Here is a 55863-nt window from a genome sequence, read left to right on the forward strand (position 1 = left end):
GGGATGGGCCGCTGGTCGGACTACGGCGCGCTGATGGTCACCGACGCGGCACTGCGCGTCGTCGTCGCGGCGGCCGGGTTCGCGGCCGGCTGGGGTCTGGGCGGGTACCTGTGGGCGACGGTCGCGGGCGCCTTCAGCTGGCTGCTGATGCTGCTGGTCTCCCCCGCGACGCGGGCTGCCGCGCGGGTGCAGACCACCGGCGGCACAGCCACGTTCCTGCGCGGCGCCGGGCACTCCATGGCCGCGGCGGGGGCGAGCGCGGTGCTCGTGATGGGTTTTCCGGTGCTGCTCGCCGCCACCTCCGGTGACCTCGGCGCCACCGGCGGGGTGGTGATCCTCGCGGTCACGCTCACCCGGGCGCCGCTGCTGGTGCCGTTGACCGCGATGCAGGGAAATCTGATCGCGTACTTCATCGACCAGCGCGCGCATCGGCTCAAGGCCCTGCTGGCACCGTCGGCCCTGGTCGCAGCGCTGGGGGCAGGCGGTGTCGTCCTCGCCGCGGTCTTCGGCCCCTGGCTGCTGCGCGAAGCCTTCGGCGCCCAGTACCGCGCCGACGGCGCGCTCCTGGCCTGGCTGACCGTCGCCGCCGTCGCGATCGCGCTGTTGACGCTCACCGGCGCCGCGACCGTCGCCGCCGCGCTGCACCGCGCGTACGCGGCGGGGTGGGTCATCGCCACCGCCGCCGCGGCCCTGCTGCTGATGCTGCCGCTGGACCTGGAGATCCGCGCGGTGGTGGCGCTGCTGTGCGGGCCTCTGCTCGGGATCGCGGTGCACCTGAGTGCCCTTGCCCGGGACCGCGACGGCGTCGCGCCCACCTATGCTGCGATCGACGACTGAGGAGGCAACATGAGCTGGCTGATCACCGGTGGGGCCGGATACATCGGTTCGCACGTGGCCCGCGCGATGCTGGAGGCCGGCCGCGACGTCGTCGTCATCGACGATCTGTCCAGCGGCTTCGAGAGCTTCGTCCCCGACGGCGCCGCCTTCGTCAAGGGCACACTGCTCGACGCGGCGCTCGTCGACGACACCCTGACGCGTTTCGACGTCGACGGGGTGATCCATATCGCGGGCTACAAGTACGCGGGCGAGTCGGTCAAGAGACCGCTGCACACCTACGAGCAGAACGTGTCGACCACGGTGATCCTGCTGCAGGCGATGGAGACCCGCGGCGTCGGTCAGATCGTGTTCTCCTCCAGCGCGGCGACATTCGGCACCCCCGACGTGGACATCGTCGACGAGTCGACCCCGACGACACCGGAATCGCCGTACGGCGAGACGAAGCTGATCGGCGAGTGGCTGCTCCGCGATGCCGGGCGCGCCTCGGGCCTGCGGCACACCAGCCTGCGGTACTTCAACGTCGTCGGGTCCGGGGCGGTGGAACTGTTCGACGCCAGCCCGCACAACCTGTTCCCCCTCGTGTTCGACATGCTGTTCCGCGGTGAGACGCCCCGCATCAACGGCGACGACTACCCGACCCCGGACGGCACCTGCGTGCGTGACTACATCCACGTCAGCGATCTGGCGCTCGCGCACGTCGCCGCGGCGCAACGGCTCGCCGCCGGGGAGCCCGTCGAACCCGTGTACAACCTCGGCAGCGGGGCGGGCACGTCGGTGCGCGAGATCATGACCGCGATGAGGACGGTGACCGGTGTCGACTTCGAACCCGTCGTCATGCCACGCCGGCCCGGAGACCCCGCCCGCATCGTCGCGGCCGGTGACCTTGCGGCCCGCGACCTGGGCTGGAGCAACCGTCATTCCCTGGAGGAGATGGTCGCCTCGGCGTGGCGGGCCCGCCAACACGCCGGAGACGCGTATCCGCGCTAGCTCTGTGAGATTCACCGTCGTCCGCGCCGCCGGGGCGCTGATCGCGCTGCACCTGGTGGTCCGCGCGGTGTTGGCGTTCGGTGGCTACTTCTACTGGGACGACCTGATTCTCGTCGGACGCGCCGGGACGCAGGGGCTGCTGTCACCGGGATACCTGTTCGACGACCACGACGGGCACGTCATGCCGGGTGCGTTCCTGGTCGCCGGCGCGATCACCCGGATGGCGCCGCTGGACTGGGCCGGTCCGGCGGTCAGCCTCGTCGTTCTCGCGGTGGTGGCGTCGCTGGCGCTGCTGCGTGCACTGTATGTGATCCTCGGCTGGCGTCCGGTGTTGTTGGTGCCGTTGACATTCGCGTTGTTCACCCCGCTGGCCCTGCCGAGTTTCGCGTGGTGGGCGGCGGGCCTGAACGCACTGCCGATGCTGGCGGCGATGGCGTGGGTGTGCGCGGACGCGATCCTGTTGCTCCGCACCGGCAATCAGCGTTACGCGCTGTCGGGGGCACTGGTGTTCCTGGGCGGGCTGCTGTTCTTCGAGAAGGCCGCGATCATCCCGTTCGTCGCGTTCACCGTCACGGCGCTCTACGGCCACGTGACGGCGACGGCGGGGGTTTCGCAGGTGTGGCGCCGCGGAGCGCGGTTGTGGACGGCCACCCTGGCGCTGACCGCCGGGTGGGTCGGCGTCTACCTGCTCGTCGTCGATCAGCAGCGCTGGAGTTTCGATCTGTCGATGACGTGGGATCTGTTGCGGCGCTCGTTCACCCACGGCATCGTCCCGGGTCTGGCCGGCGGTCCGTGGGACTGGCAGCGATGGGCGCCGGCGTCACCGTGGGCGACGCCGCCGGTGATCGTGATGGTCGTCGGCTGGGTGGCGCTGGCCGCGGTCGTGGTCGTCACGCTGCTGCGCAAACGCCGCCTCGGACCGGTGTGGCTGGCCGCGCTGGGATACGCCGTGGCCTGCCAGGTGCCGATCTACCTGATGCGGTCCTCACGGTTCACCGCGCTGGAGTTGGCGCAGACGCTGCGCTACCTGCCCGATCTGGTGCTGGTGCTCGCGCTGCTCGCCGCCGTCGGCCTGTGCGCTCCGAACCGTGAGCGCTCCCGGTGGCTGGACCGCTCACCGTGGCGGACCCTGGCGATCGCGTGCTGCACCGCGCTTTTCGTGATGAGCAGCCTGTACTCGACGGCGACGTTCCTGACGAGTTGGCGCGACAACCCCGCCCAGCCGTATCTGCAGAACGCACGCAGCGGCCTCGCGCAGGCCCATGCCGGCTCGGATGCCCCGATGCTCGACCAGGAGGTCGACCCGTTGGTGCTGCAGCGCGTCGCCTGGCCGGAGAACCTGGCGTCGCACATGTTCGCGCTGCTCCCCGAACGTCCCGAGTTCGCCTCCACCACAACGGATCTGCGCACCCTGGATTCGACCGGGAGGTTGACCGACGCGCAGGTCACGTGGGTACGCAGCATCCGGCCGGGCCCCGAGCAGGGCTGCGGATACCTCGTGCAGCCCGATCAGCCCGTGCGGATGCCGTTGGACGGTCCGCTGCTGCCCGCGGACTGGACCGTCGAGATCAACTATCTGGGCAACAGCGACGGCTCGATGACACTGTCCCTGTCCGAGGGTGAGGAGGTCAGAGTGCCCGTCGAGCCGGGCCTGAACCGGGTGTTCGTCCGACTGCCGGGGGCCGGTGATGCGATCACCGCCAGCGCGAACACCGCCGCGCTGTCGGTCTGTATCGCCGCGGGTCCGGTCGGCTTCGTCGCCCCCGCGCCGTGATGCACACCATCTCGGTTTGGTAACGAAACGCGCCGACAGGGCGACGTACCGAAGATGAAGCTGAAGATCGCCGGTGTCTTCGCGCTCAGCACGGTCGTCGTCGCGGCCGTCGGCACGAGCGCAGACTTCACGGCGGAGGCCGACGTGGCCGCCGGGTTGCACGCCGGCGTCAACCAGCTTCGTCAATCATGCGGGGCGATCCGCCAGGATGCGCGTCTCACCGCGGCGGCGCAGCGCCACGCCGACGACATGCTCAGGAACACAAACCACAGTCACGTGGGTTCGGACGGCTCATCACCGCATGCACGCATGACGGACGCCGGTTACCGCGGGGACGCCTCCACCGGTGAGATCGTCTTCTGGGCCACAGGCTCCGCCGCGACGGCGGACGCAGCGCTGGCTTTCTGGATGGGCAGTCCCGGACACCGGGCGATCATCTTGAACTGCGCATTCGCCGCAGCCGGTTTCGCGACCGCGTCGGACGGCAACAGGATGACCGCGGTCGGGGACTTCGCGGGCCCGTAGCAGCGCCGCACACCGTCGACCCTCGAACGTCTCGAAATCATCTCGTTCGCCGTTGATTTCGACACAGATCGGTATCAACCCGCACCGGAAGTCACTGTTCGGAAACGGCATATTCCCTCATCACCGGACGAGTCGATAAATTGACGCTTCGCTCCGAGGAAGACCTCGTGCGGGCGTTGTCGATGAAGGAGTTGGTGGGTGATGGCGGTCTTTGATCGGCTGAGCATCAGAGTGGCTGCCGTCGGGGCCGGGCTCTGCGGTATCGCGTTGGCGGTGAGCCCCGGTGTGGCGCACGCCGGCGGAGCCGAATGCCTCCAGACCTCTGCCGGTCAGGATCCGGCAGCAGCTGCGCCCTGCGCGCCGGTCGCGGAAATGTCCGGCGTTCCGATGGCTCTTCCCGGGCCGGTGCCCCCGCCCATGGCGCCGCCGCCGGTTGTCCCCCCGGTCGTCCCGCCGCTGGCACCGCCACCTGTTGTCCCGCCGGTCGTTCCACCGCTGGCACCGCCACCGGTCGTCCCGCCGATCCCTGCGGCGGGCGCCGCGGGCGGTCTTCCGGTGGCCAGCATGGGCGGTCTGGCCGGCAAGGGCGACCTGACGGGCCCCGCACCGAGTGGAGCACCCGTCCCCGGTCAGCCGATCCCGCCCGGACCCACGGGCGGCAACTGAGGATCGCCGACGGCCCGCTCCGATAGGGGGCGGGCCGGTTCGGTTCGATCGACCCGGCCGGCCACGGCAGCGCCGGACTCCTACCGTGGCACTGCTTGCGACACCTCAACGCCGTTCTCTCGCACCACGATCGGGTCACCCACGTTGACGGTGTTGAAGTACCACTCGGCGTCTTCGGTGCTGAGTCCGATACAACCGTGGCTGCCGTTCTCATTGCCCATCTGGTTCACAGCCCACGGCGCCGAGTGCACGAAAAGGCCTCGATGCGTGAAACGGACGGCGTAGTCCACATCGAGCAGGTAGCCGTCTGGAGCATCGGTGGGGATGCCCACACTGCTCGAATCCATTGTCACGTCACGTTCTTTGGCGAGCACCGAATAGACGCCGACGGGGGTCGGGTATTCCGGTCGCCCCATGGATGCCGGGAAGACGCCGTGCAATCCCCAGTAGGGCCGGTGGTGTGGGGCCGGCAGCTCAGAAGGTGGCACGCCGTCGATCGTCACGGTGAAGGTGTGGTCGGAGAGGTTGGCAATGCCGACGACGGCCCGGCCGATCTCGAATGTCCTGGTGGGCAGGTCGCCCAGCGTCAGTTTGACGGTGCTGTGCGCCGGCCAGAATTCGTTCGGCACCCAGTGCGCCACGTTGTCGGCGACCCACTCGAAGGTGCCGGTCATGGGCGGGTCCGAGGCGATGCGCATGACCTGCTCGGTGGCGAGCCGGTTCACCACGGCGTTGTCGAAGGTGATCACCACAGGATGGGCCACGCCCACGGTGGCGCCTTCTGCGGGAAGCAGCGATCCGATCCTGAGTTGCGGTGTCCAGCTGGCCAATTCGCGGACTTCCCAGGGCGGGACAACCATATTCGCAGCCAATATGCCCACGACAAGGGCACTCCGCACAGCCACGCGCATGGCACTCCGTATCCGTCGAACTCGCACGAATTTGGCGCATCAACACCGAATCTGACAATCGAAGTCTCACGATAATGTGCGAAAGTTACTCGTGCGCCTTCGATTCGGTCAATTGTTCATCACGCTTGGGCAACGCGCGCCGCGTCCTGTCGACGTGAATCCGAAAGCGGGAGCGGGATATTCGGCGTGGCGCCGACCCATGCCGGAACCACCTCCCCGGGCGCCGAGCGTGCGGAGAGCGACGCGGGCGGGCCTCGCGATCACCTCGCGAGCAGACGCATACTCGCACGACACGCCGCAGGGACACGCGAGTATGTGTCTGCTCGCGGGAGAAGGGTGGAGCCGCCCAGGGGAATCGAACCCCTGACCTTCTCATTACGAGTGAGATGCTCTACCGACTGAGCTAGGGCGGCGTGCTGACCAGCAGCGGCCTGAGTCTACGGCAGGAGTCGCCGTCAGCCCAAGTTGAACCCCGGGTCAGCTGCGCAGCGCCTGTCCGACCGTGCCGACCATCGCGTCGACGGCGAACTTCGGCTTGACGTTCACCGCCAGCGCCTCCCGGCATTCCAGCACGGCCTCGATGCAGCGCAGCAGCTTGTCCGGCGGTGCGTGCGCGGCCAGCGCCGCGACCTTGTCGGCCATGTCGGGATGGTTGGCGACCACATCGGTGGCGCCCGCGGACACCAGCAGCGCGTCCCGGAAATACGTCGCCAGGTCGATCAACGCACGGTCCAGCGCGTCGCGCGACGCCCGCGTCTGCCGGGACTTCTGCCGTTTCTCCAGCTCTTTGAGCGCTCCCGCCGCGCCCCGCATGGTGCCCGCGGTGCCCTTACCCGTGCCTCCGGCGCCCAGCGCGGTCCGCAGTTCCTCGGACTCGGCCTCGTTGCGGTCCCCGGTGAGGGCTTTCGCCTCGGCTTCGGCAGTGGCCACCAGTTCCTCGGCGGCGGCGTAGGCCCGCGACGGCGTCGCCGCGTCGCGGGCGAGGCCCAGCGCGCGTTTCCTGCGCTCGCGGGCCTCGTCGTCGGTGGCCAGCCGGCGCGCACGTCCGACGTGGCCACCGCTGACCGACGCCGCCCACCGGGCCTCGTCCGGAGACAGTCCGTCGGCGATCAGCACCTGGGCGATCGCATCGGCCGGCGGCGTCACCAGCGCCACATGACGGCACCGCGAGCGCAACGTGATCGCGATGTCCTCGGGATCGACCGACGGCGCGCACAGCAGGAACACCGTCGACGGCGGCGGCTCCTCGACGACCTTCAGCAGCGCGTTCGCCGCCCCCTCGGTCAATCGATCGGCGTCCTCGACCACCACGATCTGCCAGCGGCCCGTCCCGGGACGTCGCGACGCGATCTGCACGATCGCGCGCATCGCGTCGACGCCGATGGACAGCCCCTCCGGGATGATCCGCCGTACGTCGGCGTGGGTGCCGGCCATCGTCGTCGTGCACGCGCGGCACTCACCGCACCCCGGCCTGCCCTCGGAGGTGCACTGCAGCGCCGCCGCGAAGCACAGCGCCGCGATCGACCGGCCAGATCCGGGCGGACCGGTGATCAGCCAGGCATGCGTCATGGTGCCCGTCTCAGCGGGGTCGTCATCGTGAACGGAATCACCGCGAGCTGCTCTAGCTGCGGCGATCAGCTCCGCCTCGACTGTGTCCTGGCCCACCAGGCGTGAGAAAACTCCGGCCATCGCCGATAACAGTAGTGCTGCGAACCGACACGTCCGTCCCAGAGGCCACTACTGCGTCAGCGGAGCCCGATACGGTAAGCGAATGGCCGCCGACCCGACCGAGACGGGACGAATCAGTGCATTCGTCCGCTGGGTCGCGCGCACCCCGTGGCCGGTGTTCACGCTCGGCATGCTGCAGGCCGACATCATCGGCGCGCTGCTGGTCCTCGGCTTCCTGCGTTTCGGGCTGCCGCCCGAGGACCGCATCCAGCTTCAGGACCTTCCCGCCTACAACCTGGCCATCTTCCTGGGCTACCTGTTCGTGTCGTTCACCGTCGCGTCCTATCTGACGCTGCGCATGCTCATCCCGGTGATGCGCTGGCAGCGGCGCGACATGCTGCTGGGCGACCGCGACCCCTCCGACACCGAGGTCGCCCGCATGCGGGCCCTGAAGATGCCGTTCTACCGGTCGCTGATCAGCGCGACGAACTGGCTGCTGGGCTCGGTGGTCTTCATCGTCGCGAGCTGGCCGGTGGCCAGCAAGTCCGCACCGGTGGTGGCCGTCGCGACCGGGCTGGGGGCCACCGCGACGGCGATCATCGGCTATCTGCAGTCCGAGCGGGTGCTGCGACCGGTGGCGGTGGCGGCTCTGCGGGGCGGTGTGCCGGAGAATTTCCGGGCCCCCGGCGTGATCCTGCGCCAGGTGCTGACCTGGGTGCTCTCGACCGGCGTGCCGGTGCTCGCGATCGTGCTCGCGCTGGTGGCGAGCAAGTTCGAGGTGCTGACCGCGCCCGCCGACCGGTTGATCACGACGATCCTGCTGCTGGCGATCGTGGCGTTGATCATCGGGTTGTCCAGCACCGTGCTGGTGGCGATGTCGATCGCCGACCCGTTGCGGCAGCTCCGCTGGGCGCTGGGCGAGGTGCAACGCGGCAACTACAACGCCCACATGCAGATCTACGACGCCAGCGAGCTGGGCCTGCTGCAGGCCGGGTTCAACGACATGGTGCGCGATCTTGCCGAACGACAACGCCTGCGCGACCTGTTCGGCCGCTACGTCGGCGAGGACGTCGCACGTCGCGCCCTTGAGCGGGGCACCGAGCTCGGCGGCCAGGAACGCGACGTCGCCGTGCTGTTCGTCGACCTCGTCGGCTCGACACACCTGGCGGCGACCATTCCGGCCTCCGAGGTCGTCAGCCTGCTCAACGAGTTCTTCCGCGTCGTCGTCGACACCGTCAACCGGCACGGAGGCTTCGTCAACAAGTTCCAAGGCGACGCGGCGCTGGCCATCTTCGGCGCGCCGATCGAGCACCCCGACGCGTCGGGCGCCGCGCTGGCCGCATCACGCGAGCTGCACGACGAGCTGATCAATGTGCTCGGTGAGACGGAGTTCGGCATCGGGGTGTCCGCCGGGCGCGCCATCGCCGGCCACATCGGCGCACAGGCCCGTTTCGAGTACACGGTGATCGGCGACCCGGTCAACGAAGCCGCCCGCCTGACCGAGCTCGCCAAACTCGAACCCGGGCACGTGCTGGCGTCCTCGCTCGCGGTCGCCGACGCGCTGGACGCCGAGGCGCTGTGCTGGAACGTCGGCGAGGTCGTCGAGTTGCGCGGACGCACCGCGCCGACGCAGCTGGCCCGCCCGGTGAACCTCATCCGCCCCCCGCGGGTCGAGGAGAAGGTCGCCGACGACGTGCCGAGCACCACCCGCTAGGGCGGTCAGGCCTTCTTGGCCGCTTTCTTCGCCGGCGCCTTCTTGGCGGCCTTCTTCGCTGCGGTCTTCTTCACTGCGGCCTTCTTCGCGGCCTTCTTCTTCACCGGACCGCGCGCACGGCGGTCGGCGAGCAGTTCGGATGCGCGCGCATCGGTGATCGACATGACGTCGTCGCCCTTGCGCAGACTCGCGTTGGTCTCGCCGTCGGTGACGTACGGGCCGAAGCGGCCGTCCTTGATCACCATCGGCTTCTCCGAGACCGGGTCCACGCCGAGTTCACGCAGCGGCGGGGTCGCCGCACCCTGGCGGCCCCGGCGCTTGGGCTCGGCGTAGATCTTGAGGGCCTCCTCGAGCGTGATGTCGAACATCTGCTCTTCGGTCGCCAACGACCGGGAATCGGTGCCGCGCTTCAGATATGGGCCGTAGCGGCCGTTCTGCGCGGTGATCTCCTCACCGTTGGCGGGGTCGACACCGACCACGCGGGGCAGCGAGAGCAGCCGCAGCGCGTCGTCGAGGGTGACGGTCTCCAGGTCCATCGACCGCAGCAGCGAACCGGTACGCGGCTTGGGGCCGGTCGGCTTCTTGCCCTTCTTGGCCGTCGCCCCGGCCTCACCGTCATCGGGCGGCTCGGGCAGGACCTCGGTGACGTACGGCCCGTAACGCCCGTCCTTGGCGACGATCTCGTGTCCCGTCGCCGGGTCGATCCCCAGCGAACGCCCCTCTTGCGGTGTGGCGAACAGCTTCTCTGCCAGCTCCAGGGTCAGCTCGTCGGGCGTCAGCTCGTCCTTGAGGTTGGCGCGCTGCGGCTTCAGCTCACCCGGATTATCAGGGTCCGCAACCATCCGCTCCAGATACGCGCCGTTGCGGCCGACCCGGACGTTGACCGCGCGACCTTCCGAATCGTCGAACAGCTTGATGGAGTTGACTTCTCGGGCGTCGATCTCTTCGAGGTTGCCGCCGACCAGTTTCTTGAGCCCGCCCTCCCGGGCGATCGAGCCCTCGACTCCGTGCTCGCCGCCGAAGTAGAAGTTGTTGAGCCAGTTGGTCCGTCGCTCGTTGCCGGCGGCGATCTCGTCGAGCTCGTCTTCCATCGCGGCGGTGAAGTCGTAATCGACCAACCGGCTGAAATGCTGCTCCAGCAGGCCGATCACGGCGAACGCCACCCACGACGGGACCAGCGCGCTGCCCTTCTTGTGGACATAGCCGCGGTCCTGGATGGTCTTGATGATCGAGCTGTACGTCGACGGCCGGCCGATTCCGAGATCTTCGAGAGCCTTGATCAACGACGCCTCGGTGTAGCGCGCGGGCGGTGAAGTGGTGTGGCCGTCGGCGGTCAGGTCCTTGGCGTCGACACGCTGACCCTGGGTCAGGTTCGGCAGCCGGCTCTCGGCGTCGTCGGCCTCGCCGCCGGCCTGCTCGTCGAGGCTCTCGACGTACGCCTTCAGGAAGCCCGCGAAGGTGATCGTGCGACCGCTGGCGTTGAAGACGACCTGCTCACCGCTGGTGGCAGCTCCGGCGATCCGCAGGCTCAGCGTCGTACCCCGGGCGTCGGCCATCTGGGAGGCGACGGTGCGCTGCCAGATCAGCTCGTAGAGACGGAACTCGTCGGTGTCGAGCTGGCTGTGCAGCTGGCCGGGGGTCTGGAACACGTCACCGGCGGGGCGGATGGCCTCGTGGGCCTCCTGCGCGTTCTTGACCTTGCGGGTGTACTGGCGCGGCGTCGGGTGGACGTACTCCTCGCCGTAGAGCTGGCGGGCCTGGTTGCGTGCGGCGTCGATGGCCGACTGCGACAGCGTCGTCGAGTCGGTACGCATATAGGTGATGTAGCCGTTCTCGTACAGACGCTGCGCGATGCTCATCGTGCGCTCCGAGGACATCCGCAGCTTGCGGCCGGCTTCCTGCTGCAGCGTCGAGGTCATGAACGGCGCGTACGGGCGGCGGGTGTAGGGCTTCTGCTCGACCGAGGAGACCGACAGCTGGGCGCCGCGCAGACCACCGGCCAGCGCGTTCGCGGCGGCTTCGTCGAGGACGAGCACCTCACCGGGCTTCTTGACCGCGCCGAGGGAGTCGAAATCGCGGCCTGCGGCCACGCGGCGGCCGTCGACGGTGTTGAGCTTCGCGACGAACGTGGGCGGTGTGGCCTGCGCGTCGGACACGCTGGCGTCGAGTTCGGCGGTGACGTCCCAGTAGCCGGCGCTGCGGAATGCCATCCGCTCGCGTTCGCGCTGGACGATGATGCGCGTCGCCACCGACTGCACGCGGCCGGCCGACAGCTTCGGCGCGACCTTCTTCCACAACACGGGGCTGACCTCGTAGCCGTAGAGACGGTCCAGGATGCGACGGGTCTCCTGGGCGTCGACCAGGTCGTTGTCGAGGTCGCGGGGGTCCTCGGCGGCCGCACGGATCGCGGGCTCGGTGATCTCGTGGAACACCATCCGCTTGACCGGGATGCGCGGTTTCAGCGTCTCCAGCAGATGCCAGGCGATCGCCTCGCCCTCGCGGTCACCGTCGGTGGCCAGATAGAGCTCGTCGACGTTCTTGAGCTTGTCCTTCAGATCGGCGACGGTGGCCTTTTTATCTGGGCTGATGATGTAGAGCGGCTCGAAGTCGGCGTCGACGTTGACGCCGAGGCGCGCCCACGGTTCCGACTTGTACTTGGCCGGGACGTCGGCGGCCGCGCGCGGCAGGTCGCGGATGTGCCCGCGGGAGGACTCGACGACGTAGTTCGACCCCAGATAACCTGCGATTTTGCGCGCTTTGGTCGGCGACTCGACTATGACGAGTCGCCGCACGGACCCGTTCTTGCCGCTGCCGCGGTCCCCGTCAGCCACGTGACCTGTTCACTGATCCAGCTCCACCATTCTCCCGGCTGCCTGCGGTGTGCATTTACCCACACGACCCGCCGGGCAACTCACAATTTCGCACCCCGGGCTTGCCGACGCAAACCGTCCCCCTCGTCGCAGATCGTCTCAAACCGGCTCGATCCGCGGCCACTGAGCCAACGCCTCGACCGCCGCCGGGGGTTCCCCCACGTTCTCTACCAGGCGCGACAGGCGTCGACGGCCGCTGATCCGCAACGCCGGCCGGGACCCGCGGGTGCCGATCAGAGTCGGCGCGATCCCGACCCGCATCATCGCCGAAGCAAGCGCCGGATGCGTGTCGGGGGCATGCGGATCGAGTCCCAGCAGATACCGGTCGGCCTCGGGCGTACCCGCCGCGAGCGTCCAGGCGCGCAACTCGCGCGGACCGGGCAGCCACTGCGGCGGGACGGTCTTGACGGCCCCGCGGGTCCAGTCCACGGCGATGGCGACCAGCCGGACGTCCGCGGCGGTGCGCACCAGCGGGTGGCCCTCGTCGGTGCGGGTGATCTCGGGCTCCAGCCCGACGTCGGCGATCATCTCGGCCAGCGCGTCGGCGCGCCACCGCGCCTCGACCACCACCGACAGCCGTGCGGCCTGTCCCTCGGCGCCGCCCCGGAGCACCACCTGCCCGGGCCCGGCCAGAATGCCCGTCAGATCGGCGATCGCCGGGGGCACCGACTCCGCAGAAAAGAAGGACAACTGGCTCACACCGTCGACATTAAGCCAGCCCGCTCCGTTCGTGGACGCACGAAACAGAACACCCCCGCGTGTCCGGGTGGACGGCGCGGGGGTGTCGTAGAGGTCTTGGGTGTCGTGCTCAGACGGCGCGGACGCCGGTGGCCTGCGGGCCCTTGGGGCTCTGGCCGACCTCGAACTCGACCTTCTGGTTCTCTTCCAGGGTGCGGAAGCCGGAACCCTGGATCTCCGTGTAGTGGACGAATACGTCAGCGGAGCCGTCCTCGGGGGCGATGAAGCCGAAGCCCTTCTCCGCGTTGAACCACTTCACAGTTCCCTGTGGCATCTTTCGTACTTTCCTTCTCTTGGATTCACCGGGTGCGGTTCACCGTCTTTTCGGCAGACCGGGCCCGTTCCGACCGCCATACCTTCGTGGAGTGCTCGGAACTCGACCCGACCTACAACCCTCGCAGGAACCGCGATCGCAACGTCGTTCCTGCGGGTGCGAATACACGAACACAGAAGCTGCGACCGCGATCAGTCAACCACGTTCATGGCTGCCGCGACAGTCTCGCGGGGTTCCCGTAGTGAACAATTCACATAGACAAGGTCCGGGGCCGCACTACCGACGGCCCTCGACCGGGAGGGTCCGACGTGACAGAACCGGTGCCGGAGTTCGGCCGCGAGCTGCTCGCCTGCGCGGTCGAGGGCACCGCCGCCGACGAGCACCCCCTGCGCCACGTCGCAGATCTCCCGCCGCGACGCGCCACCTCGCACCCCTGGCCACCGTGGGCGGACCCAGATGTGGTGCAGGCGTTCCATGATCAGGGAATCCGGTCGCTGTGGTCCCACCAGCTGGCCGCGGCCGATCTCGCGCACGACGGTCGCCATGTGGTGTTGAGCACCGGCACCGCGTCGGGCAAGTCGCTGGCCTACCAACTGCCCATAGCGACGGAGCTGAAGCGCAATCCGCGCTCGCGGGTCCTCTACCTGTCACCGACGAAAGCACTGGGACACGACCAATTGCGTGCCGCCGCAGCGCTCACCGCGTCGGTACCCGGTCTCGACGATGTCGCGCCGACGCCGTACGACGGCGACAGCCCTTCCGAAGTACGCCGGTTCGCGCGCGAGCGATCCCGGTGGATCTTCTCCAACCCCGACATGATCCACCTGTCGCTGCTGCGCAACCATGCCCGCTGGGCGGTCTTCCTGCGCAACCTCCGGTATGTCGTGGTCGACGAATGTCATTACTACCGAGGTATTTTCGGGTCCAATGTGGCGATGGTCCTGCGGCGTCTGCTGCGCCTGTGCGCCCGCTACGCCCCGGCCGGCGACGTGTCCGGACCGACCGTCGTCTTCGCCAGCGCCACCACCGCACAACCCGCGGTCACCGCGTCGGAGCTCATCGGCCAGACCGTGGCCGAGGTGACCGAGGACGGCTCCCCGCAGGGCGCCCGCACGATCGCGCTGTGGGAGCCGGCGCTGATCCCGGATCTCCTCGGCGAGAACGGGGCTCCGGTGCGGCGATCGGCGGGCGCCGAGGCCGCCAGGGTGATGGCCGACCTGATCGCCGAGGGCGCGCGCACGCTGACGTTCGTGCGGTCCCGCCGTGGAGCGGAGCTGGCCGCGTTGGGCGCCAGAACCCGATTGGCCGACACCGCACCCGATCTGGCCGATCAGGTGGCGTCCTACCGGGCGGGCTACCTGGCCGAGGACCGGCGCCGGCTCGAGCGCGCACTCGCCGACGGCGAACTGCGCGGGATGGCCACCACCAACGCGCTCGAGCTCGGCGTGGACATCGCCGGTCTGGATGCCGTTGTGCTCGCCGGGTTTCCGGGCACCGTCGCCTCGTTCTGGCAGCAGGCCGGACGAGCCGGCCGCCGCGGTCAGGGCGCCCTCGTCGTCCTGATCGCCCGCGACGACCCGCTCGACACCTACCTGGTGCACCACCCCGCCGCGCTGCTCGACAAGCCGATCGAGCGCGTCGTGATCGACCCGGCCAACCCCTACGTGCTGGGCCCGCAACTACTCTGCGCGGCAACGGAATTGCCGTTGACCGAAGCCGAGGTCCGGATGTGGGACGCCGAATCGGTGGCCGCCGGACTCGTCGACGACGGTCTGCTGCGACGCCGCCCCAGCGGATTCTTCCCCGCGCCCGGCCTCGATCCACACCCCGCCGTCGACATCCGGGGATCGACCGGCGGTCAGATCGCGATCCTCGAGGACGGCACCGGCAGGATGCTCGGCAGCACGGGCGCCGGTCAGGCACCGGCGTCGGTGCACCCCGGCGCCGTCTATCTGCATCAGGGTGAGAGTTATGTCGTCGACTCACTCGATTGCGAGGACGGCATCGCGTTCGTGCACGCCGAGGATCCGGGTTATACAACGTTCGCTCGCGAGGTCACCGACATCAGCGTCACCGGGGCCGGAGAACGTTCCGGGCACGGCCCCGTCACCGTCGGGTTGGTCCCGGTGTCGGTCACCAACACCGTCACCGGATACCTGCGCCGCCGCCTCGACGGAGAGGTCATCGACTTCGTCGAACTCGACATGCCGACCCGCACCCTGAACACGATGGCAGCGATGTGCACGATCACCCCGGAAGCCCTGCAGGACGTCGGTATCGATCCCCTGCGGATACCGGGGGCGCTGCACGCGGCCGAGCACGCCGCAATCGGGTTGCTGCCGCTGATGGCCAGTTGCGATCGCGGAGACATCGGTGGCGTGTCCACGGCGGTCGGCCCGGTCGACGGACTGCCCACGATCTTCGTCTACGACGGCTATCCCGGCGGCGCCGGGTTCGCCGCCCGCGGATTCCGCACCCTGGCCCGGTGGTGGGAAGCCACGGCGTCGGCGATCGAGGCGTGCGAATGCCCGTCCGGATGCCCGTCGTGTGTGCAGTCGCCCAAGTGCGGCAACGGCAACGATCCACTCGACAAGGACGGGGCGATACGGGTGTTGCGTCTGGTCATCGGCGCACTCGAACACCGGCATCGCTGACCGGCCGCCGGCGAGGATCGACCCCTCAACGACCGTCACCGGCGCGCCGGAACCGCTGGATCGCCACGTGACGACGACTTCCGAAGGACTCCGAAAGCAGCTGGTTCCGGTCAAAAAGTACCCACTGAGCGCGTCGTATGCAATGGTTCGCACATTTTCCCCGACGCCGTTGCGCCGCCGCGGTGCGAGGATCGTCACTGATTTCGTACCTCGCTTCTCACCCGTGGGCCCGCGCACCCCTCGGTAGGATCGCTCCATGACCCACGACTGGATGCTCGTGGAAACGCTCGGCACCGAGCCCGTCGTCGTCGCACACGGCGACCACACCAAAGATCTGATCCCCATCGGCACGTTCCTGCGGCGCAACCCGCATCTGATGGCCATCCAGACCGCAATCGCCGAAACCGTGCGCGCCGCGACCGGACTGACCAGCATCACCCCGAAGAACGACCGGGTCATCCGCACCGAGGTCGTCCAGATGTCCGACGGCCGGATCCACGGGGTCCAGCTGTGGCTCGGTGCGCCCGACGAGACGGCGCCCGAGCGGCCGTTGGTGGGACCGCTGCTGTGGGACCTGGAGGCGGGCACCGCGACCGACACCACCGAATCGCTGCAGGTGGGCGGCTGGGATCCGGCCAGACAGGCCAGGCGGGGACGCGCGTTCGCCGACGACCTGCCGCGGCGCGACCTCAACCCGAACGAAACCGAGGTGATCAGCATGGTGATCCGCCCCGAACCGGGCACCACCATCTGCAACACCTGGGACGTCACCGATTACCGCGGCGAGGCGATCACCGTCGGGTTCGTGGCGCGGTCACTGCCCGAGGTCGGAGACGACGGTCGGGAACGGCTGATCTGCCGGGCCATGAACTGGCGCAGCGTCCGCGAGGGCGCCGGCATCCAGCACGACGTGCTCGCGCAGCGGATCCTCGACGGGCTGGCGGTGCCAGGTGTGCACCGGGCACTCGTGGACCCGAAGCACTGGACCCTGCTGAAGTGGCTGGACGACCCGGTGCCGTTCTTCAATTGGCGCGCAGGCGGGTTGCGCTCGGATGTGGTGCATCCGCAGGACATGCCCGAACTGGACGCGATGGCGACCGAGTTCGCCGACGGAGCGACCGCGCGGGTGCTGCGCCTGGCCGGCAACCAGGGCGGTTGGGTGCCGGTGCACGTCACCATCAATCGGGTGCCGCTGGGCAAGGGCATCGACGCGGGACTGGCGACGCTGCGCCTGCCCACCCCGGCCGAGCTTGCCGACGCGCGTCTCGACGAGCCCGCGCCCGCTGTTCGCAACTCCCGGAAACTGTTCTCCCACAAGGGGACCGAAACCCGGGCCTGACCGGATTCTCAGTCGGGCTTGTTCCCGTTGCCCCGGCCGTTGTTGCCCTTCTCGCCCTTCTTGTCGGGACCCTTCTTCGACCCGTTGTCCGGCGGCGGCGCCTGAGTCACGGGCACGATCGGCGGCGGGAGTGGCGCCGCGCTGGTCGGCGGCGGGACGCTCGTGGGCGGTGGTGGTGCGGTCGTGCTCGTGCCGACGGTCTGCATCGGCGGCGGTGAGGAGAACGGATCGAGCGCCAACGCCAGCGCTGCGACGGTGAAGGCGAGGACCGCGGCGACGGCCATCAGATACATGCGGGCACGGGTGGGCGGCGGCGGGACTGCGGTCGGGTAGCCGACCGCAGCCGAGGTGAAGCCGGCCGACGGTGGCAGAGGCTGGGCCAGCACCCGGGTCCCCGCCCGCGGGGGTGGGGCGGGAGGCGGGGCGCTGTTCAGCGCGAGGGGATCGCCGGCCAGTGCGGCACGCATCTGCGGGGCACTGCCGAAGCGCAGCCTCGGGTCCCGGCTCATCGCGCGGTCGATGACGGCGACCAGCGCGGGATCGGCGGTGACGCTCAGCGCGCGCAGCGGCGGCGGGGGCACGTCGATGATGGCCCGGGCCAGAGCCGCCGGGTTGTCCTGCGGAAAGGCGCGGCGTCCCAGCAACGCCTCGTAACCCATGACCCCGACGGCGTAGAGATCGTCGGCGACCGAGGCGGGCGCACCCATCACCCGCTCGGGGCTCAGGTAGCAGAGGGTGCCGACGATCTGGCCGGTCGCGGTGTGGGCGGCGCCGGCGCTCTTCGCGATGCCGAAGTCCGCGACCTTCACCGAATCGCCGGCAGTGGTGAGCAGGATGTTGGCGGGCTTGATATCGCGGTGCAGAACCCCCGCCGCATGCGCGACGGACAGGGCCGCCAACACCTCGTCGAGCACGCGCCGGACCTGCGGGGCCGGCATCGGCCCCTGCTCGATGACGTCGGCGAGAGTGCGGCCCGGCAGTCGCTCCATGACGATGAACGGCGCGCTGTCGTGCTCGCCGAAGTCGTGGATCGCGACGATGTTCGGATGGGACAGTCGCGCGGCCGATCGGGCCTCGTCCTCGAAGCGCCGCCGGACGCTGTCATCGCTGCTCTGTGAGGGATACAGCAGTTTGACCGCGACGCTGCGGTCCAGACGCGTGTCCCAGCCGTCGCGGACCTCGGCCATTCCGCCACGACCGAGAAGACCTCTCAGTTGGTAGCGGCCGGCGAGCATCTCGGCGGTCATGGCGCTTGCGTATCCCTCCTTGCGCGGGCGTAAACCCGTGGAGCCGGGTCGCTCCGCCCCACGACGCTAGCCGCTTCGGTCGGCAGGGCCGGCACGGGCCGACGCGCTCGCCGATCCGACCAGCGGGCCGCCCAGCGACACACCGGCGTCGGCACGGACCACGACGTCGAGTCCGTCAACGGCGCATTCGCCGAGTGTCGAGCGCATCGCCCGCACGATCTGGTCGGCGATCCGGCACGCGGCGTCGTGTCCGTCGGCCAACCGTCCGGCGGCGCCCAGCGCGGCGAGGTCGGCGGCCGCCTGCGCGCGGTGACGGGCGGCCACCGCCGAGCCGAGGACCGCCCCGCCGCAGGTGACCGCGAGCAGGGCCACGCACATCACCGCGGCGAGCACGGTCGCCGAGCCGCGGTCGTCAGCCGCCCGGTTCCAGCGCCGAGACACCTTCGGCACTGATCGAGACGGCGGGCAGCAGCGCCGACCTGGCCGTGACCCGCGCGATCGCGAACGCCCCGTCGCGTCGTATCTCGACCGCCGCACCCGACGGGGCGATCTGCTGGGCCACCCGTGCCGCGGCCGCGCTGTCCCCGCGCGCCGCCAACCGCGCCGCCTCCCGCGCGGCGTCGATGCAGCGGACCTGCATCGACACCGCGGTGAGCCCCGCCAGGCAGACAGCAAGAACGGCCACGAGTGCCACCGTTGCGAAAGCCGCTTCCGCGGTGGCGATTCCGGATTCCTCACTCAGACGTTGGTGCTCAGTGCCCGGTTGATGATGTTGGTCAGTGCGCTGACGATCGAATCGCCGGTGACGACCGTGTAGAGGATCGCACCGAACGCCGCGGCCGCAATCGTCCCGATGGCGTATTCCACCGTGGACATGCCGTCGTCGGCGACCGCCAGCAGAACCAGCCTGACCCGTAGCTCCTGTAACCGTTGTCTGATCATCCATTTCTCCTTTGCATTCCGTCACAGCACTCCCGACTGCAGGACGTCTCCGGCCAGCCCGGCGACGACGGGAACGATCCCCAGGCACAGAAACGCCGGGAGGTAACACAATCCGAGTGGCCCGGCCATCAACACCGCCGCACGCTCCGCCCGGGCGCCCGCCGCGTCGACGGCGTCAGCGCGCAGCTGCACCGCGAGTTCCTCGACTCCGTGGGCGAGGGCGCTGCCCGAGCTTGCGGATCGTCGCGCCATCCGCAGGAAGCTCTCCAGGTGGCCGCCGATCGGATTCTGGGCCGAGTTGCGCTCCCCCGCATCGGGATTCGCCCATGCGCGGGCAGGGTCCGCCCCGAGTGCCAGCAGGTCGGCGGCCCGGCTCAGCAGCGCCGCCATCGCCGGCGGCGCGGACGCCGCGACCGCTCCGGCCGCGGTCGAGACCGCCATCCCCGAGGTCAGGCAGGCGGCGAGGAGGTCGAGACTGGCCGCCACCGTCAGTGCGTCGCCGTCGACCGGCCGAGCGACGGCATCACCCACCGGCACCAGACCACGGCGCACCCGTGCCGCCGAGGTCGCCGGCAGCGCGACCAACGCCGAGGCGAGAAACACTGCAGCCCAGGTCATGTCAACACCTGCGCGGTGATCCGGTCCGACCACAGGAGGCCGGCGCAGACGAAGACGGTGCCCACGAGCAACAACCACCCGCCCGCTCCGCCGGACAGCAGGAAAGCCAGCGGCTCGGCCCCGATGGCATGGCCGAGCAGGACTCCCAGCACCGGCAGCCCCGCCAGGATCACCGCCGTCGCGCGCGCACCCGCCATCCCGGACTCCACGCGGCCGCGGAAGCGTTCCCGCTCGGTGATGTCGCGTTGGGCCGCCCGCATCAGCGCCGCGATCGCGAGGCCGTGCGTCTGCGCCAGCTGCCAACACACGGCGAGCCGGTCCCAGTGTCCCGGCGAGGGTGACCTCCGCCCCTCGGCGCGCAGACCGGCGGGGACGTCGGCCCCGAGCAGGGCTCGCGCCGCGACAGCGTTGAGCGACTCGGCGATGCGGCCGCGGGCCTCATGACCGGCGACGGTGATCGCCGCGACCGGATGCGCACCGACACGCAGCTCGCCGACGAGGACGTCGAGAGCGTCCTGCAGCGCGGTGGCCTCGGCGGTGCGGCGGCGGTGCGCTCGGGTCACCCGCCGGCGGGCGCCCAGTGTCGCGAGCAACAGGCCCAGCGCCGCCGCCGTCGTCGGCGTGTGCACGGCAGCGACCGTCAGGCACGCGATCGCAGCCGGCAGCTGTCCGGGCAGCCGCCGTCGCGGTGTCGACGTCCTGCGCAGCACCGGTGCCCGCAGGCGAGCATCCGTCGGCGCGGTCAGCACCGCCACCGCGAGGGCCAGCGCCGCGAGGGTCATGACCCGTCCCTGGCGCGAAGCAGGGCGTGTAGCTCCCCGGCGCCCGGGCCGAAGCCGTCGTCCCGGTGCCAGCACCGCACGACGTCGACGCTGCCGCCCTCGGCCCGGTGCAGCAGCCCGATCTCGGCGAGATGTCGCCGACCCGCGCGGTCGCGAGCGACGTGCAACACCACCTGGATCGCGGCGGCGAGCTGGCTGTGCAGCGCCGCACGGTCGAGCCCGCCGAGCGCGGCGAGAGCCTCGAAGCGGGCGGGCACCTCCGCCGGGCTGTTCGCGTGCACGGTGCCCGCGCCGCCGTCGTGTCCGGTGTTCAGCGCCGAGAGCAGGTCGACCACCTCGGGTCCCCGGACCTCGCCGATCACGATGCGGTCGGGACGCATCCGCAGCGCCTGCCGGACCAGGTCGCGCACCGTGACTTCCCCGGCCCCTTCGACGTTGGCGCCGCGCGCGACGAGTTTCACCAGATGCGGATGATCCGGCGCGAGCTCGGCGGCGTCTTCGACGCAGACGATGCGCTCGGTGTGCGGCACCGCGGCCAGCAGCGCCGCCAACAGGGTCGTCTTGCCCGCGCCCGTTCCTCCGGAGACGACGAACGCGAGCCTCGCGGCGAGGATGTCGCGCAGCAGTCCGGCGGCCTCGAGGGTGAGGGTTCCCGCGGCGGTCAGCGCGTCGAGGTTCTGGTTGGCCGGCCTCAGCACCCGTAGCGACAGGCAGGTGCCCGCCGCCGCGACCGGGGGCAGTATCGCGTGCAACCGCACGGTGAGCTGCCCGCCCGGGCCCGGCGCGAGCAGATGCCCGTCCACCCACGGCTGGGCCTCGTCGAGGCGCCGGCCCGCGGTCAGCGCCAGCCGTTGGGCGAGCCGGCGCACCGCGGCCTCGTCAGCGAATCGCACCGAGGTGCGCCGCAAACCGCGTCCGTCGTCGATCCACACCGCATCCGGAGCCGTCACGAGCACGTCGGTGGTGCCGGGGGCCGACAGCAGCGGATCGAGCGCGCCGGCACCGGTGAGCTCGGTCTGCAACTCGCGCAGACTCCTCAGCACCTCGGCATCGCCGAGCACGCCACCGGACTCCGCACGGATCGCGGCAGCGACGACGCTCGGCCGAAGCGGGGCCGTCTCCCGGGCGAGTCGTTCCCGGACCCGATCGACCAGCGGAGCGCTCATGCGGCCGTCTCCGCCGTCCGGTCCAGATGTGGATTCAGCCCGAGGACCGACAGCACCTCGCGCGCCGCGCGCGCCAGCGGCGAACGGGACCGGACGCGCAAACCGCCGCGTTCGAGAGCGGACTCGATGCCGGGCTGTGGCCGCATCGCCGTCAGAACGGGCAGGCCGACGATCCGCGCCACATCAGCGGGCCGCAGGCCTCCGGGAGCGGGACCGCGCACGACGACGCCGGTGTTCGGGTTGGCGGCGGTGACCCACTGCGCGGTGGCCGCCGAGGCGGCACACGACCGCAGATCTGCTGGGGTGACCAACACCACGAGATCCGCCGCCGCCACCGCGGTTTCGGCGGCGGCGCCCGGTCGGCGTGCCACGTCGCACACCACGGTGACCCCGCCTCGGCTCCCCGCGTCGATCACCGCCCCCAGCGGGGCGGGGTCGATGTCGTTGCTGGATCTGTCACCAGACAACACACGGCTGCCCGACAGGACGGCCACCCCGTGACGTCTCGGGAGTGCATCGCGCAGCGCCGCATAGCCGACCCTGCCGCCGGCCAGCGACAGGTCCGGCCACCTCAGCCCCGGTTCGGTCTCACTGCCCAACACCAGGTCGAGGCCACCGCCCCACGGATCCCCGTCGATCAGAAGGGATTCCGTCGCCGACTGCGCGACGGCGGTCGCGAACACCGACGCGCCGCCGCCGCCGCGACCCGCCAGGACAGCCACGATCGGACCTCGTCGCCGGGGATCGCGAGCCGCTTCGGCGGCATCGGAGAGGGCCGCCATAAGGTCGCGGTCCTCGGCAGGCAACGTCACGATCTGTTGCGCACCAACCGCCACGGCCACCTCCCAGTCGTCCGCACCGGGCGCTTCGGCGCTGATCAGCAGCACTCGGGAACGTCGGGGCAGGCCGCGCGCGGCACACCGGCGGGCCGCCGCGCCGTCGACGAGCACCGCGGCGGCGCCGGTCCACACCCGCCGGCTGGACGGGTCGTCGGTGCGCACCATCCGCAGCCCCGCGGCGGCCGCGACGCGTTCTACATGACTGTTGAGCGTGGGGTCTTCGACCAGCGCCAGCACGCCCTCGGCAGTGTCCATGGGCCAAGCCTGGGGCGGGGCGGCTCAGCTCCGAAAGACCGAAAAGCCGCATCTGTGGATCAACGCGGATCTGTGGACAGCCGGCGATATGCCTACTGAAAACACCGTTCCGCTACCGACTAAGAGGTCGTCAACTATCCGCGTGACGAAAACACCCCACAAAAGGGACGACCCCCGCCAGGGGGGAGGAGGCGGAGGTCGTCGTGTATCAGCCCCGGGGGGTCGGGCTGATGCACACTCGGCATAAGCCGAGTAATGCCCACTATACACACGCCAGTCTGGCCCAGCGCAAGTATCGAATTGGCAACGACGCGTGCCGATGTCAAAAGTGTTAGGGGCGGGACACGTGTCGTGAACTGCCAATTTGTACGATCTGCCGCTAATTGTCACATACGACACCTCTATGCTGACGGGGTGACGTCATCGGACCCGGTGGTCGGCGGTGGCCGCGCGCCCGACATGCCAGTCGAACCGGAGCGCCCAATTCGAACCGCGGCGTTCTTCGACCTCGACAAAACGGTGATCGCCAAATCGAGCACTTTGGCTTTCAGCAAACCGTTCTTCAGCCAAGGGCTAATCAACCGCCGCGCAGTACTGAAGTCGACCTACGCGCAATTCCTGTTCTCGATGTCAGGCGCCGACCACGACCAGATGGACCGGATGCGCAATTACCTCACCACCATGTGCGCGGGATGGGACGTCGAGCAGGTCAAAGCGGTCGTCGGCGAGACGTTGCACGACATCGTCGATCCCCTGGTGTTCGCCGAGGCAGCCGAGCTCATCGCCGATCACAAGCGCTGCGGTCGCGACGTCGTGGTGGTCTCGGCATCCGGCGAGGAGATCGTCGCGCCGATCGCGCGGGCTCTCGGCGCGACCCATGCGATGGCGACACGCATGGTGGTCGAGGACGGCAGATACACCGGCGACATCGCGTTCTACTGCTACGGCGAAGGCAAGGCCGAAGCCATCCGGGCTCTCGCCGATCGCGAGGGTTACGCGCTCGAGCATTGCTATGCCTACTCCGACTCGATCACCGACATCCCGATGCTCGAGTCCGTCGGCCATCCCACCGTCGTCAACCCGGACCGGGGCCTGCGCAAGGAGGCCACCGCGCGCGGCTGGCCGGTGCGCGCGTTCTCCAAGCCGGTGTCGCTACGCGACCGGCTGCCGGCCGCCCCGTCGGGTGCCGCCGTCGCGACCACCGCCGCGGTCGGCTTCAGCGCGCTGGCCGCCGGCGCGCTGACCTACTCGCTGTTGCGCCGGTTCGCGTTCTGACCCCGGTTACCCGCAGGTAGCTGAGCGACCCGAGTAACGATCTGGGGACGCGGCCCGTTTTGCCCTTGAAGTGACCGAGATCACGTAGTACAAAGGAGTCACGGAAGTTGAGCAAGGCCAAGGCCGAGCCGGAAGAGAAGGCTCGATCTCCCGAACTCAGCTCCCCAGCACGGGTCCCGGAACCCACGCGGAGCACATACCGCCATACAGGTAAAAGCGTTGCGGGCCTGCGTAGTTGCGAAAATCGAATGACCTCGACGGCCCTTTGGGTGGGGCTGCGGTCATAGCGAGTCGCAAAGGCGCCGAGGCCATCCACGCAACCCATCACGCACGCTTGGTATCCGGATTCCCGTGTTGGCGGGCGGTGAGCCGATGTGGTCGGAAGACCATACGGATCGCCGCCCGCTTCATTTTGCTGGTGGCAGTTCACGCCCCGGGCCGGAGCACTACCCCTGAGCCGACGGGGCCTGCGCGATCGAGAGCGCTTCGCGGGCTCCCGCGTGCAGGCCTTCACAGCTGAGCAACAGCCACGCGGTCAGACCGTCCGGGGTTCCGGAGGCGAAGCCGCGGGCGGCTGCCCGGTAGTCGTTGGAGCGCCGCATCCAGTGCACCTCGGGAACCCCGAGGCCGTGCGGGTCCAGACCGCTGGCGATCGTGATCAGACGTGAGACGCCCCGGGCGACCACCCCGTCGGCACTGCCGAACGGCTCCAGCGTCAGAAGCTCCCCGTGCGCCACCGCCGCCAGGATCGAGGCGGGCACCCGCGTCCCTCCCGTCGCCAGGTCGGCCAGCAGTTCCAGTCGCCGTCCGGCGCCTTCCCGCGGCCGGCCGAGCGCGTCGTCGTCGACGAGGTCGGCCGCCGCCAGGGAGTGCAGCCGCGCGATCGCCTGCAGCGGAGCGCGCCGCCACACCCCGACGAGCGTTCCTTCCCCACCCTCCAGCGCCTCGGCCACCCGGATGGCGCCGGCCAGGACGGGTTCGGTGCCGTCGGGCGGGAACTGCAGAGCGCCGCCGTCGAGCACCGACGAGGCCCGTGCGGCCCGCAGCGACGCCTCGGCCGCGTTCTGCGGCCAGCCCCGCAGATTGGCGCGGTGACGGTGCGCGCGCCCGAGCGCCTCGCGCGCTTCGTCGGCAGCCGCGGCGACGCCGGGCAACTCCGTGAGCGGGGCCAACGGATCTCGGCTGCTGGTCACGGTCGCCCACGCTAGCCGACCGCTGGGCCGCCGAGCCATCGCCGTTCGTCGCTGATCACATGCCGCCCGCAGCGTCAGTTGTGAGTTGGCGGTTTCAGCGACGGGCCGAGTGACTACCCTCACAACCATGACCGAGACGCACGTCGATATTCCGTCGTCCTACCCACCGGATCCCGGGTTCGCCGAGAACGCGAACGCGACCGAGGCACTGTACGAGCAGGCTGACGCCGACCGGCTCGAGTTCTGGGCCGAGCAGGCCCGCCGCCTGGCCTGGGAGACTCCGTTCGACGAGGTTCTGGACTGGTCGGAGGCGCCGTTCGCGAAGTGGTTCGTCGGCGGCACGCTCAATGTGGCCTACAACTGCGTCGACCGCCACGTCGAGGCCGGCAACGGCGACCGGGTCGCGATCCACTGGGTCGGTGAGCCGGTCGAGCACTCCCGCGACATCACCTACGCCGAGCTCAAGGACGAGGTGTGCCGGGCCGCCAACGCACTCACCGACCTGGGCCTGACGGCCGGCGACCGCGTCGCGATCTACATGCCGATGGTGCCCGAGGCGATCATCGCGATGCTCGCGTGCGCACGTCTGGGCGCCATGCACAGCGTCGTGTTCGCCGGGTTCTCGGCCAGTGCGCTCAAGGCCCGCATCGAGGATGCCCAGGCCAAGCTCGTCATCACCACCGACGGGCAGTACCGCCGCGGGTCGGCGGTCTCCCTCAAGACCGGCGTGGACGAGGCCATCGACGGACTCGGGGAGGACAGCCCCGTCGAGCACGTGCTGGTGGTGCGGCGTACCGGCATCGACACACCGTGGACGCCGGACCGCGACCTGTGGTGGGACGAGACCGTGCCCGAAGCGGACACCGAGCACACGCCGGAGGCGTTCGACTCCGAGCAGCCGCTGTTCCTTCTCTATACCTCGGGAACGACCGGCAAGCCCAAGGGCATCGTGCACACCTCGGGCGGCTACCTGACCCAGACCGCCTACACCCACCACAACGTCTTCGACCTCAAGCCGGAGTCGGACGTCTACTGGTGCACCGCCGACATCGGCTGGGTCACCGGGCACAGCTACATCGTCTACGGACCGCTGGCCAACGGCGCCACGCAGGTGGTCTACGAGGGCACGCCGGCCTCCCCCACCGAGCACCGTCATTTCGAGATCATCGAGAAGTACGGCGTGACGATCTACTACACCGCGCCGACGCTGGTGCGCACGTTCATGCGGTGGGGACGCCAGATCCCCGCCGAGCACGATCTGTCCAGCCTGCGGCTGCTGGGTTCGGTCGGCGAGCCCATCAACCCGGAGGCGTGGCGCTGGTACCGGATGGCGTTCGGCAAGGACAAGACCCCGATCGTCGACACCTGGTGGCAGACCGAGACCGGCGCGATCATGATCTCGCCGCTGCCGGGCGTGACGCACTGCAAGCCCGGTTCGGCGATGCGCGCGCTGCCGGGGATCTCGGCCAAGGTCGTCGACGACGACGGCAACGAACTGGAGCGTTCCCCCGACCACGGCGAGCACGCCACCGGATACCTGGTCTTGGATCAGCCATGGCCGGCGATGCTGCGCGGCATCTGGGGTGATCCGGAGCGGTTCAAGGAGACCTACTGGTCCCGGTTCGCCGAGAAGGGCTGGTACTTCGCCGGCGACGGCGCCCGCATCGGCAGCGACGGCGAGATCTGGGTGCTGGGCCGCATCGATGACGTCATGAACATCTCGGGGCACCGCATCTCCACCGCGGAGGTGGAATCGGCGCTGGTCGGGCATTCGGGGGTGGCCGAGGCCGCCGTCGTCGGGGCCACCGACGAACACACCGGTCAGGCGATCTGCGCGTTCGTGATCCTGAAGTCCAGTGCGCACGGCGGCGAGGAGAACATGATCGACGAGCTGCGCGCCGAGGTCGCCAAGGAGATCTCCCCGATCGCCAAACCGCGCGAGATCCACGTCGTGCCGGAGCTGCCGAAGACCCGCAGCGGAAAGATCATGCGCCGCCTGCTGCGCGACGTGGCCGAGGGTCGCGAACTCGGCGACACGTCGACGCTGGTCGACCCGAGCGTGTTCGAGGCGATCCGGGCCAGCAAGTAGGGGCTCAGCGGGCCCCGACCGGAACGAAACCGCTGCCGGGCCTGCCCTTGGCGGTGATGTCGGCCAGCTGCGTGTTGATCGACATCGTCACCGCGGGCGTGTGCAGCGGGATGAACTTGACGACGCACGTCGGCAGGTCCTCGGAGAATGCTCCGTGCAGCATGCCGACCAGTTGATTGTTCACCGTCACGGGCCCGCCCGAGTCACCCGGCCCACCGCACACCTGGTTGAGGATGGTCCCCGGCTCCTGACCGGGCCCCCAGGTCACGCCGCACGAGTAGCCGGTCGATCGACCCAGCTTGCAGGCGACCTCACCGAACGCCGGATCCGGGCCCAGACCGTCGATGCGGAAGCCGTTGACCTCGTTGACGGGCGTGACCTTGGCCGGGTCGAACTTGATGACCGCGTAGTCGAGGATGTCGTTGCCCGCCACCATCTCGCCGACGACGCCGGCGTTCGGTGCGGCTTCGGACGCGACGACGGCGCCGGGCCCCCCGCAGTGCGCCGAGGTGAACCCGACGAGATCGCCGCGGTTGTCGGTGCCGATGGCGGTCAGCGTGCACAGGGTCTCGCCGTTGACGATCAGACCGGAGCCTCCGCCGAGCGGCACGCCCGTCTGCGCGGACGCCGCACCGGCGCCGAGTCCGGCGCAGATGCCCGCCAGGGCGATCACAGGGGCGATCACAGAGGCGATCAGCAGCCTCAGGCTGGTGGTCTTCACGAAGAGTCCTCTCGTATCGATGTGCCCGAACGGCGTGAAAACCCTTGAAGTCCCCGACGTGCCCGACCCGCCCTGCAAGGAATCCGCAGTCTATCGTCGGCCGGGAGCGTTTAGCGGGACGCCACGTGGCAACATGAACGCGACCGACAACTTCAGGCGGGAAGGAAGCTTGCACGTGAGCGACCGCAAGAACGACGTGCCCAACACCGTGACGTCGATCCCGCTGGTGGATCCGCACGCCCCCAAGCCTGATCCGTCGATCGGCGATCTGGTCAAGGACGCCACCGCCCAGGTGTCGACCCTGGTGCGTGCCGAGGTGGAGCTGGCCAAGGCCGAGATCACCCGGGATGTGAAGAAGGGCCTCACCGGCAGCGTCTTCTTCATCGCCGCCCTGGTCGTGTTGTTCTATTCGACGTTCTTTTTCTTCTTCTTCCTGGCCGAGTTGCTCGACAACTGGCTGTGGAAGTGGGCCGCCTATCTGATCGTGTTCGGGATCATGGTGGTGCTGACCGCGCTGTTGGCGCTGTTCGGATATCTGAAGGTGCGCCGGATCCGCGGCCCGCAGAAGACGATCGAGACCGTCAAGGAACTCCCGGACGCGTTCACGCCCGGACCCGACAAGCGGGCCGTCGCGGCGTCGAAGGACAACCTGCCTGCGACGCAAAAAGACCCGTCAGGCTGGTAGTGACCCCACCCGATCCGTCGGTCGTGCGCATCGGCGGACCGTGGCGCCATCTCGATGTGCACGCCAACGGGATCCGTTTCCATGTCGTGGAGGCGCAGCGTCCCTCCGGGGCCGACGACGTGACCCGGCCGCTGACGGATCGGCCCCTGGTCATCCTCCTGCACGGCTTCGGCTCGTTCTGGTGGTCGTGGCGTCATCAACTCACGGGGCTGAGCGGTGCCCGGCTGGTGGCCGTCGACCTGCGCGGGTACGGCGGCAGCGACAAGCCGCCGCGCGGCTACGACGGCTGGACCCTGGCCGGGGACACGGCGGGGCTGGTCCGCGCGCTGGGCCACAACTCCGCGACGCTGGTCGGTCACGCCGACGGCGGCCTGGTCTGCTGGGCCACCTCGGTGTTGCACCCCCGGGTGGTCAAGGCGATCGCGGTGGTCAGCTCACCGCATCCGTCCGCGCTGCGGGCCTCGGCGCTGCGCAGACGCGATCAGGGCCGGGCACTGCTGCCGTCGATGCTGCGCTACCAGGTGCCCATGCGGCCCGAGCGTGCCCTCACCCGGCACAACGGTGCCGAACTCGAGCGCCTCGTGCGCAGCCGGGCGAGCGAAAAATGGCAGGTCAGCGAGGACTTCGCGGAAACGGTCGGACATCTGCGGCGCGCGGTGCAGATCCCGTCGGCGGCCCACTGCGCCCTCGAATATCAACGGTGGGCGGTGCGCAGCCAGCTGCGCGCAGAGGGGCGGCGGTTCATGCGGTCGATGCGGGCGCCGCTGTCGGTGCCGATGCTGCACCTGCGCGGGGACGCCGACCCGTACGTGCTGCCCGATCCGGTGTACCGGACCCAGCGCTACGCCCCGCACGGACGCTACGTGTCGATCGCCGGCGCGGGACATTTCGCCCACGAGGAGCAGCCCGCAGCCGTCAACGCCCAGCTGTCACGGTTCCTGAGTCAGGTCTACGCCTGAGCCGACGGCCGCACTGCTAGCCCGAGCTGATGCACGTCCCCGTCGGGACCAGGTCGACGTTGCCGACCCTGGCCATCTGGGCGGCCACCTCGTCGGCGGTGAGCACGAAGCCGGTGTCGATGTCGTCGACCGCGGCGCCGAACACCACCCCGAGCACCTTGCCCTGCCTGTTGACCATCGGACCGCCCGAATTGCCCTGTCGCACCGTGCCCCTGATCGTGTACACCTCGCGGGTCACGGTGGTCGAGCGGTAGATGTCGGGGCCATTGAGCTCGATGACCTCGCGGACACGGGCCGGCGTCGCGGTGAAATCGCCGCCGCCGGGATAGCCGAGCACGATGCCGTCGGTGCCGGTCTGGGCCAGCGCGTCGACGAACTGCAGCGGCACCGACGGCAGGTCCGGAACGTCGAGGATCGAGATGTCGGCGTTCGGGTCGTAGGACACCACGCCGGCGGTGTACTCCTGGCCGTCCACCTCGACGGTGACGGTGTCGGATCCCGCGACGACGTGGGCGTTCGACATCACCCGGTTGGGGGCGACCACGAACCCGGTGCCCTCCAGGACCTTCTGGCAGCTCTGGGCGACACCCTTGACCTTGACCACGCTGGAGCGCGTCTGGTTGACCACCGGCGAGGTGGCCAGAGCCGGGTCGGGCGCGTCGACGGCGGCGACGGGGGTGGGGCCGAACGGTTTGAGGACGTCGTGCAGGCCCGCGTTCTCCCACACCGACGACATCCGGTCGGGTACCGAACGCAGCCAGTCCGGCGCCACGGCGTCGACTTCGGCGATGACCCGGGAACCCGAGACGGCGGCGGCCAGGTTGGGTTGCGGCGACGACACCAGGGCCGTGCCGAGCAGCCATGCGGCGGTGAGCACCAGCACCAGCTGCAACGCGACGCCCACGACGGAGTCGACGATTCGCAGGCCGGGGTTGCGGATGGCGCCCCGGACCGCTCTGCCGAGGACGACGCCGGCGATCTCGCCGATCACCACGAGCACCAGGATCAGGAACAGGGTGGCGAACAGCTTGGTGCGGGGCCCACTGATGTGGTCCACCACGTGCGGCGCCAGCAGGATCCCCGCGCCCGCACCCAGCACGACGCCGACCAGCGCCATCAACGAGCCGGGCGCCCCTGAGCGCCAGCCCGAGACGGCAGCGAGCATCGCCACGGCGAGGATCGCGATATCAAGCCATTGTGAGGAGTTCATCGTTGGGCCTCACCGTAGCTGTCCTCGGCGTCGAGCAGCGCCATTGCATCGCGCAGTTCGTACAGTTTGTCGTTTTCCCAGGGCACGGCCCATCCGGCGACGTCGAGCATCGCCGAGATCACCTGCCCGGTGAATCCCCACACCAGCATCTCGTTGAGCAGAAACGCCGGTCCCGCGGTGCGACGGGTGTTCTCGTCGCGGTAGACCATGATCCGGTTCTCCGGGTTGACGAAGGCCCGCACCGGAACTCGTGCGACGTGCGCCGTCTCGGAGGTGTCGACGACGTCGACCGGGCCGGGATCGGCGGAGTACGCCAGGACGGGCACCACATGGAAGCCCGACGGCGGGATGAACATCTTCTCCAGCGTCGCCAACGGCCGCAGTCGCCCCGCGTCGAGCCCGGTTTCCTCGGCTGCCTCGCGCAGCGCGGTGTGCACCGGGCTGCGGTCGTCGGGATCGGCGGCGCCGCCGGGGAACGCGGCCTGTCCGGCGTGGTGGCGCAGCGTCGCGGCGCGGACGGTGACCAGCAGGTCGGCATGCTCGGGCAGGGTGCCGCGCTCGCCCTCCTCGGGTCCGGAGAACAGCACCAGCACCGCGGCGTCGCGGCGGGTGCCGGTGACCGCGGCGGTGGTGCTGGCGGCGGTCAGCGCGGCGAGAACCTCGGCGGGCACCCGGCGGCGGTAGGCGTTCTTGACCGCGCCGGGTTGGTCGACCAGCGGGGCCAGCCAGGGGGGTGCCGCCGACGGGATCAGTTCACCCTCGCGGCTGTCCCAGCTCACGCGACTCCAATCTTCGGGTCGACCGCTGCGGCGATGTCGTCGGCCGTCGCGAAGGACCGGGGCAGGATTTCGGCAACGCTACCGTCGGCGCGCAGCACGACGGTCGCGGGCATCACGTTCGGGACCTGCAGTGCCGCGGCGATGCTTCGCCGGCCGTCCTGCACGGTCGGCAGGTGCACACCGAGTTCGGCGAGCCGGATCAGCGCCGCGCTCTCGTTCTCGTCCTGGTGCACGGTCAGCACGAGCACCTCGGGCCCGACGCGGCGCTGGTACTCGGCCATCGCGGGGAGTTCGTCGGCGCAGGGCCCGCACCAGTACGCCCACAGGTTCAGCACGACGGGACGTCCGGCCACCGCGGCGGCGATGTCGGTCGGCGCTCCGTCGCCGACACATTCGAGGACGATGCCGCGCAGCGGGGCCGGGCCCTGCCCCTCCCCCGGGGCGGGACACGGTTCGAGGCCGGCGGCCGCGCGCAGGCCGGCGAGCGCCTCCGGGGTGTCGGCGTCGCGCTTGTCGCGGGCCGACACCGTGTCGCGGGCGTCGTTACCCGCCGGCGACGCCGGGTCCTGCGCGTCGAGTTCCGACCAGAACGCGACGCCGAGCGCGACGAGGATCACCAACGCCACGACGCTCCACCGGGCCGATGCGCTCACGGCGTGCCTAGAGCCCGGCCAGCGCCAGCAGATGCTCGGTCTCGGGACCTTTCACCAGCGCAGCGGCGATCAACGGATCGGTGGGACCTGTGCCGTAGGACGGGCAGTCCTTGGCGAGGACGCACACCCCGCAGGCCGGCTTGCGGGCGTGGCAGACCCGCCGGCCGTGGAAGATCACCCGGTGGCTGAGCAGCGTCCATTCGCTGCGTTCGATCAGATCGCCGACGATGTGCTCGACCTTCACCGGGTCTTCCTCCGCGGTCCACCGCCAGCGCCGGACGAGCCGGCCGAAATGGGTGTCGACGGTGATGCCGGGAATGTCGAAGGCGTTGCCCAGGACCACGTTCGCGGTCTTGCGTCCGATACCCGGCAGCGTGACGAGTTCGTCCAGCGTCCGGGGCACCTCGCCGTCGAAACGCTCCTCCAGCGCCTGCCCCAGCCCGATCAGCGACGTGGCCTTGTTCCGGTAGAAGCCGGTGGGCCGGATCAGCTCTTCGAGTTCGGTGCGGTCGGCGGTCGCGTAGTCGCGTGCGGTGCGGTACTTCGCGAACAGGGCGGGGGTGGTGAGGTTGACCCGCTTGTCAGTGCTCTGCGCCGACAGGATGGTCGCGACGGTGAGCTCGAGGGGGTTGGTGAAGTCCAACTCGCAGTAGACGTGCGGGAAGGCCTGGGCCAGAGTGCGATTCATCCGGCGGGCCCGGCGGACGAGGCCCAGGTGCGTTTCCCTGTCCCACTTGCGGGCCGACCGGCGCGCAGACTTGGCACCGGTGGAGGGCTCACTCACGGTCACCAGGCCAGCGTACTGACCTGCTGCGACACGCCCGGCGGGGATCGGTGCTCAACGTGGACTTTTCGTAATCCCGTTGAGATCTTCGCCGTGTTTACTTCTCGTCGTGTCGTGGTTGTTCGTGGCGCTCGTCCCGGGGTTGCTGATGATGGCGACCTTCGGTCTGGAGCGCGTGGAGGCGGGGTTGCGCCGCGACGCGTTCTCGCCGGCCGACGTCGGCCGGCTGCTCGACGCCGAGGTCGGCCGTGGTGAACGCCGAATCCGGTCGCATCCGCAGGCACTGCCGACGGCGAACGGACGCCGCGGCAACGGGCGGATCGTCGAGCCCGTCCCCACCCCGGATTTGCCCACCCCGCAGTATCTGCAACACCTGGCGAATACTGAGTTTCGCCAGACCCGGCATGCCAATCGTGTGTAGCGTGAGCTGGTCGCTCTGAAGGCTGTGCCGACAACTGCGACCGGCATACCTTTAGACTGGTCAACGATCTTTCGAGGTCGCCGCACGTATTTCTGATCACCGAACGCTTAAGAGGGGCAACGTGGACGAGATCCTGGCCAGGGCCGGAATCTTCCAAGGGGTGGAACCCAGCGCTGTTTCCGCGCTGACCAAACAACTCCAGCCAGTCGACTTCCCCCGAGGGCACACCGTGTTCGCCGAGGGTGAGCCCGGCGATCGCCTGTACATCATCATCTCCGGCAAGGTGAAGATCGGGCGGCGCTCCCCCGACGGCCGCGAGAATCTGCTGACGATCATGGGCCCGTCGGACATGTTCGGTGAGCTGTCGATCTTCGATCCCGGTCCCCGGACCTCGAGCGCGACCACCATCACCGAGGTGCGCGCGGTGTCGATGGACCGTGAAGCGTTGCGGGCGTGGATCGCCGACCGTCCGGAGATCGCCGAGCAGCTGCTGCGCGTGCTGGCCCGTCGTCTGCGCCGCACCAACAACAACCTCGCGGACCTGATCTTCACCGACGTCCCCGGCCGTGTCGCCAAGCAGCTGCTGCAGCTCGCGCAGCGCTTCGGCACCCAGGAGGGCGGCGCGCTGCGCGTCACGCACGACCTCACTCAGGAGGAGATCGCTCAGCTCGTCGGCGCATCCCGCGAGACCGTGAACAAGGCTCTCGCCGATTTCGCGCACCGCGGGTGGATCCGCCTGGAGGGCAAGAGCGTGCTGATCAGCGACTCGGAGCGGCTGGCGCGCCGAGCGAGGTAACCCCTCGCCCTCTTTGCGCCGAAATTGCATTCCAGCAGAGGAACTTCGAGTAACTCGCTGCTGGAACGCAATCTCGGCGGGTGTCAGCGACGCAAGTAGTTCAGCTGGGCCTGCACCGACCATTCGGCGGCGTCCCACAGCTTCTCGTCGACGTCGGTGTAGACGTGTTCGACGACCTGTCGCGCTGTCGCGTCCTCGCCGAGAGCGCCGAGTGCGCCTCGCACCTGGGCGAGCCGTTCCTCCCGGTGGGCCAGATAGAACTCGCTGACGGCGGCCATGTCGTCGAGTTCGGGACCGTGCCCGGGCAGCACCGTCAGGTGCCCGAGCCCGCGCAGACGGCGCAGCGATTCCAGGTAGTCCCCGAGGTCGCCGTCCTCGCTGTCGATGACGGTGGTGCCGCGTCCGAGGACGGTGTCGGCGGTCAGGACGGCGTCGTCGACGAGGAAGGACACCGAGTCGGCCGTGTGCCCCGGCGTCGCCATCACCGTGATCGCGAGACCGGCGGCGTCGATGACCTCTCCGTCGGTCAGCGTGCCGCCCAAACCGCGCTGGAATCCGCTACCGACCGAGCGCACGACGGCGCCCGTCATGTCCACGAGGCGGTCGATGCCGCCGGTGTGGTCGCCGTGGCGGTGGCTGATCAGCACCAGCGAGATCCGGCCGAGCGCCGCGAGCCGCTCGATGTGCTCGTCCTTGTCGTCGGGGCCGGGGTCGACGACGACCATCTCGTCGCTGCCCGGTCCGCGCAGCACCCAGGTGTTGGTCCCGTCGAGCGTCATCAGTCCCGGGTTCTCGCACAGCAGCACCGACGCGGTGTCGGTCACCGGCCGCAGCACGTTGTACGCGGGATGCTCCACCTACGCGACCTCGAAAATCGCTTCCACTTCCACCGGCGTGTTCCTCGGCAACTCCGATACCCCGACGGCGGACCGGGCATGCGCCCCGGCCTCGCCGAAGATCTCGCCGAAGAGCTCCGACGCACCGTTGATCACGCCGGGCTGTCCGTCGAATCCGGGTGCCGAGGCGACGAAGCCGACGACCTTGACGACCTTGACGACTGATTCGATCCCGGTCAGGGCGTGCACGGCGGCCAGCGCGTTCAACGCGCACTGCCGCGCCAGCGGCTTGGCGTCCTCGGCGCTCACCTCGGCGCCGACCTTGCCGGCGGCGAGCAGCTCGCCGTCGCGGATGGGCAGCTGACCGGAGGTGTAGACGAGGTTCCCGGTACGCACCGCCGGGACGTAGGCCGCCAGCGGGGCGACGACGTCCGGCAACTCGATACCGAGTTCGTCCAGGCGCGCCTGCCAGCCGGAGCTCATTTCGCGCGCTTGAGGTACGCGACGTGCTGCTCTCCGGTGGGTCCGGGCAGCACGGAGACCAGCTCCCAGCCGTCCTCACCCCACTGGTCCAGGATCTGTTTGGTGGCATGGGTGAGGAGGGGGACGGTCGCGTACTCCCAGCGGGTCGGTTCGCTCATGCGGCTGAGCTTATCCGCCGGGCGATCCGCTATGGCTAGCATGCTGGGGTGGCTACCACATATACCGGGACAACGGACGGTCCCAAACCGGTCGGCTGGCCGTCGCGCCTGACGAAGGCACGCCTGCATTTCGTATCGGGCAAGGGCGGCACCGGTAAGTCGACGATCGCCGCGGCGCTGGCGCTGACGCTGGCTGCGGGCGGCCGCAAGGTTCTTTTGGTGGAAGTCGAAGGGCGCCAAGGCATTGCGCAACTGTTCGACGTCCCCCCGCTGCCGTACGAGGAAGTCAAGATCGCCACGGCCGACGGCGGCGGCCAGGTCAACGCGCTGGCCATCGACACCGAGGCGGCGTTCCTCGAGTATCTCGACATGTTCTACAACCTCGGTCTGGCCGGCCGGGCGATGCGCCGCATCGGCGCCGTCGAGTTCGCGACGACGATCGCGCCGGGGCTTCGGGACGTGCTGCTGACCGGCAAGATCAAGGAGATCGTCACCCGCAACGACAAGGCCGGTAAAGCGGACAAGAGCGGCAAGGGCACCGCCTACGACGCGGTGGTCGTCGACTCCCCGCCCACGGGCCGGATCGCGCGCTTCCTCGACGTCACCAAGGCGGTGTCGGATCTGGCCAAGGGCGGGCCGGTGCATTCGCAGGCCGAGGGTGTGGTCAAGCTGCTGCACTCCGATCTGACGGCGATCCATCTGGTGACGTTGTTGGAGGCGCTTCCGATCCAGGAGACGCTGGAGGCGATCGACGAACTGCGGGAGATGGGGTTGCCGGTCGGCAGCGTGATCGTCAACCGCAACATCTCGTCGTACCTGGCGCCCGACGATCTGGCCAAGGCCGCCGACGGCGCGGTCGACGCCGACGCGGTGCGCGCCGGGCTGGCGAGTGCGGGGATCACCTTGTCCGACAACGATTTCGCCGGGTTGCTGACCGAGACGATCCAGCATGCGACGCGCATCAGGGCTCGCACCGAGAGCGCCGAGCAGCTCGCCGCGCTCGACGTCCCTCGGCTCGATCTGCCCACGCTGCCCGACGGCGTCGATCTCGGCAGCCTGTACGAACTCGCAGAAGAGCTCGCCCATCAGGGCGTGCGGTGAGCAGAGGAACACCCATGAGCACCACCCCACCGGCCCTGGACATGGGCTCGATTCTTCGCGACACCTCCAACCGCGTCGTCGTCTGTTGCGGCGCAGGCGGTGTCGGCAAGACGACGACGGCGGCGGCGATGGCTCTGCGCGCGGCGGAGTACGGGCGCACCGTCGTCGTGCTGACCATCGATCCGGCCAAGCGTCTCGCGCAGGCCCTCGGCATCGAGAGTCTGGGCAACACTCCGCAGCGGGTGCCGATGGCTCCCGAGGTGACGGGCGAGCTGCACGCGATGATGCTCGACATGCGCCGCACCTTCGACGAGATGGTGGTGCAGTATTCGGGTCCCGGCACCGCGGACGCCATTCTGGACAACCAGTTCTATCAGACGGTGGCCACCTCCCTTGCCGGCACGCAGGAGTACATGGCAATGGAGAAGCTGGGACAGCTTCTGTCAGAGGACAAATGGGACCTCGTGGTGGTCGACACCCCGCCGTCGCGCAACGCGCTGGACTTCCTCGACGCACCGAAACGCCTGGGCAGCTTCATGGACAGCCGGTTGTGGCGGATGCTGCTGGCGCCCGGGCGCGGCATCGGCCGCCTGGTCACCGGTGCGATGGGCCTGGCGATGAAGGCGATGTCGACGATCCTGGGATCTCAGATGCTCTCGGACGCCGCGACTTTCGTGCAGTCGCTGGATGCGACGTTCGGCGGGTTCCGGGAGAAGGCGGACCGGACGTACGAGTTGTTGAAGCGCCGCGGCACCCAGTTCGTGGTGGTGTCGGCCGCCGAGCCGGATGCGTTGCGCGAGGCGTCGTTCTTCGTCGACCGACTCTCCGAGGAGCACATGCCGTTGGCGGGGCTGATCCTCAACCGCACCCATCCGACGTTGTGCGAGTTGCACGCGGACAAGGCCGCCGAAGCCGCCGACGAGCTGCAGAAGACCGATCCGGACTCCGTGGCCGCGGCGGCACTGCGGATCCACGCGGCCCGCGCGTCGACCGCGAAGCGGGAGGTGCGGTTGCTGTCGCGCTTCACCGGAGCCAACCCGCACGTGGCGCTGGTCGGTGTTCCGTCCCTGCCGTTCGACGTGTCCGATCTGGACGCGCTGCGGGCGATCGCGGATCAGATCACCGGCGAGGCACCCGCGGCATAACCACCCCGGGGCCGCCCGGGCCCCGGACAGTCGTATGGCCGCACCCACGGGTGCGGCCATACGGACGAGAAGGCGATGTCGGATGTGCCGACCCGCGAATCAGGCAATCGCGGCTCAGCTGGCAATCGACTTAGCCAGCAGTACGGTGCTTGCGTTGCGCGGCAAAAAAGTCTGCCCAGGAAACGACCTCAGGATGCTGCTTGAGAAGGGCGCGGCGCTGACGCTCGGTCATGCCGCCCCACACACCGAATTCCACGCGGTTGTCCAACGCGTCGGCACCGCACTCCGCGATGACCGGGCAGTGGCGGCAGATGACGGCCGCCTTGCGCTGAGCGGCGCCCCGGACGAACAACTCGTCCGGATCAGTCTGGCGACACCGTGCTTGCGAAACCCACGCGATGCGGGCTTCCGCTTCCTTGCCCTGCACAACGGGAGGAGTAGGTGCAGTGACTGTAGTTGGACGAGCCGCGGGCTTGATTGATGACACCAGCGATCCCCTATCGTTCTGGCCGCGCCCCGACAACGCAGACGATTATTAACGTACGCGTGGATTGCTAGTGCGATCTACGCCACATTGCAACCGGTCTGTGTGACCTGCATCGCACTGTGCGCTCAATTTAGGTGGTCACAGCCGATTTGCGCAATACGTTCGTGACCCCTTTTTTGGGACGACCGTGCAGTCCGGCGCGTACAGTGCGCCCTCGCAGAGCTCCGACTCGGGCAGAAGCGCTCGTCAACGGCTTTTGACACGGCCTGTCATGAGCACATTCCGGCTGCTCGAGGGAAGCCTTCGGCGAAGTCGTCGCTAGTCTGTACGCATGCCGGAGCAGCCCCCGACACAACCGCCGCGCGCGGTGACGGTGATCAAGCTCGCCTGGTGCGTCGTACTCGCCAGTGTGATCGTCGCCGGACTGTTGTTCCCCGTCGTCGGTGGCTTCGGTCTGGTGTCCAACCGTGCCTCCGATGTCGTGGCCAACGGCTCGGCCCAACTGGTGGAGGGCGAGGTCCCTCAGGTCTCCACGATGACCGACTCCAAGGGCAACATCATCGCGTGGCTCTACAGCCAGCGGCGGTTCGAGGTCCCGAGCGATCAGATCGCCAACACGATGAAACTGGCGATCGTCTCCATCGAGGACAAAAGGTTTGCCGACCACAACGGTGTCGACTGGCAGGGAACGCTGACGGGTCTGTCCGGCTACCTGTCCGGAAACCTCGACACCCGCGGCGGCTCCACGATCGAGCAGCAGTACGTCAAGAACTACCAACTGCTCGTGATCGCGCAGACCGACGCCGAGAAGCGCGCCGCGATCGAGACCACCCCGGCGCGCAAGCTGCGCGAGATCCGGATGGCGCTGACGCTGGACAAGACGTTCACCAAACCCGAGATCCTGACGCGCTATCTGAACCTGGTGTCCTTCGGGAACAACGCGTTCGGTGTCCAGGACGCCGCGCAGACCTACTTCGGGATCAACGCCACGGATCTGAACTGGCAGCAGGCGGCGCTGCTGGCCGGCATGGTGCAGTCGACGAGCACGCTGAACCCGTACACCAATCCCGACGGCGCGCTGGCCCGTCGCAACGTCGTGCTCGACACGATGATCGAGAACCTGCCCGAGTACGCCGACGAGCTGCGCGCCGCCCGGCAGGAGCCCCTCGGTGTGCTGCCGCAGCCCAAGGAACTGCCCCGCGGCTGCATCGCCGCCGGTGACCGCGCGTTCTTCTGCGACTACGCGCTGGACTACCTGGCCCGCGCGGGGATCAGCAAGGACCAGGTCGCCAAGGGCGGCTACATGATCAAGACGACGTTGGACCCCGACGTGCAGGCGTCGGTCAAGAACGCGATCACCCAGTACGCCAGCCCGGATCTGCCCGGTGTCGCGAGCGTGATGAGCGTGGTCAAGCCGGGTAAGGACTCCCATCCGGTGCTCGCGATGGCGAGCAACCGCACCTACGGCCTGAATCTCGATGCCGGGGAGACGATGCAGCCGCAGCCGTTCTCGCTGGTCGGCAACGGCGCCGGGTCGGTCTTCAAGATCTTCACCACCGCCGCCGCGATGGAGATGGGGATGGGTATCAACGCCCAGCTCGACTCGCCGTCGCGCTTCGAGGCCAAGGGCCTGGGCAGCGGCGGCGCCCGCGGCTGCCCGCCGGCGACGTGGTGCGTGCAGAACGCGGGCAACTACCGCGGCACGATGAGCGTCACCGATGCGCTGGCCACCTCGCCCAATACCGCGTTCGCGAAGCTGATCGCCCAGGTGGGTGTGCAGCGCACCGTCGACATGGCTGTGCGGTTGGGGCTGCGCTCCTACGCGCTGCCGGGTACCGCGCGTGACTACGACCCCGAGAGCAACGAGAGCCTGGCCGATTTCGTGAAGCGGCAGAACATCGGGTCGTTCACGCTGGGCCCGATCGAGGTGAATGCGCTGGAGCTGTCCAATGTCGCCGCGACGCTGGCCTCCGGCGGCATGTGGTGCCCGCCCAACCCGATCGCCGAGGTGTACGACCGCTACGGCGAGCCCGTGTCGGTGACCACCGAGACCTGTGAGCAGGCGGTTCCCGAGGGGCTGGCCAACACGCTCGCCAATGCGATGAGCAAGGACGACACCGGCGCGGGTACCGCCGCCGGAGCCGCCGGTTCGGTCGGCTGGAACCTGCCGATGTCGGGCAAGACCGGCACCACCGAGGCCAACCGGTCGTCGGCGTTCCTCGGGTTCACCAACCGCTACGCGGCCGCCAGCTACATCTACGACGACTCGACCGCGCCGACGGAGCTGTGCTCGTTCCCGCTGCGTCAGTGCGGATCGGGCAATCTGTTCGGCGGCAACGAGCCGGCCAGGACGTGGTTCTCCGCGATGCAGCCGATCGCTACCGCGTTCGGTGATGTGACGCTCCCGCCGACCGACCCGCGCTACGTCGAGGGCGCGCCCGGTTCGAAGGTGCCGAGTGTCGCGGGCATGGATCAGGACACCGCCCGGGCGCGGCTGCGCGAGGCCGGGTTCCAGGTCGCCGACCAGGCGACGCCGGTGAACAGTTCGTCGAGATACGGAACGGTCGTGGGCACGGCGCCCAGCGGTCAGACGGTGCCGGGGTCGATCGTCACGATCCAGATCTCCAACGGCATCGCACCTGCCCCGCCGCCACCTCCTGCCGGCGCGCCACCGCCGGGCGGCCCACCGCCACCGGCGGGCGAGACGGTGATCCAGATCCCGGGTCTGCCGCCCATCACGGTGCCGGTGCTCGGTCCGCCGCCACCACCACCTCCGCCGCCGGGCTGACCCGACGACCTGTGCCACACAGGTACGGGCAGTAAACTGCGGGAATGTCAGCTGTGCCTTCTCGTTCACCCGGTGCGATCCTCAAGACCACTGCTCTCGCGTCGGCCGGCACGCTCGCAGCGGGGATCGCCTACGCGTCGCTGATCGAGCGCAACGCATTCGTCGTCCGGGAGGCGACGATGCCCGTGCTCACACCGGGGTCGTCGCCGCTGAAGGTGCTGCACATCAGCGACATCCACATGCGCCCGCAGCAGCGGCGCAAGCAGGAGTGGCTGCGCGAGCTGGCGCAGTGGGAGCCCGACTTCGTCGTCAACACCGGCGACAACCTGTCCCACCCCAAGGCTGTGCCGGCGGTCGTGCAGGCGCTCGGGGACCTGTTGGCGGTGCCCGGGGTCTTCGTGTTCGGCAGCAACGACTACTTCGCGCCGAAGCCGAAGAACCCGGCCAACTATCTGACCAAACCGGGACGTCGCATCCACGGTGAGCCGCTGCCGTGGCAGGACCTTCGCGCCGCGTTCACCGAGCGCGGTTGGCTGGACATGACGCACACGCGACGCGAGTTCGAGGTCAAGGGCCTGCACATCGCGGCCGCCGGTGTCGACGATCCGCATCTCAAGCGCGACCGCTACGACACCGTCGCGGGTCCGGCGAGCCCGGCCGCGAACCTGACGCTGGGGTTGACGCACTCCCCCGAACCGCGCGTGCTGGACCGGTTCGCCGCCGACGGCTACCAACTGGTGATGGCGGGCCACACCCATGGCGGCCAGCTGTGCCTGCCGTTCTATGGCGCGATCGTCACCAACTGCGATCTCGATCGGTCCCGCGCGAAGGGACCGTCGCGGTGGGGAGTCCGCACCCAGCTGCACGTGTCGGCGGGGATCGGCACGTCGCCGTATGCGCCGCTGCGGTTCTGCTGCCGTCCCGAGGCGACGATGCTGACGCTGGTCGCCGCACCGACCGGGGGCTCCGACATGGGGTCGCGGGCGGGGCTGTCGCATCCGACCGTATCGGCGCGGTGAGCGCACCGGACCCGTGGTCTGATCGCTCCTCACGTCCGCGGTGTCACCTCCAGTCGCGGATCTGGGTGGACAACGCCGTCCGGCTGATCGAGGCCGACGCCAGGCGTAGCGCGGACACCCATCTGCTGCGGTACCCGCTGCCGTCGCGCTGGTGCTCCGAGGTCGACGTCGCGCTGTATCTGAAGGACGAGACGACCCATATCACGGGCAGCCTGAAGCACCGGTTGGCCCGCTCGCTGTTTCTGTACGCGCTGTGCAACGGCTGGATCGACGAGGGCACCACGGTGATCGAGGCGTCGTCGGGGTCGACGGCTGTCTCGGAGGCCTACTTCGCGGCGATGCTGGGGTTGCCGTTCATCGCGGTGATGCCGGAGTCGACGAGCGCGTCGAAGATCGCCCTCATCGAATCGCAGGGCGGCCGTTGCCATTTCGTGAAACGGTCGGCCGAGGTGTATGCCGAGGCGCAACGGTTGGCCGAGCAGACCGGCGGGCACTATCTGGATCAGTTCACCAACGCCGAGCGGGCGACCGACTGGCGGGGCAACAACAACATCGCCGAGTCGATCTTCGAGCAGTTGGGTGAGGAGACCCACCCGGTACCCGACTGGATTGTGGTGGGGGCGGGCACCGGCGGGACGAGCGCGACGATCGGCCGGTATCTGCGTTACCGCCGATACCCGACGCGGCTGTGCGTGGTGGATCCGGAGAACTCCGCGTTCTACCCGTCCTACCAGCAGGGTGTCGACGTGGTGATCGACGCGTCGTCGCGCATCGAGGGTATCGGCCGCCCGCGGGTGGAGCCGTCGTTCCTGCCCGGGGTCGTGGACCGGATGGTGTCGGTGCCCGACAGCGGTTCGGTGGCCGCCGCCCATCACGTCAGCAGGGTGCTGGGGCGGCGGGTCGGACCGTCGACCGGGACGAATGTGTGGGGTGCGTTCGGGTTGCTCGCGGAGATGGTCGCCGAGGGTCGCAGCGGGTCGGTGGTGACGCTGCTCGCCGACAGTGGCGACCGCTACATCGACACCTATTTCTGCGACGAGTGGCTCAGCAGCCAGGGCATCGATCCGTCGGAGTCGGCCGGATCACTGGCCGAGTTCGAGCGGTCGGGCCGCTGGGTCTGATCCTTCGGTCGCCGCGTTAGCGGTACGTCGGAGGTCAGGAACAGCCACAGCGCGGCCATCGCGAAGAATCCCAGGTAGATCGATGCGCCCAAGCTGGTCATGTCACGCCCCGTTCCGGTCGAATTCTTTCCTCAGTGTGCACAACGCCACCGACACCTCTGTTCCTTCCCGCGGCGTGTCGTAAACCGATCAGCCGTTTGGCTTCAACGGCATGGGGTGCGATACGCTGTCGTGGCTTCACTCGGGGTGTGGCGCAGCTTGGTAGCGTGCTTCGTTCGGGACGAAGAGGTCGTGGGTTCGAATCCCGCCACCCCGACTGGTGTGTTCGCAGGTAGAGGCCCTGACCGGGAATTCTGGTCGGGGCCTTCTTACTTCCCAGTCCGCAGCTGGTCCGCAGTGGATTCCAAAGACCGCATCCGCGCCGCATCTAGTGCAACCGAAACCTGCTCCAGGTCGTCCGGGAACAAGTCTGCATAGGTGTCCAGGGTCAGGACTGCGGACGCGTGCCCGAGCATCGTCTGGACGGCCTTGACGTTGGCCCCCGCGCTGATCGACAGCGACGCCGCCGTGTGGCGAAGGTCGTGCGGTGTCACGGTGGGGTACGCCGGGTCTGCTGCCTGGAGACGTTGGACGGCCACGTTGAAGACCCGCGGCCGCCACGTCGACACTCGCAGCAGTGCTCCTCCTGGCGATGTGAACACCAAGTCCTCACGCCGCTTACCCATCATGAGCACGGCCAGCGGCTCGGCCAGGAACGCCGGGAACGGCACCGAGCGACGTTCGTGGGATTTCGGCGACGACCACACCACACGTCCCTTCACCTCGGCGACCGCCTCACGGATATTCACCCTGCGACGCAGCATGTCGAATGACTCCACCCGCAGCGCTGCCATCTCGCCCCAGCGCAACCCGGTGTAGGCCAGAAATCGAACAACGATGGCGTACTCGCCGACCTCGCGGGCCAGAAGTTCCACCTGCCGGTGCGTCAGGTAGCCCCGTGCTCGGTGCTGTCGTCGCGGCGACTTCACTCCCATACACGGATTGCGGGGGATCCGTCGATCGTCGACGGCCATCTCCAGAATCTGTCTCAGGACGCTAAGCGCATTCTCGATGGTGGCCGGTTTGGCTCCACCCGCCGCCAATTGCTGCACCCACGCCCTGATATCCGACGATTGCACGTCGGCTACTGCGACCGCGGCCCACCGGCCTTCGACGTAGCCCGACCATGCGAACGCGCGTGTCGCAACCGTCGTCTCCTTCAAATGGCCCTGGGTACCAAGCCACTTGGCGTGCAATTCACGGACGGTAATGCGCCCGGCTTTTGGCGCGACATAGGTTCCTATCGTCTGCGCGGCTGTGATCTCGTTGAGAAAGGCCTGAGCGTCCACCTTGCGGTCGAACGAACGGGTGTTCTCACCGCCTTGATCATCGACATACCGGGCCAACCATCGGCGCCCTTTGCCATTGCGCGCGGCAGGGGTCCCGTCCGATCGACGCCACCTGTCCTCGACGCCGGCGCGGCGGTTTCGTCGCTGCATGTGAGCCACCTCCGTTGGGTGCCAGATTCCCACCGACCACCGACAGCCGACGAAATCGTTCGACTGGAGCCAATTTATAGGCGAAGTTGAGGGTACTGGTGGACAAATGCAGGGCGCCACCACCACCGTTGGATTCGTTGACAGAACCCACTATTGAGGAGCAGCTACATGGATCTACTGAGTGCCAAACAGGTTTCAGACATCATCGGCATTCCCGTTGGAACTCTCCGCTACTGGCGCCACTGCGACATCGGACCGGCCAGTTTCACCTTGGGCCGCCGAGTCGTCTACCGGCGCGACGAAGTGCTGCGATGGATCTCGGAGCAAGAAAGCGCAACCCGGCGCGGAGGCGGAGACGCCGCGTGAACCGCACCCACGAAAAAGACCCCGGGGCCTAGCCGAGGTCTTTGTTCGAACCACCTGATCATCCGACACGGAAGTTCCACATGAGAATAGCTCGTCAACGCAGCCTGCATAAGCACCGTATGCAGGAAATCCTATGAGCGACAACACCGAGACGGACAAGAAGTCGGTAGCCGCACGCTTGGTCAGCATGGCACAGGAACGCTACCTGCTCGGGCTCTCAGAAGAGGGCGAGCCGTTCGGCGCTGACCGCGACCGCCCGCACTTGGTGATGCTGCTCCGCGCCGGCAAGGCCGGTCTACGCGCCGACCTCGCCGCACGGTACTTCGCCGAAACCGGCGCGGTCGCCGGCGGCCAGGCGCTGACTGACGCCACCCTGATCCTCGAAGGTTTGGCTGCCACGAAGCCGCCCGAACGCCTCAACCTCCGCGTCGCTGACGATGACGGCACCATTTACATCGACACCGGACGGCCCGATGTCCAGACGATTCGTATCCGACAGGGCCGGTGGACGCTCACCGAACGGGCACCTGTGCGCTTTCTGCGTACCAAGTTGACCGGGGCGATGCCGCTGCCGGCTCAGGGCGGGAATGTCGAGAAGCTCTGGGATTTCGTCAACGTCGACTTTGAAGACCGACCGGTCCTCCTTGCTGCCCTCGTTGCCGCTCTTGTCCAGACGGACGTCCCCCACCCGATCTTGGCGCTGTTCGCCGAGCAGGGCAGCGCCAAGAGCACAACCACGCGCATGCTGGTCGATCTCATCGACCCGTCACCGGTCCCCCTGCGGCAGGCACCGCGTGACGCCGACTCGTGGGTCACTGCAGCCTCCGGTTCGTGGGTCGTTGCCTTGGACAACCTGTCGACTATCTCGCCGTGGTTGTCGGATTCTCTGTGCCGCGCCGCCACCGGCGACGGCAACGTCAAACGGGCGTTGTACACAGACTCCGATCTCGCAGTCATCAAATTTCGGCGGTGCGTCATCATCAACGGCATCGACGTCGGAGCAGTGCGGCCCGACCTCGCGGAGCGACTGGCGACTGTCGACCTGCGACGCATTGATCGCCACATGCGACAACCGGAAGCCACGATGCGACAACAGTGGCGCACGGCTCTACCAGGGATTTTGGGCGGGCTTCTCGATCTGGCCGCCGTCGTCCATCAACGGCTGGAAACCATTTCGGTCGACGTGTCGCCACGGATGGCGGACTTCAGTCGCACGCTGGCGGCCGTTGACGAGATTCTGTCGACCCATGGCTTCCGGCGTTACCTGTCACGCGCCAATCAACTCTCCGAAGACAGCCTGTCCGCCGACCCGTTCATCGAACAGCTACGGCTGCACATCCGGGAACCGCTCGTCGCAAAGTCCGGAGGCGACCTGCTGGCGACAGTCACGCCAACCGGCGACACCTGGCGCAGGCCGAAGGAGTGGCCCCGGAACGGGCGGGATGTCACGGCCGTCCTACGACGGCACGCACCCGCGCTACGGAGTCTGGGTTGGGCGATCGAAGACGATGGCGCTCGAAATCATCGGAATGTCCTGTTGTGGACCGTCTACCCGCCCTACAAAGATGTGTCGGCCAAACAACACTCGCAATCCTCGCGTCCCTCGCGCATTTCGGCTCCGCGGGAGCAGTCGTCCTCTGTTCAAGAGCTGCCCGCGCACCGCCAGACTGTCCCGAAGGGTCATTCAGCCGACGATCTAGACGTCGAGGCGTCGTGACCGCGCTTGTCGGGCTAGCGGCGTCGGCACCATCGGGCAGAATCTGGACCAGGTCCCTCAACGGGAGGAGTGGTCTTCGTGAGCACGCAATTCGACGCGATCGTCCAGGCGGTCATCCACGACTGGCCTGACTACGGGTGGTCAGGCCAGTTGGAGGCGGCCATCAAGCAGCTGTATCTGTCAGATCTTTCTTATCCAGCAACATGGTCCAGCGAACGCCGCGAGGAGTTCGCAGAGCGCCACGCCGGCGACGATGCGCTTCTTCTCACCACCTCGTTGGACGATCTCATCGATACCGTCACAGATCGCTATGCGCGCGATCACGGAGTTCTCCCCCATCGTGACGATGCGACCCTGCTTCTCGAAGCGGCGCGACGAGACGCAATCGACGAACTGGAGCTCCGCTTCGTGGCTGACCTACCTGCCGAGATCGCCGCGTTGACAGCCCACGGTGTTGGAAGGGCAAATGGCTCTCTGACGGCGTGCGGGCCGGCCCAACGGCGGCAGAGCAGCACACTGCGCCTAAGCCGTCCTTAGGTAGGTTCCGTTTTGCGGCGGCACCATCCGCTTCGAAATGGCCTTTCGCACTCCCGTGTCGACAGACGAGATGCGATCGAGCGGCGCATAGATCCCTTGAAGCCGCGTTCGCTATTTCCGGACCGGGGGCCGCTGCCTCTCCTGCTCCTCATCTCTGACGATAGCGCCTACACTTGTCGGTAGGTGCATCTAAGGTGCATCTCTATGGACAGGACAGTATGACCATCGATCCACACACACTTCGCCCAGCTGAGGACGTTCCATTGGGGGGGCTGCCCTCGGCCGATCCGACCCTGCTCGGAAACGCTCCCCTCGAAGTCGCAGTGATCGAGATCCGGTATACCGCCCGTACCGACGAGATCACACCGGAGGTCGCCGCTGCTTTCCGGGACGACCTTGTGGAGAACACGGGGGTGGACTTCCCGAGCATTCAACCCACCGTCCAACAGCAGATGAGGATCGACTTCGGGGCCAACGGCGTTTCCCAGGTGGCAGCGGAGTCCAGTGGGTGGCAAATTGCTTCCGCGGACGGAGCACACGTCACGCTCATGCCCGACATCCTGATCATGCAGGTCAACCGCTACGAGCGGTGGCGTACCAGCATGAAGGCTCCGCTAACCGTTCTGGTCGAATCTCTCGGACGGTTAGTCAAGCCATCGTTGGTGCACCGCATCGGTCTGCGGTACGTCGACCGCTTCCATGACAGTGGGTTCAACTCTGCAGAGGCTTGGCGTGGCCGGATCGACGACACCCTTCTGGGCCCTGTGCTTAACCCAGTGTTCGGCGGCAGTGTTCGAGGTGCTCAACAGCAGGTGGAGATCCGGCTTGATGATCATCACGGCGCGTTGCTGCGGCATGGACCAGTTCGCGATGATTCGGGCAAGTGCGTGCAGTATCTACTCGATACGGACGTGTTCCGCCACTCCTCATTCACGTTCGACGTGCGAGAGGTCGTCATCTCAGCGGAGCGGCTGAACCGCACTTCGTTGTCACTTTTTCAGGCGTCGGTTACCGATACCTACCTGAAAGAGCTTCGAGAAGGGAGCGCGAAATGACGATCATGGAGCAGCAGCCGACCGGCTCCCGCGTGCTCCGGTCACCTTCCTGGGCCCGAGCACAAAAGGGCCTGTACCCGGCCCCTTGCGAGGACGGACTCTGGTCCAGCACGTTCGTGGAGATGAGTTCATCGCCGGGGTTGCGGGATGTCGTCGCGCATTTCTCTGGAGCCCTCGACCCGTGCGGATGGGATCAGGTTCGCGTCGAAGTTTTCAAGAGTCTCGACGGGCAGATGAACCTTCCGGGCTCGGCGCTGTGGTTGACGATGCCGTATACATTCATCGATACGGTGCTGTCCGACGAGCAACAGGTCGACGAGACGGTCGATGTTCTTGATGCCTTCGAACGAATCCGAGCCGAACTGGGCCTAACGCAGAAGGAGATGTTCAAGGCCACCGGCATCAACAAGCGCACGTTCCACTCGTGGGCGGCAAAGCCCCCCGCCAGCCGGCCCCGTGTAGCCAGCTTGGGTGGACTGTGGGAGTTGGCGGACGCCGTCGACGACCTCCGCAGCACACTGGACCAGCCGATGAACAGGTGGCTGCGTGCCGACAAGAAGCGAGCCTCCGCACTACTCGACGGCCGGTTCGACGACCTCGTTGACCTGGCTGTGGATCGGACGCCGTTCCCTCGGCGAGAGATCGGCACTTCGGTATACGAGGGGATCGCCGAACACGTCGAGACACCGATCATTCGAACCGGTGGTCCGGTGGTGACCGAGAACGTCGAGGACGGATTCGCCCGGTGACTATTGATCGACTCCTGCCGGAGCGATGGCCCCCGCACACGCTTCTCGCTCTGGAGCGGTGGCGGCAAGGGCATCTTCTCCCGATGGATCGCGGCGCATGGATCGTCCCAGCGTGGGTAGACGACCCTGTAACCGGAGAACCCGCTGCCGATGGAGCGTTGGGTGAGGTGCGTGCTCGGTCAGCACCATTGAGTGACAGCGGGTATGCCGCGGTGGTGTCACAGACCTGCGACATTGCGGGCGGTCCCGGGATGCGGCATCCGCTGGTGCAGGCATGCCCGGTACGCGACATCTCAGTCTTTTCGACGGAGAAGGTCCAGCAGATCAAAGACCATCAGCTCTCCGACTACGTCTGGCTAAGTGAGCCTCCGGTTCCTGGAGCGGTTTGGGCCGTGGACCTGCGCGCGATCGTTCCGGTCAGCAAGGGTTTGCTCGCTGCGCAGGAACCGGTCGTGGGGTTCGCCTCGATTGAGGACGAGCTCATTCTCGGACAGCGCCTTGCCAGCAAACTTGGCCGGCCTGCTGTGCACGATGCGCTTGCCGGTCCGGTATTCGAAGCTCTGCGCAAACTCATTTCGAAGGCGAAGAAGTCGCAGGACTGGTGCGATGACGTCGAACAGCTTCGTTTGGAGATCGTCGAGGGGACCACACTGTATCCGAAGCGTGTGCGACTACTCGTGCTGACAGACGTCCGCTTCGGACCGTCGGAGAAGAAACCGCTTCGCGACGAATGGAAGTCCCATCGGAAGTCATTGAACGCCGCCGGGATTACTTGGGAACCAATCCATTTCCTCACGGTCGACAAATGCCCCGTGCGACTCTATCGCGCGTCGGTACCCATCGAAGCGCCGACTCTCGAGCGCGGACGGTTTGCATAGACCCACTCGGGGTGTCCGCCTCACCAATCGCACAGCTGATTTCGGACAGGGTGGCCCCACGTACCTATCGAAGCACGCCGCGGTCCGCTCCCGGCCGGATCGCGGAGTCAGAAGGCAGGTTACGAGCGACTGCGCTCACTGGCGACGGATCCGCCCTAGGGCGCTCGGCAACGCCGATGCCGATGTTGCGCAGGACGCACATCGATTGCCTGGCGGGTTATCTGCCACGTGACCCAGGTTACGCAGCGCGCATCACGCGGGCACAACGGGCGTTGACGACCAGATGATCGATACGGTTGCTGAGCCGTTCAGGCGCGATACGGATAAACAGCTTTGGCGAGATCACGCGCCGCCGTCAGAGTCGCTCGGTCGAGGTCCTTGTGCCGTGCCCGTTCCGTGAGCCTCGCTAGCAGCGTGCACAGCGCCCGCTCGTCCCGGGAGGCAATGTCTGCGGCGTCGAGCGCGCTGACAGGGACAGGAGCCGGTGAATCTTCAGGCGTCAGGGCGAGGTCGGTCGCGGAACCGGCCCTCGGCACCTCGACGACGCGGATCGGCGTTCCGTGGCGCTCGGCAGCCATGCGTGCAGCAGATGAGTCGCGCCGACACGTGTCCGAGCAGTAGAGCCGGCAGCGTCCGCGACGTGGCCTGTCTTCAGGATCCATCATCAACACATCGCATCGCACGCACCGCGGCCACTCCGTGTCCACACGAGCGTCGCGCCATGCATCAGCGCGCGCAGCCGGTTGCTTCTTAACGGCTTTCGCCGCCTTGCTGCGCAGCAGCGCGCGTATCTCTCTGACATCAACACCGACCAGCTCGGCGATAGCCGCCAACGTCGCGCCACGTTCCCGCATGTCCTTGATCGATGCACAGGCTTCCGCGTAATAGCGGCTGCGCCTGCGCTGCGCCTCCGCCTCCGCTTGCTGGCGAGACTGCGCGACGCGACGGGCCTGCCATTCGTCCACATCCTGCAGGCGTCCGATCAACGCCCGAACGGCGGTCGCGTCATCGGCGTTGGCACGGTCCTGCTGCGCTCGCACTTCGTTCGCTCGGCGTTGCGCCTCGACGGCGCGACGACGCGCCTCCAGTTTCGACACAGCAGTCATGTCGACAACCTACGAAGCAACACGAGGTTTCGTCCACGACCACAGCCACATTCGTCTCAGTTCCGCGCGTCGCTCAGCGTCACTTCCGATGGCGCGCCCCGGCCGCTGTCGTCACTGCCGAGTAACCCGCCCCGCTTGCCACCAAGCCATCCCTGCCAGCCAGTTCCTCCAATTCCGACACACCTCTTGCACTCTGGGGCCAGCACGATCACTTTTCGTCGGACGATAAACACGCATCGATCCGCAATGCCATTGACGAAAGTGCTACGGGGTCTCAACGCGAGCAACCGCACTGCGAACGCTGAGGCGGTTCACGTCGCCTGGCCCGACATAGTCGTCGTGGGCATGCCTGCGATCTGCGTGCACGGCCCCTAGCGAGTGACGGCGAACATTTCGCCGGTGCCATCGCCGACGTGACTGGAGTGCAGAGGAAAGTTCGAAGACCAGCCAGACTGGGCGCAGTGAAACTCGTTGCCGCTAGAGGGCTATGCGAGCGGTCGCCCTGCATGCAGACTGGCGGCCTTCACGCGCTTGGTCTCGCCATCGTCGCTCTTGCAGTGGGCGGCGAGAAAGCCATCGACGAGGTTCTCGCAGTCGTCGTGAGTGATGCCGCGAATCCCGGTCATCCGGGCAAACGCCAGTGGGCCGACCAGTTGGCACAGCGCCAGTTCTCGGTCGAAGTTCTCCAACTCGGCTTGCGCCGTCGGGCTAGAGAGTATGGCGTCGAACGGTTGCCGGTACTGGTCGACGACTCGGGCCCGCAACGCGCCGGATGTGTGTCGATCATCGGCTTCGTTCGTCGGGCCGGTGGGACCAAGGGACAGCCATGCCAGCGTCGTGACATGCAGTGGCGCGTCGTTGAAAAGAGCGGCTTGGCGGCTTAGCAATTCGATCAACTGGTCACGCAGAGGGCCGCTGGTCGGTACCGGAGTCGCCACCTGGGGAAGCAAGCGTTCGAACGTGGCTGCGAGCAGGTGCGACGAACTTTGGAAATGGCGGTAAAGCGTGGTTCTGGCCACTTTGGACGCTTTGGTGACGGCATCGATCGTGACGGCTTCCACGCCGCCAGTGCTCAGAAGGGTCGCGGCTGCATCCAGCAGTCGATTTCGAGACCGGATTCGCCGCGGGTCCACGTCATCGTCAGGGACCGGCGCTGGCTGACTGTCGCTCACTCATTCACCTCGGCGGTCGATTTCACGCGATGCTGTCCTGGCAGTCTAGCAGTGTGGTACTAACGGTATCGAAGCGAAACCGATAGTATTGGAGCGTGATTGTGCCGGAAAGCGCGTCGCTGCCGAAGCGGTTACCTTCGCACACGACAACGTGCATGGGTTGCGGCCCCGACAATCCCCACGGACTGCAGTTGGTGGTGCACCGCCGCGGCGACGCGGTGTACTCCGACGTGATTTTCGACGAGCGCCACATCGGGGCTCCTGGGCTGGCCCATGGCGGAGCAGTTGCGGCGGCGTGCGATGACGTCTTGGGATTCACATTGTGGATCGCCGGCACACCAGCGGTGACTCGCAGCCTGACAGTGGAGTATCTGCGGCCGGTACCTCTGCATCAACCCCACAGGATCACCGCCCACATCCGGTGCCGCGAAGGACGGGCTCTGCACGTCATGGCGACGGGCACTGATTCCGATGGGGCCAACCGCTTCACCGCCACTGCGGTATTTGTCGCGGTCAGCCAGGATCACTTCGCTGCGCACGGCGACGTCAGTGCTTTTGGCGGCCTTCTCGAACAGTTCTCACGTCACGGCGGCCTCGACGACGGGCGACCATGACGCTCCCCCTTTCTCGCAGCCATGGCAAAACCCGACCGCTGGAGGCAAAATCAGCCGGCGGCCGGACGCGGACCGCTGTAGCGCCCGCCTCGCATTCATCCACCCAGCGCCGGGAAGCGATTCTGGACGCGGCCCTGCTCGTGGCCACGTCAGGTGGCTATGAGGCGGTTCAGATGCGGTCGGTCGCCGAGCGGGCCGGTATCGCCGTCGGCACGCTCTACCGCCACTTCCCGGCGAAGACCAACTTGTTGGTGGCGGCGCTATCGCGCGAGTTTCGCCGACTCGACTCGGCTGACGACTGGGCTAGCGGTGACGGCACGCCATTGGAACGGCTCGAACGTCTCACCACACACCTACATGACCGCTGGCAGCGCGATCCCTGGCTGACATCAGCCATGACACGAGCGTTCGCCGTTGCAGACACCCGGGCAGCCGCAGAACTAGACTGCGCCGCCGCCGAAATTCAGACCCTGCTGGCCCGCACGCTCAGGGGCGGCGAACCGACTCCAGCCGATTTACACATCGCCGCGATCATCTCCGACGTGTGGCTGGCCAACCTCGTGGCCTTTTGTGGCCACCGAGCGTCGGCCGCCGATACTCGCGAACGCATCGACCTGGCCACTCGGCGCGTGGTGACCAGCCGCGCACGACCCGCGGAAACCGCATAACGATACTAGTAGTATCGCAGCGCTACCTGAAGTACCCTTAGGGCGAGGCTCGATGACGCGGCGAAGGAGAGTGCCATGTATACCCAATGGATCGAAAATTGTGTCGTGCAACGCGTCTCCGTGCGCGACGGCCTGGTCCTGGACCTGGACGACTACAACGAGATTGTCATCTCGTGCCCCTTGCTGCTGACACTGCCTGCGGTCGACCCGTATCCCGCAGAAGCGGTACGCATCGATCCACTCAAGATCGCGACTGACGAACGCCCGTTGTTGAACCTCGCCGGCGCGGTGTGCACTCAGGCCTGGTCCGGCGACGATGGAGGGCTACACCTGAGGTTCTCGCGTGGACACAGCATCGACGTCGACCCCGATTCCGAGGAAACGGCATGGGAGTTGTACGGCAAGCGCCACGGCTACATGGCATGCCTACCCCGGGGGCGGGTACGCGTGGTCCGCCACGACCTCCCCGACAGCGACGACGCCAACATCCTCAACAACGCCGCACAACCGTCGGCGGGGTCGGCGCGACAGACGCACTAAATGCGACCGCGGACGGGGACGGGTCAACTTCGGCGGCAATGCGTGGATCAGATTGAACGTGGACCGGACTGCCCTGGCGACATCGAGGCGGGCGAGCATTCCCGAATGATGCTGTCGAGGTTTTGCTGCACGCGCTCGGGAGCGATGCCAACCGATGGTGAATACAGCATGATGTGGTCGAGGACGCCGTCGTAGCGTCTCAGCTGTTCACGGACCTCGTGTGCCGTCCCCGCGACGCCCATGGTGTCGATCATCTCCTCGGACACCGCGGCGAACATCGCCGGGAAATCGCGCTGGGCGAATGCTTCCCGGATGGTTCGGCCTTCGCTGGCGAAGCCGTTCACATCAAGTACCGTCTCGTAGGATTTGACCGAGGAGTAGAACGCAATCTGCTGCGCCAGTTCGCGCCTGGCGACCTCGGCGTCGTCGTGGATGGCGCACATCACCATGGAAATGATTTCCACGTCATTGGGGTCGCGGCCGGTGTGCGCGGCACCCCTGGCGATAGCGGGCCGGACGATCTCCTCGACGTAGGTGGTGGTGAACAGGGGATGTCCGGCCAGCCCGTCGGCCACCCGCCCGGCCGCCTCGCACATCCGAGGCCGGACACCGGCGGTGACGATCGGGATCGGCCGGCTGGAGGGTCCCACGTCGCCGGTCGGCGTGAGATTCATTCTGTAAAAACGACCCTCGTGATGGATCGGGCCTTCATGCAGGTTCCATATCCGGCGCAGCAGCATCACGAGTTCTTCCATCCGCAGCGCGGGCGCGGAGGTGTCGGGCACGCCGTGCCAGTCGCTCATCATCCGCTTGGTGCCGTTGCCGATGCCCAGCACCAGCCGTCCGTTGGAGAGTTCGTCGAGATCACGCGCCTCGGTGGCCAGCACCAGGGGGCTTCGGCCGACGCCGTAGAGAATGGAGGAACCGATCCGGCAGTTCTGTGTGCAGTTGGCCATCGCGGCCATGGAGATCGAACCCGACCGGGAGTAGAACTCCGAGGCCCATACGGCGTCGAACCCGGCCGCATCGGCGGCGTGTGCGGTCTGGGCCAGTGACTTCAAATCCGCGCCGAGAACCGACAGGCCGTAGGTGCTCATGACCGGTCTCCTGTGCGCGGGCGCGGGCCGTCGAATACGACGGCGCTGACCCGTGGCCGCCGTCTGGTGGAGGTGATCCTCGGCGACCAGGTACATGAGTGCGTTGATGATGTTTGCGTCGAGCGGGGTAAGAGACGTGGAACGCGCGCGGCCAGCCGTGCGCCACCTCCAAGGCTGGTGCTCAGCATCTTCCCTCCCTGGGTGACCGCACAATGCAGGGTGTCGAAGTCGCCTTCTGTATGGAACTAGTGAAGTGCGCCATCGTGACGACGACGAATAACCCTGAGGCGGACGCGACTAGCTGACCGGTAGTCTCC

The 55863-nt window shown here is 68.1% G+C and carries 56 protein-coding genes and 2 tRNA genes (2 of these 58 running past the window's edge); 29 read left to right on the forward strand and 29 right to left on the reverse strand.

Annotation, left to right across the window (positions count from 1 at the left end):
* The 5 genes from DYE23_RS25095 to DYE23_RS30945 all read left to right on the forward strand — a co-directional run.
* Positions 1–837, forward strand: the 3' portion of a protein-coding gene (locus DYE23_RS25095) for a hypothetical protein (RefSeq protein WP_115329101.1). It extends 435 nt beyond the left edge of the window; 837 of the gene's 1272 nt are visible here — the last part of the coding sequence; its start codon lies beyond the left edge, outside the window; the stop codon is at positions 835–837.
* 9 nt (positions 838–846) lie between these two features.
* Entirely contained in the window at positions 847–1824 is a 978-nt protein-coding gene (galE, locus tag DYE23_RS25100; RefSeq protein ID WP_013472913.1) for a UDP-glucose 4-epimerase GalE, read from the forward strand.
* 4 nt (positions 1825–1828) lie between these two features.
* Positions 1829–3598, forward strand: coding sequence for a hypothetical protein (locus tag DYE23_RS25105; RefSeq protein ID WP_115328458.1), 1770 nt, complete (start codon positions 1829–1831; stop codon positions 3596–3598).
* A 54-nt stretch (positions 3599–3652) separates the two neighbouring features.
* Positions 3653–4123 (forward strand): CAP domain-containing protein, encoded by a 471-nt coding sequence (locus tag DYE23_RS25110; protein WP_115328459.1) that lies wholly within the window; start codon positions 3653–3655, stop codon positions 4121–4123.
* A 201-nt stretch (positions 4124–4324) separates the two neighbouring features.
* A complete protein-coding gene (locus tag DYE23_RS30945) occupies positions 4325–4789 on the forward strand; it encodes a hypothetical protein (protein WP_172527840.1) in 465 nt (154 codons plus the stop codon).
* A gap of 80 nt (positions 4790–4869) precedes the next feature.
* Here DYE23_RS30945 and DYE23_RS25120 read toward each other — a convergent pair whose 3' ends face one another.
* From DYE23_RS25120 to DYE23_RS25130, 3 genes are all read right to left on the reverse strand, one after another.
* A complete protein-coding gene (locus tag DYE23_RS25120) occupies positions 4870–5700 on the reverse strand; it encodes a L,D-transpeptidase (protein ID WP_099962029.1) in 831 nt (276 codons plus the stop codon).
* A gap of 337 nt (positions 5701–6037) precedes the next feature.
* Positions 6038–6113 (reverse strand) — tRNA-Thr (locus DYE23_RS25125).
* A 64-nt stretch (positions 6114–6177) separates the two neighbouring features.
* Positions 6178–7389, reverse strand: a complete 1212-nt coding sequence (locus DYE23_RS25130; protein ID WP_013472918.1) for a DNA polymerase III subunit delta' — start codon at positions 7387–7389, stop codon at positions 6178–6180.
* Between the two features lie 82 nt (positions 7390–7471).
* On the opposite strand from DYE23_RS25130, the gene DYE23_RS25135 reads away from it, so the two are divergent.
* Positions 7472–9082, forward strand: coding sequence for an adenylate/guanylate cyclase domain-containing protein (locus DYE23_RS25135; RefSeq protein ID WP_011892292.1), 1611 nt, complete (start codon positions 7472–7474; stop codon positions 9080–9082).
* A 5-nt stretch (positions 9083–9087) separates the two neighbouring features.
* Here DYE23_RS25135 and topA read toward each other — a convergent pair whose 3' ends face one another.
* From topA to DYE23_RS25150, 3 genes are all read right to left on the reverse strand, one after another.
* Entirely contained in the window at positions 9088–11913 is a 2826-nt protein-coding gene (gene topA, locus DYE23_RS25140) for a type I DNA topoisomerase (RefSeq protein WP_011892291.1), read from the reverse strand.
* A gap of 138 nt (positions 11914–12051) precedes the next feature.
* Positions 12052–12651 (reverse strand): hypothetical protein, encoded by a 600-nt coding sequence (locus tag DYE23_RS25145; protein ID WP_011892290.1) that lies wholly within the window; start codon positions 12649–12651, stop codon positions 12052–12054.
* 109 nt (positions 12652–12760) lie between these two features.
* Positions 12761–12964, reverse strand: a complete 204-nt coding sequence (locus DYE23_RS25150) for a cold-shock protein (protein ID WP_006243848.1) — start codon at positions 12962–12964, stop codon at positions 12761–12763.
* A 308-nt stretch (positions 12965–13272) separates the two neighbouring features.
* Here DYE23_RS25150 and DYE23_RS25155 point away from each other — a divergent pair, with 308 nt between their 5' ends.
* Both DYE23_RS25155 and DYE23_RS25160 read left to right on the forward strand, forming a co-directional pair.
* The gene (locus DYE23_RS25155; RefSeq protein ID WP_115328461.1) at positions 13273–15618 is read left to right on the forward strand and encodes a DNA 3'-5' helicase SftH; all 2346 of its coding nucleotides are present in this window, start codon (positions 13273–13275) and stop codon (positions 15616–15618) included.
* A gap of 256 nt (positions 15619–15874) precedes the next feature.
* Positions 15875–16957, forward strand: coding sequence for a PAS domain-containing protein (locus DYE23_RS25160; protein WP_115328462.1), 1083 nt, complete (start codon positions 15875–15877; stop codon positions 16955–16957).
* An 8-nt stretch (positions 16958–16965) separates the two neighbouring features.
* Here DYE23_RS25160 and DYE23_RS25165 read toward each other — a convergent pair whose 3' ends face one another.
* From DYE23_RS25165 to ssd, 8 genes are all read right to left on the reverse strand, one after another.
* A complete protein-coding gene (locus DYE23_RS25165; protein ID WP_115328463.1) occupies positions 16966–18204 on the reverse strand; it encodes a serine/threonine-protein kinase in 1239 nt (412 codons plus the stop codon).
* A 66-nt stretch (positions 18205–18270) separates the two neighbouring features.
* Positions 18271–18654: an Rv3654c family TadE-like protein gene (locus tag DYE23_RS25170; protein ID WP_435404797.1), complete on the reverse strand. Its 384-nt coding sequence runs from the start codon at positions 18652–18654 to the stop codon at positions 18271–18273.
* Complete coding sequence (locus tag DYE23_RS25175; protein ID WP_041788875.1) at positions 18617–18889, reverse strand: TadE family type IV pilus minor pilin; 273 nt, start codon at positions 18887–18889, stop codon at positions 18617–18619. The genes DYE23_RS25170 and DYE23_RS25175 overlap by 38 nt, the downstream gene beginning before the upstream one ends.
* 53 nt (positions 18890–18942) lie before the next feature.
* The gene (locus tag DYE23_RS25180; RefSeq protein WP_013472925.1) at positions 18943–19146 is read right to left on the reverse strand and encodes a DUF4244 domain-containing protein; all 204 of its coding nucleotides are present in this window, start codon (positions 19144–19146) and stop codon (positions 18943–18945) included.
* 21 nt (positions 19147–19167) lie between these two features.
* Complete coding sequence (locus DYE23_RS25185; RefSeq protein ID WP_115328464.1) at positions 19168–19764, reverse strand: type II secretion system F family protein; 597 nt, start codon at positions 19762–19764, stop codon at positions 19168–19170.
* Complete coding sequence (locus tag DYE23_RS25190) at positions 19761–20546, reverse strand: type II secretion system F family protein (RefSeq protein ID WP_115328465.1); 786 nt, start codon at positions 20544–20546, stop codon at positions 19761–19763. Before DYE23_RS25190 ends, DYE23_RS25185 begins: the two co-directional genes overlap by 4 nt.
* On the reverse strand, positions 20543–21712 hold the full coding sequence (locus tag DYE23_RS25195; RefSeq protein WP_115328466.1) for a TadA family conjugal transfer-associated ATPase: 1170 nt from the start codon (positions 21710–21712) through the stop codon (positions 20543–20545). The genes DYE23_RS25190 and DYE23_RS25195 overlap by 4 nt, the downstream gene beginning before the upstream one ends.
* Positions 21709–22806, reverse strand: a complete 1098-nt coding sequence (ssd, locus tag DYE23_RS25200; protein WP_115328467.1) for a septum site-determining protein Ssd — start codon at positions 22804–22806, stop codon at positions 21709–21711. The genes DYE23_RS25195 and ssd overlap by 4 nt, the downstream gene beginning before the upstream one ends.
* 459 nt (positions 22807–23265) lie before the next feature.
* Between ssd and DYE23_RS25205 the strand changes: the two genes are divergently transcribed.
* Positions 23266–24081, forward strand: a complete 816-nt coding sequence (locus tag DYE23_RS25205) for an HAD-IB family hydrolase (RefSeq protein WP_041800558.1) — start codon at positions 23266–23268, stop codon at positions 24079–24081.
* A 446-nt stretch (positions 24082–24527) separates the two neighbouring features.
* Here DYE23_RS25205 and DYE23_RS25210 read toward each other — a convergent pair whose 3' ends face one another.
* Positions 24528–25274 (reverse strand): Fic family protein, encoded by a 747-nt coding sequence (locus tag DYE23_RS25210; protein WP_013472931.1) that lies wholly within the window; start codon positions 25272–25274, stop codon positions 24528–24530.
* A gap of 127 nt (positions 25275–25401) precedes the next feature.
* Between DYE23_RS25210 and acs the strand changes: the two genes are divergently transcribed.
* Positions 25402–27363, forward strand: coding sequence for an acetate--CoA ligase (gene acs, locus DYE23_RS25215; protein ID WP_115328468.1), 1962 nt, complete (start codon positions 25402–25404; stop codon positions 27361–27363).
* A 4-nt stretch (positions 27364–27367) separates the two neighbouring features.
* On the opposite strand, the gene DYE23_RS25220 is transcribed toward acs, so the two are convergent.
* The gene (locus DYE23_RS25220; RefSeq protein WP_372516293.1) at positions 27368–28084 is read right to left on the reverse strand and encodes a S1 family peptidase; all 717 of its coding nucleotides are present in this window, start codon (positions 28082–28084) and stop codon (positions 27368–27370) included.
* A 133-nt stretch (positions 28085–28217) separates the two neighbouring features.
* Between DYE23_RS25220 and DYE23_RS25225 the strand changes: the two genes are divergently transcribed.
* Entirely contained in the window at positions 28218–28769 is a 552-nt protein-coding gene (locus DYE23_RS25225; protein WP_013472934.1) for a phage holin family protein, read from the forward strand.
* The gene (locus DYE23_RS25230; protein WP_115328469.1) at positions 28769–29728 is read left to right on the forward strand and encodes an alpha/beta fold hydrolase; all 960 of its coding nucleotides are present in this window, start codon (positions 28769–28771) and stop codon (positions 29726–29728) included. The genes DYE23_RS25225 and DYE23_RS25230 overlap by 1 nt, the downstream gene beginning before the upstream one ends.
* Before the next feature lie 16 nt (positions 29729–29744).
* Here DYE23_RS25230 and marP read toward each other — a convergent pair whose 3' ends face one another.
* The 4 genes from marP to nth are packed head-to-tail and all read right to left on the reverse strand — an operon-like array spanning position 29745 to position 33160.
* The gene (marP, locus tag DYE23_RS25235) at positions 29745–30938 is read right to left on the reverse strand and encodes an acid resistance serine protease MarP (protein WP_011892274.1); all 1194 of its coding nucleotides are present in this window, start codon (positions 30936–30938) and stop codon (positions 29745–29747) included.
* Positions 30935–31717 (reverse strand): NUDIX hydrolase, encoded by a 783-nt coding sequence (locus DYE23_RS25240; protein ID WP_011892273.1) that lies wholly within the window; start codon positions 31715–31717, stop codon positions 30935–30937. The genes marP and DYE23_RS25240 overlap by 4 nt, the downstream gene beginning before the upstream one ends.
* Entirely contained in the window at positions 31714–32370 is a 657-nt protein-coding gene (locus tag DYE23_RS25245) for a TlpA family protein disulfide reductase (protein WP_041799870.1), read from the reverse strand. The genes DYE23_RS25240 and DYE23_RS25245 overlap by 4 nt, the downstream gene beginning before the upstream one ends.
* Before the next feature lie 7 nt (positions 32371–32377).
* The gene (nth, locus tag DYE23_RS25250) at positions 32378–33160 is read right to left on the reverse strand and encodes an endonuclease III (RefSeq protein ID WP_013472937.1); all 783 of its coding nucleotides are present in this window, start codon (positions 33158–33160) and stop codon (positions 32378–32380) included.
* A 103-nt stretch (positions 33161–33263) separates the two neighbouring features.
* On the opposite strand from nth, the gene DYE23_RS25255 reads away from it, so the two are divergent.
* A complete protein-coding gene (locus DYE23_RS25255) occupies positions 33264–33575 on the forward strand; it encodes a hypothetical protein (protein ID WP_011892270.1) in 312 nt (103 codons plus the stop codon).
* A 121-nt stretch (positions 33576–33696) separates the two neighbouring features.
* Positions 33697–34371 carry a cAMP-activated global transcriptional regulator CRP gene (crp, locus tag DYE23_RS25260; RefSeq protein ID WP_003931718.1) on the forward strand — a complete coding sequence of 225 codons (675 nt, stop codon included), beginning with the start codon at positions 33697–33699 and terminating at the stop codon, positions 34369–34371.
* 83 nt (positions 34372–34454) lie between these two features.
* Here the strand turns inward: crp and DYE23_RS25265 are convergent, their stop codons facing one another.
* The 3 genes from DYE23_RS25265 to sp36 are packed head-to-tail and all read right to left on the reverse strand — an operon-like array spanning position 34455 to position 35848.
* The gene (locus DYE23_RS25265; protein ID WP_011892268.1) at positions 34455–35228 is read right to left on the reverse strand and encodes an MBL fold metallo-hydrolase; all 774 of its coding nucleotides are present in this window, start codon (positions 35226–35228) and stop codon (positions 34455–34457) included.
* Complete coding sequence (locus tag DYE23_RS25270; protein ID WP_011892267.1) at positions 35229–35690, reverse strand: RidA family protein; 462 nt, start codon at positions 35688–35690, stop codon at positions 35229–35231. It lies immediately after the preceding gene.
* Positions 35687–35848, reverse strand: coding sequence for a Sp36 family protein (gene sp36, locus DYE23_RS25275; protein WP_013472940.1), 162 nt, complete (start codon positions 35846–35848; stop codon positions 35687–35689). Before sp36 ends, DYE23_RS25270 begins: the two co-directional genes overlap by 4 nt.
* Before the next feature lie 48 nt (positions 35849–35896).
* On the opposite strand from sp36, the gene bagA reads away from it, so the two are divergent.
* Positions 35897–36949, forward strand: a complete 1053-nt coding sequence (gene bagA / locus DYE23_RS25280; RefSeq protein ID WP_115328470.1) for an ATPase BagA — start codon at positions 35897–35899, stop codon at positions 36947–36949.
* 14 nt (positions 36950–36963) lie between these two features.
* Positions 36964–38094 (forward strand): ATPase BagB, encoded by a 1131-nt coding sequence (bagB, locus tag DYE23_RS25285; RefSeq protein ID WP_115328471.1) that lies wholly within the window; start codon positions 36964–36966, stop codon positions 38092–38094.
* Between the two features lie 130 nt (positions 38095–38224).
* Here the strand turns inward: bagB and DYE23_RS25290 are convergent, their stop codons facing one another.
* Positions 38225–38581 carry a WhiB family transcriptional regulator gene (locus DYE23_RS25290; RefSeq protein ID WP_011892264.1) on the reverse strand — a complete coding sequence of 119 codons (357 nt, stop codon included), beginning with the start codon at positions 38579–38581 and terminating at the stop codon, positions 38225–38227.
* Positions 38582–38912: 331 nt separating this feature from the next.
* Here DYE23_RS25290 and ponA2 point away from each other — a divergent pair, with 331 nt between their 5' ends.
* The 4 genes from ponA2 to DYE23_RS25315 all read left to right on the forward strand — a co-directional run bounded on the left by ponA2 (position 38913) and on the right by DYE23_RS25315 (position 43825).
* Positions 38913–41369: a transglycosylase/D,D-transpeptidase PonA2 gene (ponA2, locus tag DYE23_RS25295; RefSeq protein WP_011892263.1), complete on the forward strand. Its 2457-nt coding sequence runs from the start codon at positions 38913–38915 to the stop codon at positions 41367–41369.
* Between the two features lie 44 nt (positions 41370–41413).
* Positions 41414–42388 (forward strand): metallophosphoesterase, encoded by a 975-nt coding sequence (locus DYE23_RS25300; RefSeq protein ID WP_115328472.1) that lies wholly within the window; start codon positions 41414–41416, stop codon positions 42386–42388.
* Positions 42385–43509 carry an L-cysteine desulfhydrase Cds1 gene (gene cds1, locus DYE23_RS25305; RefSeq protein WP_372516294.1) on the forward strand — a complete coding sequence of 375 codons (1125 nt, stop codon included), beginning with the start codon at positions 42385–42387 and terminating at the stop codon, positions 43507–43509. The genes DYE23_RS25300 and cds1 overlap by 4 nt, the downstream gene beginning before the upstream one ends.
* A gap of 242 nt (positions 43510–43751) precedes the next feature.
* Positions 43752–43825 (forward strand) — tRNA-Pro (locus DYE23_RS25315).
* A gap of 52 nt (positions 43826–43877) precedes the next feature.
* Here DYE23_RS25315 and DYE23_RS25320 read toward each other — a convergent pair.
* Positions 43878–45173 carry a tyrosine-type recombinase/integrase gene (locus tag DYE23_RS25320; RefSeq protein WP_235660493.1) on the reverse strand — a complete coding sequence of 432 codons (1296 nt, stop codon included), beginning with the start codon at positions 45171–45173 and terminating at the stop codon, positions 43878–43880.
* A 42-nt stretch (positions 45174–45215) separates the two neighbouring features.
* Between DYE23_RS25320 and DYE23_RS25325 the strand changes: the two genes are divergently transcribed.
* From DYE23_RS25325 to DYE23_RS25350, 6 genes are all read left to right on the forward strand, one after another.
* Positions 45216–45413: a helix-turn-helix transcriptional regulator gene (locus DYE23_RS25325; protein WP_062657835.1), complete on the forward strand. Its 198-nt coding sequence runs from the start codon at positions 45216–45218 to the stop codon at positions 45411–45413.
* A 133-nt stretch (positions 45414–45546) separates the two neighbouring features.
* Positions 45547–47130 (forward strand): AICE element replication initiation protein, encoded by a 1584-nt coding sequence (locus tag DYE23_RS25330; protein ID WP_067992223.1) that lies wholly within the window; start codon positions 45547–45549, stop codon positions 47128–47130.
* Positions 47131–47208: 78 nt separating this feature from the next.
* A complete protein-coding gene (locus DYE23_RS25335; RefSeq protein WP_131822210.1) occupies positions 47209–47667 on the forward strand; it encodes a transposase in 459 nt (152 codons plus the stop codon).
* Positions 47668–47885: 218 nt separating this feature from the next.
* Entirely contained in the window at positions 47886–48722 is an 837-nt protein-coding gene (locus tag DYE23_RS25340; RefSeq protein WP_070953156.1) for a TIGR04255 family protein, read from the forward strand.
* A gap of 122 nt (positions 48723–48844) precedes the next feature.
* Complete coding sequence (locus DYE23_RS25345; protein WP_133052440.1) at positions 48845–49471, forward strand: helix-turn-helix domain-containing protein; 627 nt, start codon at positions 48845–48847, stop codon at positions 49469–49471.
* 251 nt (positions 49472–49722) lie between these two features.
* Positions 49723–50349: a hypothetical protein gene (locus tag DYE23_RS25350; RefSeq protein ID WP_083000307.1), complete on the forward strand. Its 627-nt coding sequence runs from the start codon at positions 49723–49725 to the stop codon at positions 50347–50349.
* A 308-nt stretch (positions 50350–50657) separates the two neighbouring features.
* On the opposite strand, the gene DYE23_RS25355 is transcribed toward DYE23_RS25350, so the two are convergent.
* Together DYE23_RS25355 and DYE23_RS25360 are read right to left on the reverse strand one after the other, a co-directional pair.
* A complete protein-coding gene (locus tag DYE23_RS25355) occupies positions 50658–51455 on the reverse strand; it encodes a coiled-coil domain-containing protein (RefSeq protein WP_067992214.1) in 798 nt (265 codons plus the stop codon).
* A gap of 485 nt (positions 51456–51940) precedes the next feature.
* Complete coding sequence (locus DYE23_RS25360; RefSeq protein WP_067992211.1) at positions 51941–52627, reverse strand: TetR/AcrR family transcriptional regulator; 687 nt, start codon at positions 52625–52627, stop codon at positions 51941–51943.
* 155 nt (positions 52628–52782) lie between these two features.
* On the opposite strand from DYE23_RS25360, the gene DYE23_RS25365 reads away from it, so the two are divergent.
* From DYE23_RS25365 to DYE23_RS25375, 3 genes are all read left to right on the forward strand, one after another.
* A complete protein-coding gene (locus DYE23_RS25365) occupies positions 52783–53241 on the forward strand; it encodes a PaaI family thioesterase (RefSeq protein ID WP_218620378.1) in 459 nt (152 codons plus the stop codon).
* Entirely contained in the window at positions 53238–53909 is a 672-nt protein-coding gene (locus tag DYE23_RS25370; protein WP_067992207.1) for a TetR/AcrR family transcriptional regulator, read from the forward strand. Before DYE23_RS25365 ends, DYE23_RS25370 begins: the two co-directional genes overlap by 4 nt.
* A 75-nt stretch (positions 53910–53984) precedes the next feature.
* Positions 53985–54449, forward strand: coding sequence for a DUF6188 family protein (locus DYE23_RS25375; RefSeq protein WP_062655118.1), 465 nt, complete (start codon positions 53985–53987; stop codon positions 54447–54449).
* 47 nt (positions 54450–54496) lie between these two features.
* On the opposite strand, the gene DYE23_RS25380 is transcribed toward DYE23_RS25375, so the two are convergent.
* Entirely contained in the window at positions 54497–55546 is a 1050-nt protein-coding gene (locus DYE23_RS25380; protein WP_062655119.1) for an LLM class flavin-dependent oxidoreductase, read from the reverse strand.
* Positions 55547–55727: 181 nt separating this feature from the next.
* On the reverse strand, positions 55728–55863 hold the 3' portion of the coding sequence (locus DYE23_RS25385; protein WP_078281697.1) for a PaaI family thioesterase. It continues 248 nt past the right edge of the window; only the last 136 of its 384 coding nucleotides appear in the window; the start codon falls outside the window, past its right edge; its stop codon occupies positions 55728–55730.

Origin of the sequence: Mycolicibacterium gilvum (assembly GCF_900454025.1) — a bacterium.
Lineage (GTDB): Bacteria > Actinomycetota > Actinomycetes > Mycobacteriales > Mycobacteriaceae > Mycobacterium > Mycobacterium gilvum.

What these genes read in the sequence shown, in the direction of transcription:
- galE (WP_013472913.1), top strand. Translation starts at nt 847, where the DNA reads ATGAGCTGGCTGATCACCGGTGGGGCCGGATACATCGGTTCGCACGTG.
- DYE23_RS25110 (WP_115328459.1), top strand. Translation starts at nt 3,653, where the DNA reads ATGAAGCTGAAGATCGCCGGTGTCTTCGCGCTCAGCACGGTCGTCGTC.
- DYE23_RS30945 (WP_172527840.1), top strand. Translation starts at nt 4,325, where the DNA reads ATGGCGGTCTTTGATCGGCTGAGCATCAGAGTGGCTGCCGTCGGGGCC.
- DYE23_RS25120 (WP_099962029.1), bottom strand. Translation starts at nt 5,700, where the DNA reads ATGCGCGTGGCTGTGCGGAGTGCCCTTGTCGTGGGCATATTGGCTGCG.
- DYE23_RS25130 (WP_013472918.1), bottom strand. Translation starts at nt 7,389, where the DNA reads ATGGCCGGAGTTTTCTCACGCCTGGTGGGCCAGGACACAGTCGAGGCG.
- DYE23_RS25135 (WP_011892292.1), top strand. Translation starts at nt 7,472, where the DNA reads ATGGCCGCCGACCCGACCGAGACGGGACGAATCAGTGCATTCGTCCGC.
- DYE23_RS25150 (WP_006243848.1), bottom strand. Translation starts at nt 12,964, where the DNA reads ATGCCACAGGGAACTGTGAAGTGGTTCAACGCGGAGAAGGGCTTCGGC.
- DYE23_RS25160 (WP_115328462.1), top strand. Translation starts at nt 15,875, where the DNA reads ATGACCCACGACTGGATGCTCGTGGAAACGCTCGGCACCGAGCCCGTC.
- DYE23_RS25165 (WP_115328463.1), bottom strand. Translation starts at nt 18,204, where the DNA reads ATGACCGCCGAGATGCTCGCCGGCCGCTACCAACTGAGAGGTCTTCTC.
- DYE23_RS25180 (WP_013472925.1), bottom strand. Translation starts at nt 19,146, where the DNA reads ATGATCAGACAACGGTTACAGGAGCTACGGGTCAGGCTGGTTCTGCTG.
- DYE23_RS25185 (WP_115328464.1), bottom strand. Translation starts at nt 19,764, where the DNA reads ATGACCTGGGCTGCAGTGTTTCTCGCCTCGGCGTTGGTCGCGCTGCCG.
- DYE23_RS25190 (WP_115328465.1), bottom strand. Translation starts at nt 20,546, where the DNA reads ATGACCCTCGCGGCGCTGGCCCTCGCGGTGGCGGTGCTGACCGCGCCG.
- DYE23_RS25195 (WP_115328466.1), bottom strand. Translation starts at nt 21,712, where the DNA reads ATGAGCGCTCCGCTGGTCGATCGGGTCCGGGAACGACTCGCCCGGGAG.
- ssd (WP_115328467.1), bottom strand. Translation starts at nt 22,806, where the DNA reads ATGGACACTGCCGAGGGCGTGCTGGCGCTGGTCGAAGACCCCACGCTC.
- DYE23_RS25205 (WP_041800558.1), top strand. Translation starts at nt 23,266, where the DNA reads ATGCCAGTCGAACCGGAGCGCCCAATTCGAACCGCGGCGTTCTTCGAC.
- acs (WP_115328468.1), top strand. Translation starts at nt 25,402, where the DNA reads ATGACCGAGACGCACGTCGATATTCCGTCGTCCTACCCACCGGATCCC.
- DYE23_RS25225 (WP_013472934.1), top strand. Translation starts at nt 28,218, where the DNA reads ATGAACGCGACCGACAACTTCAGGCGGGAAGGAAGCTTGCACGTGAGC.
- marP (WP_011892274.1), bottom strand. Translation starts at nt 30,938, where the DNA reads ATGAACTCCTCACAATGGCTTGATATCGCGATCCTCGCCGTGGCGATG.
- DYE23_RS25270 (WP_011892267.1), bottom strand. Translation starts at nt 35,690, where the DNA reads ATGAGCTCCGGCTGGCAGGCGCGCCTGGACGAACTCGGTATCGAGTTG.
- sp36 (WP_013472940.1), bottom strand. Translation starts at nt 35,848, where the DNA reads ATGAGCGAACCGACCCGCTGGGAGTACGCGACCGTCCCCCTCCTCACC.
- bagB (WP_115328471.1), top strand. Translation starts at nt 36,964, where the DNA reads ATGAGCACCACCCCACCGGCCCTGGACATGGGCTCGATTCTTCGCGAC.
- ponA2 (WP_011892263.1), top strand. Translation starts at nt 38,913, where the DNA reads ATGCCGGAGCAGCCCCCGACACAACCGCCGCGCGCGGTGACGGTGATC.
- DYE23_RS25300 (WP_115328472.1), top strand. Translation starts at nt 41,414, where the DNA reads ATGTCAGCTGTGCCTTCTCGTTCACCCGGTGCGATCCTCAAGACCACT.
- DYE23_RS25325 (WP_062657835.1), top strand. Translation starts at nt 45,216, where the DNA reads ATGGATCTACTGAGTGCCAAACAGGTTTCAGACATCATCGGCATTCCC.
- DYE23_RS25330 (WP_067992223.1), top strand. Translation starts at nt 45,547, where the DNA reads ATGAGCGACAACACCGAGACGGACAAGAAGTCGGTAGCCGCACGCTTG.
- DYE23_RS25340 (WP_070953156.1), top strand. Translation starts at nt 47,886, where the DNA reads ATGACCATCGATCCACACACACTTCGCCCAGCTGAGGACGTTCCATTG.
- DYE23_RS25345 (WP_133052440.1), top strand. Translation starts at nt 48,845, where the DNA reads ATGAGTTCATCGCCGGGGTTGCGGGATGTCGTCGCGCATTTCTCTGGA.
- DYE23_RS25350 (WP_083000307.1), top strand. Translation starts at nt 49,723, where the DNA reads ATGCGGCATCCGCTGGTGCAGGCATGCCCGGTACGCGACATCTCAGTC.
- DYE23_RS25355 (WP_067992214.1), bottom strand. Translation starts at nt 51,455, where the DNA reads ATGACTGCTGTGTCGAAACTGGAGGCGCGTCGTCGCGCCGTCGAGGCG.
- DYE23_RS25365 (WP_218620378.1), top strand. Translation starts at nt 52,783, where the DNA reads ATGGGTTGCGGCCCCGACAATCCCCACGGACTGCAGTTGGTGGTGCAC.
- DYE23_RS25370 (WP_067992207.1), top strand. Translation starts at nt 53,238, where the DNA reads ATGACGCTCCCCCTTTCTCGCAGCCATGGCAAAACCCGACCGCTGGAG.
- DYE23_RS25375 (WP_062655118.1), top strand. Translation starts at nt 53,985, where the DNA reads ATGTATACCCAATGGATCGAAAATTGTGTCGTGCAACGCGTCTCCGTG.
- DYE23_RS25380 (WP_062655119.1), bottom strand. Translation starts at nt 55,546, where the DNA reads ATGAGCACCTACGGCCTGTCGGTTCTCGGCGCGGATTTGAAGTCACTG.